The organism is Pseudomonas palmensis, from assembly GCF_017848315.1.
Lineage (GTDB): Bacteria > Pseudomonadota > Gammaproteobacteria > Pseudomonadales > Pseudomonadaceae > Aquipseudomonas > Aquipseudomonas palmensis.
Genome location: NZ_JAFKEC010000034.1, coordinates 1 through 54,241, shown reverse-complemented (window position 1 = coordinate 54,241; position 54,241 = coordinate 1). Strand labels below are relative to the sequence as shown.

The following is a 54,241-nucleotide window of genomic DNA, read 5'->3' as shown; positions in this document are numbered from 1 at the left end:
GAGGTGCGCAAGCTCTCCAGCCTGTCGGCCGAGACCGGCCAGTCGATGGACGCCAAGGTGGGCGAGATCAACCAGTCGATCCAGTCCAGCATCGATGCCGCCACCGTGCTGGGCAGCGAAGAGCAGGCCAACCTGCGCGAGCTGGAGCAGGTGCTCGACGAGGTGATCAGCGACCTGGGCGGTAACCTCGACGCCCTCGACGGCGCCTCGCGGGCGCTGCAACAGGATGCCCGCGCCACCCAGGCAGATATCCACGCGATCATGGTCAGCCTGCAGTTCCAGGATCGCGCCGACCAGATGCTCGACCACCTGCAGGCCGACCTGCTGCAACTGCTCGATGCCCTGGCGCACGACGACCCGCGCCTGCACGACCCGCAAGGCTGGCTGCAGCAATTGCGCCAGCGCTTCACCACCAGCGAGGAACGGGCTGGCCACAGCCAGTCGGCATCCAGCAGCGACGTGACCTTTTTCTAACTCCGGAAGCCCTGAACATGGCCAAGACCATCCTGATCGTGGACGACTCCGCCTCGATGCGCCAACTCGTGAAAATCAGCCTGGCCAGCGCCGGCCACCAGGTGATCGAAGCCTGTGACGGGCGCGACGCGCTGAACAAGCTCACCGGGCAGAAGATCAACCTGGTGATCAGCGACGTGAACATGCCCAACCTGGACGGCATCGGCCTGGTCAAGGCGCTCAAGGCGCGCAACGAATACCGCTTCACCCCGATCATGATGCTCACCACCGAAAGCGAGCAGGCCAAGAAGGCCGAGGGCCAGGCCGCCGGAGCGCGGGCCTGGATCGTCAAGCCGTTCCAGCCCCAGCAGTTGCTGGCGGCTGTCGAAAAGCTGATTGGCTGACGCGCATGTTCACACTCGCCGCAGCCACCGCCGACACCCCCGCACGGCTACGCCTGGACGGCGACCTGACCATCTATGAGGTGCGCGCCGCACGCGAGCAGCTGCTGGCCCTGTTGCCCGCTCAGCCAGTGCCCTGGCAACTGGACCTGGGCGGCCTGGGCGAGCTCGACAGTGCCGGCGTGCAACTGCTGCTGAGCCTGCACAAGACCCTCTGCGCAAATGGCCACGAGGCCGAGGTGATCGCCCTGCCGGGCAACGCCCGGGCGTTGCTGGAGCTGCTGCGCCTGCCCGCATTGTGCCCGGCCGGTACCCCCGTGCCGTGCGAGGAGTGAGCATGTTCGACGCCGAGCAATGGAGCCAGCTGCTGCAGGGCTTTCTCGAAGAGGCCCGCGACCTGCTCAAGGAAGCCGAAGACAGCCTGCTGCGCCTGGAAACCCGCCCCGATGACGACGCGGCGATCAACGCGCTGTTTCGCGCCGTGCACACGCTCAAGGGCTCGGCGGGGATCTTCTCCCTCGACCCACTGGTGGCGCTGGCGCACCAGCTGGAAAACCTGCTGATGGGGGTACGCGACGGTGCGCGGGTGCTGGACGCCCCGCTCACCTCGTTGATGCTGCAGTGCATGGACGAACTGGGGGTGATGCTCGACAGCATCGACCCGCAGCAGGTCAGCATGCCAGCGCACACGCCACGCCAGGCCGCCCTGCTGGCGGCATTGCAGGCGCATCAGGGCGAGCTGCCCGCGTCTGTGGACAACCCGCTGGCAGCCCCGCACGGTGCGCCCCGCTTGCGTACCTGGCACCTGTCGATCCGCTTTGCCAGCGAGCTGCTGAGCAACGGCTTCGACCCGGCGGCGTTCATCCGCTACCTAGCGCGGCTGGGCGACATCCTCAGCCTGCAGACCCTCACCTGGGCCGTGCCGGAGCTCGACAGCCTCGACCCGGAGGCCTGCTACCTGGGCTTCGAAGTGAGCCTGCACAGCGACGCCAGCCGCGAACAGCTCGAAGACGTGTTCGCCCTGGTGCAGGACTTCTGCACCCTGCGCCTGCAGGCCCAGGAGCCAACCGATACCGCCTTGCCGGCCGAACCCCGCGCGCCGGCGCAAACGTTGGCGCCTGCAACCGCCACACCCTTGCCATCGATGCCCGCCGGCGAGCCGCGCACTGCCTCCAGCAGCCAGGTCAAGGTGGCTGCGCAAAAGCTCGACGAGCTGATCAACCTGGTCGGCGAGCTGGTCATCGCCACCGCCGGCGCCCAGATGCAGGCCCTGCGCAGTGCCCACGCCGCCTGCATCGAAAGCGTGCAGGCGGTGCAGCAGCATGTGGAGCAGATCCGCGAGCGGGCGCTGAAACTGCGCATGGTCGAAGTGGGCGAGACCTTCAACCGCTTCCACCGCGTGGTGCGCGATGTGAGTCAGGCGCTGGACAAGCAGATCGCGCTGACCATCAGCGGCGGCGACACCGAGCTGGACAAGACCCTGATCGACCGCATCGCCGACCCGCTGGTGCACCTGGTGCGCAACGCCATCGACCACGGCATCGAGGCCCCTGCCGAGCGCCGCGCCGCCGGCAAGCCCGAGCAGGGTCAGCTGCGCCTGAACGCCTACCACGACTCGGGCATGATCGTGCTCGAGATCCAGGATGACGGGCGCGGCCTGAACACCGCGAAGATCCGCGAGAAGGCCATCGCCCGCGGCATGCTCGACAGCGATTCGCCGATGAGCGAACAGGACATCCACCTGCTGATCTTCGAAGCGGGTTTTTCCACCGCCGAGCAGGTGTCCAACCTGTCCGGACGCGGGGTGGGCATGGACGTGGTGCGCAGCGCCATCGACCAGTTGCGCGGGGTCATCGAGATCGACTCCAGGGCCGGCCATGGCTGCACCTTCCGCATCCGCCTGCCGCTGACCCTGGCGATCATCGACGGGTTTCTGGTGAGCGTGGGCGAGGAGCACTTCGTGATCCCGCTGGACATGGTCACCGAATGCATGGAGGCCCCCGCCAACCAGGCCGAGCAGGGCCACCTGAACCTGCGCGGGCGGCCGCTGCCGTGCATCGACCTGCAACCGCATTTCGGCCTGCCGCGCAGCGCCTGCGTGCGCCGCAACATCGTGGTGGTCAGCCAGGGCCGGCAGCATGCCGGGCTGATCGTCGACCAGTTGCACGGCGAACTGCAGACCGTGATCAAGCCCTTGGGGCAACTGTTCCAACACCTCAGTGGCATCAGCGGCTCGACCATCCTCGGCTCTGGCCAGGTGGCGCTGATACTCGATATCCCCAGCCTGTTCCGCCAGTCGCAGCAACGCGCCGAAGGCGAGACGCCGCACCTGTTGCCAAGCCCTTCCGGAGAATAGACATGCAGTTGATCAGCAATATGAAGATAGGCGTGCGCCTGACCCTGGGCTTTCTGCTGGTGGTGGCGCTGACCGCGCTCATCGGCGTCATCGGCCTGCGCAACCTGGAGCAGGTCAACGGCCTGTCGGACCGCATGTACGAGCTGGACGTGGCCGGCCTGAGCACCTTGCAGCAAGCCAACATCCAGCTGCTGATGGCCAACCGCGCCGTGCGCCAGAGCCTGCTCTCCACCACCGCCCAGGAGCGCGACCAGTCGGCCGCCACCGCCCGCGCGGCGATGGAAAAGACCCGCGAACTGCTGATCAAGGCGCGCGAGCACTTCATCACCAAGGAAGGCCGCGCCCAGGTGGAAAGAATCGACGCGCCGCTGCAGGCCTACATCAGCGTGGCCAACCAGTTGCTGGGGGTGCACCAGCAGTCGGGCGACCTGCAGATTGCTTCCGAAGCGCTGGCGCTGATGCCGCAGAACGTCGCGGCGGCCAACGTGGTCGACCAGTTGCTGGGTGAGGCCAGCGCTGCCAAGCAGGCGCGCGCCGGCGAGGCGAACGCCGAGATCAGCGTCATCTACGAACGCTCGCGGGTGCAGATGATCGCCCTGGTCGCCGCCGCAACCCTGATCGGCATGCTGATCGGCGTGCTGGTCACCCGCAGCATCACCCGGCCGCTGGCAGGCGCAGTGCAGGCCGCCGACCGCATGGCCGCCGGCGATCTGAGCCAGGACCTGGTAGTGACCCACAAGGACGAGACCGGGCAGTTGCTGGGCTCGATGCAGAACATGACCCTGCGCCTGCGCAGCATCCTGGGCGATGTACGCAGCGCCGCCGATGCGCTGTCGTCGGCCTCCGAACAGGTCAGTTCGACCTCGCAATCGCTGAGCCAGGCGGCCAACGAGCAAGCCGCCAGCGTCGAGCAGACCAGCGCTTCGGTCGAGCAGATGTCGGCCTCGATCGCGCAGAACACCGAAAGCGCCAAGGTCACCGACGGCATCGCCGGCAAGGCGGCCAACGACGCGGTGCAGGGCGGCGGCGCAGTGGGCGACACGGTGCTGGCGATGAAGCAGATCGCCGAGAAGATCGGCATCATCGACGACATTGCCTACCAGACCAACCTGCTGGCGCTCAACGCCGCCATCGAGGCCGCCCGTGCCGGCGATCACGGCAAGGGCTTTGCCGTGGTGGCCGCCGAGGTGCGCAAGCTGGCCGAACGCAGCCAGGTGGCGGCGCAGGAAATCGGCCAGGTAGCCTCCAGCAGCGTGCAACTGGCCGAACAGGCCGGCAGCCTGCTCAGCGAGATCGTGCCCAACATCCAGAAGACCTCGGACCTGGTGCAGGAAATCACCGCCGCCTCGCAGGAGCAGAGCAGCGCCGCCGGGCAGATCAACATCGCCATGGGCCAGATGAACCAGATCACCCAGCAGAACGCCTCGGCTTCCGAAGAGCTGGCCGCCACCGCCGAAGAGATGAACGCCCAGGCCGGCCAGTTGCAGGAGCTGATCGGCTTCTTCCGCTTCGAGGCCGGCAGCACTGCGCGTGCCCTGCCCCGGGTGGGCGAACCGCAAGTCGGCGCCTACAAGCCCACCCACAAGGCGCTGATCGATGAAGGCCAGTTCGTCAGCTTCACTTGACCGAGGCGTACCCATGCACACCCTAGAGTCTGCGGCGCCCGCGCCGCACCTGCCCACCAGTGTCCAGCACCTGACCTTTCGCGTGCGCGAGGCCGGCTATGCACTGCCCATCGAACTGGTGCGCGAGATCATCGAGTACGCCGAGATCACCCGCGTGCCGATGATGCCCGCCTACATTCACGGCGTGCTCAACCTGCGCGGCAACGTGGTGCCGGTACTGGACCTGGCAGCACGCTTCGGCATGGAACTGACCGAGGCCGGCAAGCGCACCTGCATCGTGATCATCGCCCTGCCCCTCGAGGACGGCGTGCAGCGCATCGGCCTGGTGGTGGATGCGGTGGACGCGGTACTCGACATCGACCCGCACGGGGTGGTGCCGGCGCCGCCGTTCGGCACCGGCATCCGTGCCGACTTCATTGCCGGCATGGCCCAACAGGAACAGGGCTTTTTGATCATCCTGAACATGCCCCAGGTGCTGTCGCTGGAAGATATCCGCTACCTCAGCCAGGCGGCGAAGGGCTCCTGAATGCCCTCGACCTTCAAACTGCCGGTGCTGGGCGAACAGGAGTTCAGCCGCCTGCAGACGCTGATGAGCAGCGCCTCGGGCATCCACCTGGCCAGCAACAAGCGCTCGCTGGTGGCCGGGCGCCTGATGAAACGCCTGCGTCACTACCACCTGGACAACTACCGCGACTACCTGCACCTGATCGAGCGCCCGACCCACAGCCGCGAGCGGCGCCTGGTGATCGACCTGCTGACCACCAACGAGACCTACTTCTTTCGCGAGTTCCCGCACTTCGAATTCCTTGGCCAGTGGCTGGGCCGGCGCAAGGGGCCGCTGCGGCTGTGGAGCGCGGCCTGCTCGTCGGGCGAGGAGCCCTACAGCCTGGCCATGACCGTGGCCGAGCACGCCACCGGCAGCGACTGGTCGATCCTGGCCAGCGACCTCAGCCAGAGCATGCTGGCGCTGGCCGAGCAAGCCATCTACGACATCGCCCAGGCGCGCTACTTTCCCGATGGCTGGATGCAGCGCCACTGCCTGTGCGGGGTCGGCGACATGCACGGGCGCCTGCGCGTGCAGGCGCACCTGCGAGCGCGGGTGAGCCTGCGCGAGATCAACCTGGTGCAGCCGCTGCCCGAAGGCCTGGGGCCGTTCGACGTGATATTCCTGCGCAACATCCTGATCTACTTCGACACCCCGCAGAAACAGCTGATCGTGCAGCGCCTGGTCAACCAGCTGCGCCCCGGCGGGCTGTTGTTCATCGGGCACGCCGAAAGCATCCACGGCTTCGAGCTGCCGCTCAGGCTGGTGCACCCCTCGGTGTTCGAGCGCGTATGACCGAGCGTGCGGCGGCGCCGGTGCGGGTGTTCATCGTCGACGACTCGGCGCTGGTGCGCCAGGTGCTCAACCAGTGCCTGAACGACCACCCACGCATCCGCGTGATCGGCATGGCCGCCGACCCGCTGTATGCCATCGAGAAGATGCGCCGTGACTGGCCCGATGTGCTGGTGCTGGACATCGAGATGCCGCGCATGGACGGCCTGACCTTTCTGCGCCAGATCATGGCCGAGCGCCCCACGCCGACCATCATCTGCTCGACCCTCACCGAAGCCGGTACCGACCTCAATCTCCAGGCCCTGGCCGCCGGAGCGGTCGGCGTGTTCACCAAGGCCCGGCTGGGCTTGCGCCAGAGCCTGGAGAACCTCGCCAGCGGGCTGATCCGCAGCATCGAGGAAGCGGCCCGCACCCGCCCGGTATTGTTACCTCTGTCGCAGGCGAAAGAAAAAACCAGTGCACTGCCTGCAACCCCAAGCAAAACCACCGAGCGAATCGTTACACTTGGCTGCTCGACCGGCGGCACCCAGGCGCTGGAATTCATCCTGCGTCAGCTGCCGCGCGATTGCCCGGGCATCGTGATCGTGCAGCACATGCCGGCCAGGTTCACTGCCGACTTCGCCAGGCGCCTGAACAGCCTCTGTCAGATCGAGGTGCGCGAGGCCAGGCATCTGGACCGTGTCCACAGAGGCCTGGCACTGCTGGCCCCGGGGGGCCTGCACATGCAGCTCAAACGCAGTGGTGCGCACTACCTGGTGGAGGTGCTCGACGGTCCCGCCGTCAATCGGCACAAACCCTCGGTCGATGTCCTGTTTCGCTCCGCCGCCCGGCATGCCGGGGGCAATGCCCTTGGCATCATCATGACCGGGATGGGCGATGACGGTGCCCGAGGCCTGCTGAGCATGCGTGAGCAAGGCGCCGCCACCGTGGCACAGGACGAGGCCAGTTGCATCGTGTTCGGCATGCCCAAGGAAGCCATACGGCTGGGTGCGGCCCAGGCGGTGGAACCGCTGACACGGTTGCCGGCGCTGATCGCCCAGTTCAGCGACAACCCACGTGCCAGCTGAGCCATACACCGCCCCTTACCTTGCGACACAGGCCTACCTATGCTTTGCCGAATACTCCTTGCAGACGAGTCGCCCCTGTTCAGAGCGGGGCTGCGCGCGCTGCTCGAACAAAAACAAGATTACGCAGTGGTGGGTGAAACCGGTGACGGCGTGAGCGCCGTCGAGCTCGCCGAACAGCTCAAGCCCGACATCATCATGCTGGACATGGCGCTGGATGCGCTGGAGAGCGAAGAGATCCTGCGCGAGCTGTGCCTGCGCGTGCCGGCAAGCATGGTGCTGATGCTGTCGGCGCGCTCGGAGCTGGAGTTCGTGATGAAGTGCCTGCAGCAGGGTGCCCACGGCTTTCTGCTCAAGACCGCCACCGTGCTGGAACTGGAGCTGGCGTTGCAGGCGTTGAAGAACGGCGGCCAGTACCTGTCGTCGGCGGTGTTGCCGCTGGTGATCGGGCAGGCGGTCAAGCACAGCCGCAAACGCCATGCCGGCAGCAGCACCATGCAACTGACCACCCGCCAGCTGGAGATCCTGCGCCTGATTGCACGAGGCGAGTCGACCCGCTCGATTGCCGATGGCCTGGGCCTGAGCGTGAAGACGGTGGAGGCGCACCGCTCGCAGATCATGCACCGCCTGCAGATACACGACATACCGGGCCTGGTGCTGTTTGCGGTGCGCGAAGGCATCATCCGCATCAACGACTGACCGCGACGGGTTTCAGCCTTGCAGGGCTACCAGGGCGCCTTGCAGGGCCGTCGGCAAGCTGGCGGGCTGGCCGGTGGCACGCTCGACGAACACCTGCACCATGCGCCCGGCGGCGCAGGGCTGAGCTTCACCGACCTTGAACAGGGCCAGTTGGTACTCCACCGAACTGCCGGCCACCCGTACCGCGCGCAGGCCGACTTCCAGGCATTCGGGGAAGGCGGCCGAGGCGAAGAAGTCGCACCCCGAACTGACCACGAACCCCACCACCTCGCCATCCTGCGGGTCGAGCCCGGCATGCTCGATCAGGTAGGCCTGCACGGCGCTGTCGAAGAAGGCGTAGACCGTGGCGCTAGCGATGTGGCCGTTGACGTCGTTGTCCTGCCAGCGGGTCGGCAGGGGGTGGACGTGGGGGTAGTGGTGGCGTTCGGGTGTGGCAGACATGAATGACCTGTATGCAGTGAAGGGGGCGGGAAGCATCCCACAACGAATTCAGAAGCACGGTGACAGTAAACCGTAACAGGGCTGAATAGCATGGGCGCCTACTCGAAACATCCATGCGGTTGCGCCGCTACTGCGCAAGGCATAGACTCTAACTACGCCAATGGCGTACAAAGGTTGGCATGCTCTTCATCGAAACAAGCGTATTTACCAGCGACGTTTCAAGCCATCTCGACGATCACGAGTACCTGTCGCTTCAGGTATATCTTGCCGAGCACCCTGAAGCAGGTGACCTGATCGAAGATACCGGCGGGCTGCGAAAAATTCGATGGGCAGCAAAAGGCAAAGGAAAAAGCGGCGGGGTTCGAGTGATCTATTACTACGCCGTGTCAGCCAGCCAGATCCGTTTGCTGCTTATCTACCGCAAAGGCATCCACGACACATTGACTAAAAAACAGAAAGCCGTACTTCGAAGCCTCAACCAAGGGTGGAAATGATGGACAGGAATCTTTTCGGTCGTCTCGTTGACAGCATGACCGAGATGGCTGAAATCGATCGTGGGGAGCGCAAACCTTCACGCGAGTTCCAGGTAGACGCCATGCGGGTCAGGGCCATACGCGAGGCAACCGGGCTTACCCAGGAAAAATTTGCGCAGTGTATCGATGTACCGCTGGGTACGTTGCGCAATTGGGAGCAAGGACGCCGTGCTCCAGAAGGGCCAGCACGGGCACTGCTGCGTGCGATTCACAATGACCCGGAACATGTTCTGGCCGCATTGGCCTGAATCACAGCCCAAACGAAAAAGCCGCCCATTCGGGCGGCTTTTTCTCAGCTGGCGAGCAGCAACTTACAGTTGCGGGCCCGCTGCCTTGATGGCGTCGGAAACGTCGAACTTCTTGAAGTTCTCGATGAACAGCGAAGCCAGGCCCTTGGCCGCTTCGTCGTAGGCAGCGCTGTCAGCCCAGGTGTTGCGCGGGTTGAGCAGTACGGTTTCAACACCCGGTACCAGTTTCGGCACGTCCAGGTTGATGATGTCCAGGTGCTCGGTTTCAGCACCGACCAGTGCGCCGCTCTGGATGGCCGCGATCACCGCACGGGTGGTCGGGATGTTGAAGCGCTTGCCCACGCCGTAGCCACCACCGGTCCAGCCGGTGTTGACCAGGTACACCTTGGAACCGAAACCACGGATACGCTTGATCAGCAGTTCAGCGTACTCGCCAGCCGGGCGCGGGAAGAACGGCGCGCCGAAGCAGGTGGAGAAGGTCGACTTGATGCCGCTGCCCGAACCCATTTCGGTGGAGCCCACCAGCGCGGTGTAACCGGACAGGAAGTGGTAGGCCGCCTGCTCTTCGCTGAGGATCGATACTGGTGGCAGTACGCCGGTCAGGTCGCAGGTCAGGAAGATCACTGCGTTGGGCTCGCCACCCAGGTTCTTCTCGGAACGCTTGGCAACGTGCTCGAGCGGGTAGGCCGCACGGCTGTTCTGGGTCAGGCTGACATCGGAGTAGTCAGCGTGCTTGGCGTCGTCGATGACGACGTTTTCCAGCACGGCGCCATGCTTGATGGCTTTCCAGATGACCGGCTCGTTCTTCTCCGACAGGTCGATGCACTTGGCATAGCAACCGCCTTCGATGTTGAACACCACGCCCTCGCCCCAACCGTGCTCGTCGTCACCGATCAGGTAACGGCTTTCGTCGGCCGACAGGGTGGTCTTGCCGGTGCCCGACAGGCCGAAGAACAGGGTCACGTCGCCTGCTTCGCCGATGTTGGCGGCGCAGTGCATCGGCAGCACGTCGGCAGCCGGCAGCAGGAAGTTCTGCACCGAGAACATGGCTTTCTTCATCTCGCCGGCGTAACGCATGCCAGCAATCAGTACCTTCTTCTGGGCGAAGTTGAGGATCACGCAACCGTCGGAGTTGGTGCCGTCACGCTCGGGCACGCATTCGAAGTTGGCGACATTGAGCACTTGCCACTCATCACGACCGGCCGGGTTGTACTGCGCCGGGTTGATGAACAGGCAACGGCCGAACAGGTTCTGCCAGGCAGTCTGGGTGGTCATGCGTACCGGCAGGTAGTGCTCGGCAGCCGCACCTACGTGCACGTGGGAAACGAAATGATCCTGGGCGTTGTTGAACGCCTCGACGCGGTCCCACAGGGCATCGAACTTGTCGGCCGGGAACTTGCGGTTGATCGGGCCCCAGGCGATGGCAGACGAGGTGGACGGCTCGTCGACGATGAAACGGTCGACCGGCGAACGACCGGTACGGTGACCAGTTTTCACGACCAGCGCGCCCGTATCGGCCAGCTCGCCTTCACCGCGGTTCAGCGCTTCTTTTACCAGTTCATCGACGCTCAGGTCGGTGTACACGGTGTTGTTGGCTTGCGTCATGAGATTCCCCATCCGGCCTGCGGCCGAGTGCTCCGAACGTTTTGTAGTAGAGCTTTTAAAACTACTACAGCGAAAAAAGTGGCGGGATTATGCCAGAAACGCCCAAAAAAAGTAGGGCCCTCCTGTCAGAACGGCGTGTTTCCGGCGTTCGACAGGAGATTTACCTGAGCTTAAACGTTTTAGTGACGAGTATCTGACGGTGCGTCAACACCCCCGCCGGCGAACAATTGTGCGATTTCGGTTTCATCGAACAGGTAGCGCTGGTTGCAGAACTGGCAGTCGATTTCGATCGCCCCGCCATGCTCGGCCGCCAGGGCCAGGGCATCGTCCTGGCCGAGGCTGACCAGCGCGTTGCCCGAGCGCTCACGCGAGCAGCTGCAGCGGAACTGCAGCGGCTGGATATCGAACAGGCGCACGGCATCTTCGTGGTACAGACGGTGCAGCACGGTCTCGTTGTCCAGGCCCAGTTGCTCTTCGGCCTTCAGCGTGTTGGCCAGGGCCGTGACGTGCTTCCAGCTGTCTTCGCGGTCGTCCTCGTCCTTCTGGCGGTCGGCCGGCAACTGCTGCAGCAGCAGGCCGCGGGCGCGCTGGCCATCGGCGTTGAGCCAGAAGCGCGTGCCCACCTGCTGGGACATCACGAAGTAGTTGGTGAAGCACTCCGAGAGGTTCTCGCCATCCAGGTCGACAATGCCCTGGTAACGCTGGCCCTGCGCCGGGTCGATGGTCAGCGCCAGCTGGCCATCGGGCATCAGGTCGCCCAGGGTGGCATCGGGGGCGATCTGCTCGGCGTGATAGCGCGCCAGGCCACGGATGTCGCGCTCGCTGGAGCACTCGATCATCAGCAGCGGGATCGGCCCTTCGGAGCGTGCCTGCAGGATCAGCAGGCCGTCGAACTTGAGCGCGCCCACCAGCAGCGCCGCCGCGGCCATCAGCTCACCGAGCAGCTGCGCCACCGGCTGCGGGTAGGGGTGCTTGGCCAGGACTTCGGCGTAGCTGCGCTCGAGCGAAACCAGTTCGCCGCGTACGTCGCGCTCGTCGAAGATGAAGCGTTGGGTGAAGTCGGTATCTGGCAAATCGGACATGGTTTCTGGCTTTCTGAAAGATGACAAAATAATTTCAAGGGCCTATAAAGCCCCGTTTAGAGCACCAGAATGGTGCGAACGATAGCGCTGTAAAAGAGGTAGTTTATGGACAATCCACCCCTGTTCCAAGCCAGGTGGGCTTGGGGCCCCCTGTGTCTGGCTACGTTGATTCCCGTTGCACTACTGTGTTTCTGGTTATGGCCCGTTGGCCAGGCCCTTTGCATGGCGCTCGACGAATGGCTGTTCCACGCCCTCAATCGCCCACTGGACGACAACACCCTGTGGCGCAGCATCTGGACCCTGGGCAGCCTGCGCCCGTTCGACATCGTGGTCGGGCTCATCATGCTGATGCTGCTGATTCGCGGCGACTGGGTATTCAAGGCCGTCGAGGTGCGCCGGGCTTTTTTCGGCTTCCTGGTGACCCTGCTGGTGCTGGTGGTGATCCGCGCCCTTTTCTCCAAGCTGGTACGCCTGATGGGCTGGCAGCACCATAGCCCGTCGATGGTGTTCAGTGACGCCATCATGCTCAGCGACTACTACCCGGCGCTCGAAGCGCGCTGGGAGCTCAAGGACCGTTCCAGCCAGAGCTTCCCCGGCGACCACGCCTCGGTGCTGCTGCTGTGGGCACTGTTCATGAGCCTGTTCAGCCGCCGCCTGATGCAGCATGTGCTGATCTGGGCACTGGCGGTGCTGTTCATGCTGCCACGCCTGGTGGCGGGTGCCCACTGGGGCCAGGACGACTATATCGGCGGCCTGGGCATGGCCATCCTGGCGCTGGGCTGGAGTTACTATACGCCGTTTGCTGCCCGGACCAGCGCCGGCCTGGTGCGTGTCACCGCGCCCTTGTTCGGTTGGCTGGCACGGCTGCCGGTGCTCGGCCGCCTGAGCGTAATCGGCGCGCGGGGTTAACCGGCGCTGTCGTGCAACTGATGTAGCTGGCGGCGCTGCTTTTTGGTGGGCCGCCCGTCGGTGCTTACCCCAAGGGCGCCGGCCTTGCGCAGCGCCGCGGCCTGCTCGCGGCGTGCCAGGCTCTGTGCGGTCTCCTCGTACAGCGCCTGTGCCTCGGGTGCGCCGCGGCGCACCACCGACAGCGCCGTGACCACCACGGTACGCTCGTCGAAACCGGTACGCAGCACGAACTCGTCACCCACCCGCGGCTCCTTGCCCGGCTTGCAACGCTCGCCCCGACAATGCACCTTGCCGCTCTCGATCGCCGCCTTGGCCAGGGCGCGGGTCTTGTAGAAGCGCGCCGCCCACAACCATTTGTCCAGGCGAACCTTGTCGTCCTCTTCCGGCTTTTGTGCCATGGCATTTCCCCGATTCATTTGTTTCATGGAACTGTACTACCGTAACTGGCGGATGCAAAAAATACGCGGCGTGCTTACAGTTCACCGACTTTTACCCAGGTTGTGCATCTTGAAGACATTTGACCATTTGAGCGTGATCGGCCTGCGCGAGTGGGTGGCCTTGCCCGACCTCGGCGTGGCAGGCCTGCGCGCCAAGATCGACACCGGCGCCAGCACCTCCAGCCTGCACGCCACCGAAGTGGAAACCTTCGAACGCGATGGTGAAACCTGGGTCCGCTTCAACGCGCACCTGGGTTCGGTGGTACAACTGCGTCACCGGCGCTGCGAAGCGCCTCTGGTGACGATGAAGACCATCAAGAGCTCCAATGGCCATGCCCAGACCCGCTACGTGATCCGCACGCCCCTGGCGCTCGGCGACCGGGTGTGGGAAGTGGAGTTCACCCTGGCCTGCCGCAAGGCCATGCGCTATCGCCTGCTGCTCGGCTCCAAGGCCTTGGTACACGGCCAGCTGGTGGTCAACCCGGGCCTCAAATACGTACAGGACAAGCCGGCCTCTCCGGCCACCATTACCCCCTCCACAGGTGTTGCATGAAGATCGCTGTGCTGTCGCGGAACCCGCGTCTGTATTCCACTCGTCGTCTGGTCGAAGCCGGTACGCAACGAGGCCATGAAATGGTTGTGATCGATACCCTGCGCGCCTACATGAACATCGCCAGCCACAAGCCGCAGATCCACTATCGCGGCAAGCCGCTGGAAGGGTTCGACGCCGTCATCCCGCGCATCGGCGCGTCGGTGACCTTCTATGGCTGCGCGGTGCTGCGCCAGTTCGAGATGATGGGCGTGTTCCCGCTCAACGAATCGGTGGCCATCGCCCGCTCGCGGGACAAGCTGCGCTCGCTGCAGCTGCTGTCGCGCCGTGGCATCGGCCTGCCGGTCACCGGCTTTGCCCATTCGCCCGACGACATCCCCGACCTGATCCAGATGGTCAACGGCGCCCCCCTGGTGATCAAGGTGCTCGAGGGCACCCAGGGCATCGGCGTGGTGCTGTGCGAAACCACCAAGGCGGCCGAGTCGGTGATCGAGGCCTTCATGGGCCTGAAGCAGAACATCATGGTGCAGGAGTACATCAAGGAGGCCGGTGGCGCCGACATTCGCTGCTTTGTGGTGGGCGACAAGGTGATCGCCTCGATGAAGCGCCAGGCCAAGCCCGGCGAGTTCCGCTCCAACCTGCACCGGGGCGGCACCGCCAGCCTGATCAAGGTCACCCCGGAAGAGCGCATGACCGCCATCCGCGCTGCCAAGGTCATGGGCCTGAGCGTGGCCGGCGTGGATATCCTGCGCTCCAATCACGGCCCGCTGGTGATGGAGGTCAACTCCTCGCCGGGCCTGGAAGGCATCGAGGTCACCACCGGCAAGGACGTGGCCGGGATGATCATCGAACACCTGGAGAAGAACGGCGGGCCGAACCTGACCCGCACCAAGGGCAAGGGCTGAGCCCTTGCGTCCCTAGACCGCGTCGCGTGGCAGCAGCAGGCCCAGGGGCAAGCGTACCCGCGCCTCGATGCCGCCACCGGAACGGTTGCGCAGCTCCACATTGCCGCCGTGCTGGGCGGCAATGCGCTTGACGATAGCCAGGCCCAGGCCGGTGCCCTTGCCGCTGCGGGCGCGATCACCGCGAATGAACGGATTGAAGATCGCCTCCAGCTCACCCGGATCGATGCCGGCGCCGCGGTCGAGCACGCTCAGCACCACGTAGGGCGCGCTGGTGTCACCCGAGACATAGGCCGCCACTTCCACGCCCTGCCCGGCGTGATGCAGCGCATTGCCGATCAGGTTGTTGAGCAGGCGCTTGATCGAAACCCGGCGCAGCGGAAACGGCGGGATCGGCTCCAGGCACAGCCGCACCTGCTCTTCGGGCTGGTTGAACGGCGCGACCACCTCGCGTACCAGGTCGCTGAGGTCCACCTCCTCGACCGGCTCGTCGCGGCCATCGCGGATGAACGCCAGGAACTGGTCGAGAATCGCGTCCATGTCCTCGATGTCGCGCACCATGTCGTCGGTCAGGTCGCTTTCGTTGGCCAGCAGCGACAGCGACAGGCGCAGGCGCGTCAGCGGTGTGCGCAGGTCATGGGACACCCCGGCCAGCATCAGCTCACGCTCGCGCCCCGCCTGCTCGACATCCTCCGCCATCTGGTTGAAGGCCCGGTAGACCTCGGTCATCTCGCTGGGCGTGTCGCTGATCGGCAGGCGCACGCTGCGCCCCTGGCCCAGTTGCCGGGCGGCGAACACCAGGCGCTTGAGCGGCTGGTTGAGCTGGCGCACGAAGATCCAGGCCGAAGCCGTGGACAACAGGCCGATGGCCAGGAACCAGCCCAGCACGTTCCAGATCTTCTGGCCGCGCAACGGGTGCGGGTACAGCGGCACCTTCAGCCAGCCATCGCCCAGGCTCGGGGCCTGTACCCACAGCGCCGGCGGCGCATGGATGCGCAGGCGCACCTCGGTGTCCTCGCCCAGTTCGGCCTGCATCTGGCGCTGGTAGATCTCGCTGTAGGGCCAGTGCTGCTCACCCTCGGGCACACCGGTGCCGACCACCCGCTTCAAGCCGGCGGCTTCGGCAATCTTCTCGCGGTTTTCCTCATCGGCCGCCCAGTAGGCGCGCAGCGTCAGTGCGACGCCGTGGCTGTACTGGCGGTCCACCAGCACGTCCTCGTTCATCAGCAGGTACACCAGCGTCAGTGCCTTGGAGAACAGCACCACGGCCAGCACCAGCCACAGCGTGCGGGCGAAGAAGCTTTGGGGGAACCACAATGGCGTTTTCATGGGCGACGGCTACACGGTTGGCAGGAGCGAGCGCGGCTCGCAGGCGTTGCGGATTTCGGCACAGGCAAAAACAGGGCAACCCGAGGGGCGCCCTGCCTATGCTGACCTGCTCCTGTACAAGGCTTCACTTGCCGGCATTGCCATCCGGCACGAAGACATAGCCCACACCCCAGACGGTCTGGATATAGCGTGGCTTGGAAGGGTCGGGTTCGATCATGCGGCGCAAACGCGAGATCTGCACATCGATGGAGCGCTCCAGGGCGTCCCACTCGCGACCGCGCGCCAGGTTCATCAGCTTGTCGCGGGTCAGCGGCTCGCGGGCATGCATCACCAGCGCCTTGAGCACCGCGAATTCGCCGGTGGTGAGCATGTGCACTTCGTCGCCGCGCTTGAGTTCGCGGGTGGCCAGCGACAGCGCGTAGTCGCCGAAGGTGACGGTTTCGTCCTCGCTGCCTGGTGCGCCCGGTACCACCGGGGCCTGACGACGCAGCACGGCCTTGACCCGCGCCATCAGTTCGTCGGGGTTGAACGGCTTGGCCAGGTAGTCATCGGCGCCCAGTTCCAGGCCCTTGATGCGGCTGAGCTCGTCACCCTTGGCGGTGAGCATGATGATCGGCACCTGGTTGTTTGCCCCGCGCAGGCGCTTGCAGGCGGTCAGGCCGTCTTCGCCGGGGAGCATCAGGTCGAGCACGATCAGGTTGAACACTTCACGCGCCAGCAGGCGGTCCATCTGTTCGGTGTTGGGTACGGCACGGGCACGGTAGCCCTTGCTGGTGAAGAAACGCTCCAGCAGGCTGCTCAGGCCCGGGTCGTCATCGACGATGAGGATTTTCTCGCCTTCGGCGGGTTGTGCAGTGCTGCTCATGGGTAGCTCCTTTAATCTCGGCGGGCATTATGGCTTAGGCGCCATTTGAGCGTGCCGTGTGCATTGTTAGCAGATTTTTCCCAAGTCGCCAGCGGCATGCCCCGACAGGCTGGCGCGCCGCGATCCCCGCAAGCCCGGAACGCTGGGTATAATGCGCCGCTTTGATCCAGCGTCGCCCTGCTCGAGCGCGCCCCGTGGCGCCGGCCTGCGGCCTTTGCATTCACGAATTGTCAGGTGGTTTTATGGACAGCATCAACAGCCGCATCGCCGAGGAACTCGGTGTCCGCCCGCAACAGGTCGAAGCGGCCGTGGCTCTACTTGATGAAGGCTCCACGGTGCCCTTTATCGCCCGTTACCGTAAAGAAGTGACCGGCAGCCTGGACGACACCCAACTGCGCAACCTGGAAGAGCGCCTGCGCTACCTGCGCGAACTCGACGACCGCCGCGCCAGCATCCTGGCCAGCATCGAGGAGCAGGGCAAGCTGACCCCGGAGCTGGCCCGCGAGATCAAGCTGGCCGACACCAAGACCCGCCTCGAAGACCTTTATCTGCCGTACAAGCAGAAGCGCCGCACCAAGGGCCAGATCGCCCTGGAAGCCGGCCTGGGCGAGCTGGCCGACGGCTTGTTCAACGACCCGCAGCTGAACCCGGAAACCGAAGCGGCGCGCTTCGTCGACGCCGAAAAAGGCGTGGCCGACGTCAAGGCGGCCCTCGAAGGCGCCAAGTACATCCTCATGGAGCGCTTCGCCGAAGACGCCAGCCTGCTGGCCAAGCTGCGCAACTTCCTCAAGCAGGAATCGGTGCTCAGCGCTCGCCTGGTGGCCGGCAAGGAAGAGGAAGGGGCAAAGTTTCGCGACTACTTCGAACACGACGAGCCGCTCAAGAGCGCGCCCTCGCACCGCGCCCTGGCGATCTTCCGCGGGCGCAACGAAGGCGTGCTGTCGGCCAGCCTCAAGGTCGGCGAAGAGCTGCCCGGCACCCTGCACCCCTGCGAAATGATGATCGGCGAGCACTTCGGCGTGAAAAACCAGAACCGCCCAGCCGACAAGTGGCTGGGCGAAGTGGTGCGCTGGACCTGGAAGGTCAAGCTCTACACGCACCTGGAAACCGACCTGTTCGGCGAGCTGCGCGACAACGCCGAGAGCGAGGCGATCAACGTGTTCGCCCACAACCTGCATGACCTGCTGCTGGCCGCCCCGGCCGGCCCGCGCACCACCCTGGGCCTGGACCCGGGCCTGCGCACCGGCTGCAAGGTGGCGGTGGTGGATGCTACCGGCAAACTGCTCGACACCGCCACGGTGTACCCGCACGTACCCAAGAACCAGTGGGACCAGACCATCGCCGTGCTCGCCGCCCTGTGCGCCAGGCACAAGGTCGAGCTGATCGCCATCGGCAACGGCACCGCCAGCCGTGAAACCGACAAGCTGGCCGCCGAGCTGATCAAGAAATACCCAGCCTTGAAGATGACCAAGATCATGGTCTCCGAAGCCGGCGCCTCGGTGTACTCGGCCTCCGAGCTGGCGGCCAAGGAATTCCCCGACCTGGACGTGTCGATCCGCGGCGCGGTGTCGATTGCCCGTCGCCTGCAGGACCCGCTGGCCGAACTGGTCAAGATCGACCCCAAATCCATCGGTGTGGGCCAGTACCAGCACGACGTGTCGCAACTCAAGCTGGCCCGTGGCCTGGATGCGGTGGTCGAGGACTGCGTGAACGCCGTGGGCGTGGACGTCAACACCGCCTCGGTGGCGCTGCTGGCACGCATCTCGGGCCTCAACAGCACCCTGGCGCAGAACATCGTGGCACACCGCGATGCCAACGGTGCCTTCAAGACCCGCGCCGCGCTGAAAAAGGTCAGCCGCCTGGGCGAGAAGACCTTCGAGCAGGCCGCAGGCTTCTTGCGCGTGATGAACGGCGACAACCCGCTGGACGCCTCGGCGGTGCACCCTGAAGCCTACCCGCTGGTACAGCGCATCGCCGCCGACACCGACCGCGACATCCGCTCGCTGATCGGCGACAGCGGCTTTCTCAAGCGCCTGGACCCGAAAAAATTCACCGACGAAACCTTCGGCCTGCCGACCGTCACCGACATCCTGCAAGAGCTGGACAAGCCCGGCCGCGACCCGCGCCCCGAGTTCAAGACCGCCGAGTTCCAGGAAGGCGTCGAAGACCTCAAGGACCTGCAACTGGGCATGATCCTCGAAGGCGTGGTCACCAACGTGACCAACTTCGGTGCCTTCGTCGACATCGGCGTGCACCAGGACGGCCTGGTGCACATCTCGGCGCTATCGGAGAAGTTCATCAAGGACCCGCGTGAAGCGGTCAAGGCCGGCGACGTGGTCAAGGTCAAGGTCATGGAAGTGGACATTCCGCGCAAACGCGTGGGCCTGTCGATGCGCATGGGCGACACCCCGGGCGAGAAAATCGACGGCGCCCGCGGCAGCCGCCCGGGCTCGGCACCGCGCCAGCAGCAGCCGGCACGCGCCAAGGAGACCCCGGCCCCGGCCAACAACGCCATGGCCTCGCTGTTCGCCAACGCCAAGCAGTTGAAGAAGAAGTGACCGACCTGCCCGTAGAGCAGGTGCGCAGCGCATTCAGCCAACTGCTCGGCTGTCGCCTGCAACGCCTCGACCAGGGCGTTGCCGAGGTGGCCCTGGCCCTTGAGCCGCACCTGCGCAACCGCGGCGGCAAGCTGCATGGCGGGGCGATCTTCAGCCTGGTCGACATCGCCATGGGCCTGGCCTGCTCCAGCGCCCATGGCTTCGACAAGCAGAGCGTCACCGTGGAATGCAAGATCAACTACCTGCGTCCGGTCAGCGAGGGCGAGGTGCTGTGCGTGGCCCGCGTGCTGCAGGCCGGGCGGCGCATCCTGGTGGTCGATGCCGACGTGCTGCAAGGCGAAAAACTGATGGCCAGGGCCCAGGGCACCTTCACCGTGCTCTAGCCGCAAACGCCCAATGTGCGGTACTTTCGGCAGTGCGCGGGCACTGCCGGAACCCTGCGAAAACCAGGCGACCACGCCAGTTCCTCTGTCCACCCTTGTAGACCGTCGTTTCCACCCCCATATTGGGGCGACTGACGCGTGAAGGAATCCATCTTGAGCGAACTTCTCAACCGCCGCCTGAGCCTGCTCGGCCAGGGCGACAACCTCTCCCTGCTCAAGCAGTGCCTGCACGGCATCGAGCGTGAATGCCTGCGCGTGACCGAGGACGGTCGTCTGGCCCAGACCCCGCACCCCGAAGCCCTGGGCGCGGCCCTGACCCACGAGCAGATCACCACCGACTATTCCGAGTCGCTGCTGGAGTTCATCACCCCTGCCCTGGCCGACCCTGCCCAGACCCTCGAAAGCCTCGAGAACATCCATCGCTTCGCCTACAGCAAGCTCGGTAACGAGTACCTGTGGAGCCCGTCGATGCCCTGCCCGCTGCCGGCCGAGGAAGACATCCCGATCGCCTGGTACGGCACCTCGAACATCGGTCAGCTCAAGTACGTGTACCGCAAGGGCCTGGCCCTGCGCTACGGGCGCACCATGCAATGCATTGCCGGCATCCACTACAATTTTTCGCTGCCAGAACAGATCTGGCCGCTGCTGCGCCAGGCCGAAGGCCAGGCGGGCGACGACCGCGACTACCAGTCGTCGGCGTACATCGCACTGATCCGCAACTTCCGTCGCTACAGCTGGCTGCTGATGTACCTGTTCGGCGCCTCCCCGGCGCTGGACGCAGGCTTCCTTCGCGGCCGCGCGCACCAGCTCGAACAATTCGATGCCGACACCCTGTACCTGCCCTACGCCACCAGCCTGCGCATGAGCGACCTGGGTTACCAGAGCAACGCCCAGGCCGGCCTGACGCCGTGCTACAACAACCTGGCCAGCTACACCGACAGCCTGCGCAAGGCCGTCGCCACGCCCTATGCGCCGTATGTCGAGATCGGCACGCACAAGGATGGCGAGTGGGTGCAGCTGAACACCAACATCCTGCAGATCGAAAACGAGTACTACTCCAACATCCGCCCCAAGCGCGTGACCTACAGCGGCGAGCGGCCGATCCAGGCGCTGATGGCCCGCGGCATCCAGTACATCGAAGTGCGCTGCCTGGACATCAATCCGTTCCTGCCCACCGGCATCGACCTCACCGAAGCGCGCTTCCTCGATGCCTTCCTGCTGTTCTGCGCACTGGAGCAGAGCCCGCTGCTGGACAATGGCGAGTGCGGCCAGTGCACCAGCAACTTCCTCAGCGTGGTCAAGCAGGGCCGCAAGCCTGGCCTGGAGCTGCAACGTGACGGCCAGCCGGTCGCGCTCAAGCAGTGGGCCGACGAGCTGCTGCAACGTATCGCCCCGCTGGCCGAACTGCTCGACCGCAGCCACGCCAGCGACGAGCACGCCAAGGCCCTGGCCGCGCAGGCGGCCAAGGTCAGCGACCCGTCGCTGACGCCGTCGGCCCAGGTGCTGGCGAGCATGACCGAGCACAAGGAGAGCTTCAGCCGCTTCTCCCTGCGCCAGAGCCAGGCGCATGCCGACTACCTGCGCGGCACGCCCCTGAGCAGCGAGGCGCAGCAGCGTTTCGAGGCCCTGGCGCGTGAATCGCTGGAGGCCCAGGCCACCCTGGAGCGCGAAGAGGACGTGGTCGATTTCGACCTGTTCGTGGGCGCCTACCAGGCCAGCATCCTGGCGATCAGCAACTGACATGAGCCGTGCAGCCACGCCCCGCAAACCGCGCGCTGCCAGCCAGGCCCGGATCGACTCGATCCTGGCCGCCGCACGCGACCTGCTGGCCAGCGAAGGCGTGGCCAGCCTGTCGATCTATGCAGTGGCCGAACGCGCACAGATCCCGCCCTCGTCGGTGTACCACTTCTTCGCCAGTGTGCCGGCGCTGCTGGAAGCCTTGACGGCGGATGTGCACAGCGCCTTTCGCGCCTGCCTGCAGGCGCCGATCGAGCCTGGCAGCCTGCAGCACTGGGGCGACCTGTCGCGCCTGGTGGAGCAGCGCATGCTGAGCATCTACAACCAGGATGCGGCGGCGCGCCAGCTGATTCTGGCGCAGCATGGGCTGAGCGAAGTGACCCAGGCCGACCGCCAGCACGATATCGAGCTGGGCGACCTGATGCACAAGCTGTTTGCCGAGCACTTCCGGCTGCCGGCGTTGCCGGACGATGTGGATGTGTTTGCCCTGGCGATGGAGCTGGGAGACCGGGTGTATGCCCGCTCGGTGCAGCTGCACGGGCAGATCACCCCGCGCATGGCGGAGGAAGGAATGCGGGTGTTCGATGCGTACCTGGGGTTGTATCTGCCGCCCTTTCTGCCCAAACGCTGACGGCCCTTTCGCCGGCAAGGCCGGCTCCTACAGGCCCGCTGTAAACCTGTAGGAGCCGGCCTTGCCGGCGAAGCTTTTTCAGAGCTTGGCGATCGACACTTCAGTCGACTTCACGAACGCAATCACCTCACTGCCCACCACCAGTTCCAGCTCCTTGACCGAACGGGTGGTGATCACCGAGGTGACGATGCCCGATGCCGTCTGCACGTCGATTTCCGACAGTACAGGGCCTTCCAGGATTTCTTTCACAGTGCCTTTGAACTGGTTACGTACGTTGATCGCTTTGATGGTCATGTGCAGGTTTCCTTTTAAAGACGAAAGATCAATGGGCCCAACGCAGTTGCGTGGGCAAAGGTGCTACAGGTTCAGGCTCGGGCGGGGTGCCCGGCACCGACAGGACACGATTCAGCACTTCGGTTTCCAGCGCCGCCAGGCGATGCGAGCCGCGTGCCCGCGGACGCGGCAGGTCGACCAGCAGGTCCAGGCCGATCTCGCCGTCCTCGATCAGGATCACCCGATCGGCCACCGCCACCGCTTCGCTGACGTCATGGGTCACCAGCAACACGGTGAAGCCGTGCTTGCGCCACAGGTTCTCGATCAGTTGCTGCATCTCGATCCGGGTCAGCGCATCCAGTGCGCCCAGCGGCTCGTCCAGCAGCAGCAGGCGCGGCTGGTGAATCAGCGCACGGGCCAGGGCCACGCGCTGCTTCTGCCCACCGGACAACGCCGCCGGCCACTCGTTGGCCCGGTCTGCCAGGCCCACCGCCTCCAGCGCCTGCAACGCACGCTCACGCCAGTTGCCGGTAAGCCCCAGGCCGACGTTGTCGATGACTTTCTTCCAGGGCAGCAGGCGCGCCTCCTGGAACATCAGCCGGGTGTCCTCGCGGGCATCGCTGAGCGCCGCAGAACCGGCCAGCAGCTCGCCGGCACTGGGCTGGTCGAGCCCGGCCAGCAGACGCAGCAGGGTGCTCTTGCCGCAGCCGCTACGGCCGACGATGGCAACGAACTGGCCCGCCGGGATGTGCAAGTCGATGTCGCGCAGCACCTGACGTTGGCCAAAGGTCTTTTGCAGCTTGTGCACGGCCAGCGGTATTCCGCGCAGCAGCCGTGGCGGTTGTTCCTTGAGCACGGTCATGCGCCGTCTCCCTTGCTGACTTGATAGGCCGGGTGCCAGCGCAGCCATACACGCTCCAGGCCACGGGCGGCCAGGTCGGCGAGCTTGCCGAGCACGGCGTACAGCACGATCGCCAGCACCACCACGTCGGTTTGCAGAAATTCGCGGGCGTTCATCGCCAGGTAGCCGATGCCGGCGTTGGCCGAGATGGTTTCGGCCACGATCAGGGTCAGCCACATGAAGCCCAGCGCGAAGCGCACGCCCACCAGGATCGAGGGCAGCGCACCGGGCAGGATCACCTGGCGAAACAGCGCAAAACCGCTCAGGCCATAGCTGCGGGCCATCTCCACCAGCGCCGGGTCGACGTTGCGGATGCCGTGGTAGGTGTTCAGGTAGATCGGGAACAGGGTGCCCAGGGCCACCAGGAAGATCTTTGCCGACTCGTCGATGCCGAACCACAGGATCACCAGCGGGATCAGCGCCAGGTGCGGCACGTTGCGGATCATCTGCACCGAGCTGTCGAGCAGGCGTTCGCCCCACTTCGACAGGCCGGTGATGAAGCCCAGCGCCAGGCCGATGCTGCCGCCGATCACGAAGCCGACCGCGGCGCGCCAGCCGCTGATGGCCAGGTGGGTCCAGATTTCGCCGCTGCGCACCAACTCTACGCCGGCACTGAGCACCGCGCTCGGCGCCGGCAGGATGCGCGTCGACAGCCAGCCGGCGCTGACCGCCAGCTGCCACACCGCCAGCAGCAGCACGGGCAGGGCCCACGGCGCCAGGCGATGCGACAAGGGAATGGAGGATCGTTTCATGCTTCGATCCTCACGCCTTGGCCGCGGCTTTGGGCAGGATGTCGTTGGCGACCATCTCACCGAACGGGCTTACGTAGTTGGCACCGGCCGGGGCCTCGGGGCGCTGGATGTCCAGGTGCGGGAACAGCAGTTCGGCCACGCGGTAGGACTCTTCCAGGTGCGGATAACCGGAGAAGATGAAGGTGTCGATACCCAGGTCGGCGTATTCCTTGACCCGTGCAGCCACGGTCGGGCCATCGCCGACCAGCGCGGTGCCGGCACCGCCACGCACCAGGCCGACCCCGGCCCACAGGTTGGGGCTGACCTCCAGGTTGTCGCGGTTGCCGCCATGCAGCGCAGCCATGCGTTGCTGGCCCACCGAGTCGAAGCGCGCCAACGAGGCCTGGGCACGGGTAATGGTGTCGTCGTCCAGGTGCGAGATCAGGCGCTCGGCCGCTTGCCAGGCCTCGGCGTTGGTCTCGCGCACGATCACGTGCAGGCGGATACCGAAACGAACGCTACGGCCCTGCTTGGCGGCCTTGGCGCGCACCTGTTCGATTTTCTCGGCCACGGCGGCCGGTGGCTCGCCCCAGGTCAGGTACAGCTCGACCTGTTCGGCGGCGAGGTCTTGCGCCGCTTCCGACGAGCCACCGAAGTACAGCGGCGGGCGTGGCTGCTGCACCGGCGGGTAGAGCAGCTTGGCGCCTTTTACCTTGATGTGCTGGCCATCGTAGTCGACGGTTTCGCCTTCCAGCACGCGGCGCCAGATGCGGGTGAATTCCACCGAGGCCTGGTAGCGCTCTTCGTGACTGAGGAACAGGCCGTCGCCGGACAGCTCTTCCGGGTCGCCACCGGTCACCAGGTTGAACAGCGCACGGCCATTGGACAGGCGGTCGAGGGTCGCGGCCTGGCGCGCCGCCACGGTCGGCGAGATGATTCCCGGGCGCAGGGCCACCAGGAACTTCAGGCGCTGGGTCACCGGAATCAGCGACGCGGCCACCAGCCACGAGTCTTCGCACGAGCGGCCGGTAGGGATCAGCACGCCACCGAAGCCCAGACGGTCGGCGGCCTGGGCGATCTGTTGCAGGTAACCATGATCGACAGCGCGAGCACCTTCGGCGGTGCCAAGGTAATGACCGTCGCCGTGGGTTGGCAGAAACCAGAAAACATTGAGGCTCATTGGAGTTGTCTCCTAAGGGGTGGCGCAAGCCGGGGCGGCGCCCCGGTGCGGTCGAACGTCAAGGCGCGGTGGCGACCTTGGCCGGTGGCGTCCAGATCACATCCTTGATGCTCAGCGGCTTGGGAATCAGCTTCAGGGTATGGAAGGTGTCGGCGATCTTCTGCTGGGCGGTGACCACGTCCGGGGTCAGGAAATGCGCACCGTAGCCCTGGCGCTTGACCGAGGTCAGGGTGATGTCGGCCGGCAGGCCCAGCAGCGGCGCCACCTGGTCGGTGACCTCCTGCGGGTTGGCCTTGGACCACTCGCCCACCGCGCGCACCTCGTCCACCAGCGCGGCAATCACTTCAGGGTGCTGCTGCGCATAGGGCCGGGTGGCCAGATAGAACTGGTGGTTGTCGACGATGCCACTGCCATCGCGCAGGGTGCGTGCCTGCAACTGCTGCTCGGCGGCGGCCTGGTACGGGTCCCAGATGACCCAGGCGTCGACGCTGCCACGCTCGAACGCGGCGCGGGCATCGGCTGGCGGCAGGAATACCGGCGTGATGTCGGTGTACTTGAGGCCGGCGTCTTCCAGGGCGCGCACCAGCAGGTAATGCACGTTGGAGCCCTTGTTCAGGGCGACCTTCTTGCCCTTGAGTTCCTTCACCGACTGGATCGGCGAACCCTTGGGCACCAGGATCGCCTCGCTGGTGGGGGCCGGTGGCTCGTAGGCCACGTAGAGCAGGTCGGCACCGGCGGCCTGGGCAAACACGGGCGGGGTTTCGCCGGTCACGCCGAAGTCGATGGAGCCCACGTTGAGGCCCTCGAGCAGCTGCGGGCCGCCGGGGAATTCAGTCCACTGCACCTGCACGCCCTGGGCAGCCAGGCGCTTTTCAAGGGAGCCCTTGGCCTTGAGCAGCACCAGGGTGCCGTACTTCTGGTAACCGATGCGCAGGCTCTCGGCCTGGGCTTGAGTGATGGCGCCGAAGGACACAGCCGCAGCAAACAGAGCGACCAGACCGCGACGCAAAACGACAGTGCGCATAGCGCTCTCCTTTTTGCTGTGGGGGTTCAGGCTGCACCTGCTTGCCCGTTGGCGGGCGAGTAAGGTGGGGTAAGACGGTAAAGCCGGTGTAGCGCTTCAGATGCTCCAGCGAGCACTGAGCAGACGTTCGTTGAGCAGGCCCGGGGCCACCGGCTTGGGGCGGCGCGCCAGGGCGCTGTGAAACAGTTCCAGCGATTCGTTGAGACGCTGCTCAAGCACCGGCGCCAATTGGGCGGCGGCGCTGCCTTCGCCGTAGGCGATCTGGCTGTCGTCGGCGAAGATCCCCTGCAGGGTCTCCTGGGCCTTGAGCGCCGAGAGCACCGGCTTGAGCGCGTAGTCCACCGCCAGCATGTGGGCGATGCTGCCACCGGTGGCGATGGGCAGAACCACCTTGTGTTCCAGCGCACGCTCGGGCAGCAGGTCGAGCAGGGTCTTCAGCGCACCGGCGAAGGACGCCTTGTATACCGGGGTGGCAACCACCAGGCCGTCGGCCTGGGCTACCAGTTGCAGGAAGTGCTGCACCGTGGGGCTGTCGAAACGTGCGTGCAGCAGGTCTTCGGCGGGGAAATCGCGCACCTGGAAGCTCACCACTTCCACGCCCTGGCTGTTCAGCCATTGCCGCGCGCGGTCGAGCAGGACGCCGGAGCGCGAACGCAGACTGGGACTACCGCCGAGAGAAACAACCAGCATTGGAGCACTTCCTTGATCGTGTTCTAGAGGGCCGCGAGATTGGATCTCGCTGGAGTGGAGTGACCATAACAGCTCGGCATATATACCAATAAATCATATTTTTTCATTTGTTTATTCTATATGGAACTATAAGAGCTTCGCCGGCAAGGCCGGCTCCTACAGGGGGCAGTGCAACCCTGCAGGAGCCGGCCTTGCCGGCGAAAGAGGCCCGCGCGGACATAAAAAAAGGGCCGTCGAAACGGCCCCGAAATGCCCTGCTGTGGCTACATCAAAACATTCAACGGTTAGGCTGCGGGGTCAGGCGCAGGTACGGCTTGACCGCCCGGTAGCCTTTCGGAAAGCGCCGCTTGATTTCCTCTTCGTCCTTGAGCGACGGCACGATCACCACCTCGTCACCGTCCTGCCAGTTGGCCGGTGTGGCGACCTTGTGGTTGTCGGTGAGCTGCAACGAATCGATCACCCGCAAAATCTCGTTGAAGTTGCGGCCGGTGCTGGCCGGGTAGGTGATGGTCAGGCGGATCTTCTTGTTCGGGTCGATCACGAACAGGGAGCGTACCGTCAGGGTGTCGCTGGCGTTGGGGTGGATCAGGTCGTACAGGTCCGACACCTTGCGGTCGGCGTCGGCCAGGATCGGGAAGTTGACGAGGGTGTTCTGGGTTTCATTGATGTCTTCGATCCAGCGGTGGTGCGAGTCCACCGGGTCGACCGACAGCGCGATGGCCTTGACCCCGCGCTCGGCGAACTGGTCCTTGAGCTTGGCGGTAAAGCCCAGTTCCGTGGTGCACACCGGCGTGAAGTCGGCGGGGTGCGAGAACAGCACGCCCCAGCTGTCGCCCAGCCACTCGTGGAAGCGGATCTTGCCCGCGCTGGAATCCTGTTCGAAATCGGGGGCGATATCGCCGAGTCTGAGGCTCATGGTGCGGCTCCTTGGCTGGGTTGTTTATGACCTCACTGTAGCCTCCCTGTGCATAAGGTTAAAAAGAATAAATATCGATTTATTTATAATTTTTAGATCTATTGGAATGGAGGCGAAAAAAACCCCGCGCAAGGCGGGGTTTCTTCATCAATCACACTTACATGAAGTTGTAGGTGTAGTTGAAGATCAGGCGGGTTTGGTCGGTATCTTTGGTGTACTCGCTGGTATCACCGTTGGTGCCGCGATATACGCCGTGACGCAAGCTGACGCCAAGGCCCTTGAAGGTGCCTTCTTGCAGCACGTAGTCGATACGCGCATCGCGTTCCCACTCACTGTAGGAGCCCTGACCGGAGGCGTTGCGAACATTCTCACCGTGCAGATACGAGATCGCAGTCTTCAGACCCGGAACACCCAGGCGAGCGAAGTCATACGAGTATTGGCCGAATGTGGTGTTCTCACCCGCACGGGCGAACTGGTTGATCATGCTGTCGGTGAACAGGTAGAAGCTTGCGCCACCCGCACCTTCTGGACGACCGTTACCGTCACGCACCGAACCTTGGTTCAACCAGACGAAACCACCGTCATCACCCACTTGCTGGTGGCCCAGCAAGACTGCATGGCCGCCCAGGGTGTAGGTGAACATTGCACTCCAGGTCTTGTTGTCGACTTCGCCTGCGTGCTTGGCATAACCGTTGTTATTGTTGAAGCCATAACCAGCGTCGCCGCTGCTGTTCTTGCCGTCGCTGCTGCTGTCGAAGTAGCGCAGGTCGGTCTTGAAGGACTGGTCTTCACCGATTGGCAGCACGTGCACCAGGCCCAGGAAGTGCTGTTTGTAGAAGTCTTCCAGGTTCGAGTAGTAGTACTGCAGGGTCAGATCTTTGGTGACCTTCCAGTCGCCACCGGCAAACTGGAACTTGTTGCTGTCTGCGCTCGCACCGTTCACCGACAGGCCGGTACGGTTGCTCGAAGCACGGCCCATGGCGTGGGTCAGCTGGCCGCCGTTCAGGGTCAGGTTGTCGATTTCTTTCGACTGGATGGTGCCGCCTTCAAACGTTTGCGGCAGCAAACGGCCATCGTTCGCGACCAGGATTGGCAGGTTCGGGGCCAGAGCGCTGCCGAAATGAGCCTCAGTCTTGGAGAAACGAGCCTTGGCGTTACCACCAATACGCGCCCATTGGCTCACTGCAGAGCCGTCGGTGTCGCTTGGCAGGAAGGTGCTGTTATCCGGGTGCTTGCCACGGCCACCGTCCAGATGGATACCCCAGAGTGCCTGTACATCTACACCAAAGCCCACGGTACCTTGGGTGAAACCCGACAGGTAGTCCAGCTTGAATCCCTGGCCAACCTCACGGTTATCCGGACCGCGGTTGTTAGCCGGAGTAGGGGAATAACGGTTGTCGTTATCGAAATACATGGTTCGCGAACTGAGCGACAGCTTGCTGTCCTCTACGAAACCGGCTGCACCCGCTTGCTGGGCCAGTACCCCTACGGCCACGGCAAGTGCCAGGCTGGACTTGTTCATGCATCACTCCTTTCGATTCTAATTTTTGTGTGTCGCTTGATGGGCAGACTCTGTCGTTCCGCTCCAAAGACGATTGGCGATTAGCACCAAAGCGTGACTGATAAGTCAATCGTAACCAGTCGTTTCACTACTTTGGTCTAAGGCGCCGGCCTTGGGTGCGAAGGATAATGACAATCCTATAAATCAAAAAAGACAATTTTGTGAATTTTTCAGATTATTACGGAATATAGTCCGATTATTTCAGCGTTTTGCAGGATAGCCCATAAGCTAATTCCCATATCTTCTTAAAAATATATTTTTTATACCGATCATCTTCCTCATTGCCCCGGCAGCCCGCGATTGTTCACCACCCTGGCAGCGACCACCTTGACTCGGGTCATCCAGCCAATGACTCCTAAGCTAATGCCAAAAAGTTATTTATTTCTACATTCTTAGATCAATTAGTCTTCTCGTCATCCACACCGCCTACCCGCCTGACGAGGAGTTTTCCATGACCCTGCCTGCCCCGCTGCGCCTGTTCACCGCCCTGGCCCTGGCCGGTGCCGCCTTCTTCGTCCAGGCCGCCGACCTGACCGTGGCCTACCAGACCACCGTCGATCCGGCCAAGGTGGCCCAGGTCGATGGCACCTATGAAAAGACCAGCAAGGCCAGCATCGACTGGCGCAAGTTCGACAGCGGCGCCGACGTGATCACCGCCGTCGCCTCCGGTGACGTACAGATCGGCTACCTGGGCTCCAGCCCCCTGGCCGCCGCCGCCACCCGCAAGCTGCCGGTGGAAACCTTCCTGATCGCCACCCAGATCGGCGCCGCCGAGGCACTGGTGGCTCGCGAGGGCAGCGGCATCAACTCGCCGCAGGACCTGATCGGCAAGAAGATCGCCGTACCGTTCGTGTCCACCGGCCACTACAGCCTGCTGGCCGCACTCAAACAGTGGAACATCGACCCGTCCAAGGTGCAGATCCTCAACCTCGCGCCACCGGCGATCATCGCCGCCTGGAAGCGCGGCGACATCGACGCCACCTACGTATGGGACCCAGCCCTGGGCGTGGCCAAGGAAAACGGCAAGGTGCTGATCACCTCCGGCGAGCTGGCCGAAAAAGGCGCGCCGACCTTCGACGCCTGGATCGTGCGCAAGGACTTCGCCGCCAAGCACCCCGAGATCGTCAAGGCCTTCGCCAAGGTCACCCTCGACGCCTACGCCGACTACCGCAAAAACCCGCAAGCCTGGCTGGCCGACAAGGCCAACGTCGACAAGCTGGTCAAGCTTTCCGGCGCCAAGGCCGCGGACATTCCGGGCCTGCTGCAGGGCAACGTGTTCCCGCTGGCCGCCGACCAGGTCGCGGCCCTGGGCGCACCGACCACCAAGGCCATCACCGACACCGCCACCTTTCTCAAGGAACAAGGCAAGGTCGACGCGGTACTGCCGGACTACGCGCCCTATATCAGCGCCCAGTTCATCACCAACTGACACCGGAGCCCCTTCATGGCCCTGCTACAACTGGAGCGCATCAGCGCACAGTACCCCGGCGCTGCCGAACCCGTACTGGCCGACATCTCACTGAGCCTGGGCCCGCAGCAGCTGCTGGTGGCCCTGGGCCCTTCCGGCAGCGGCAAGACTTCGCTGCTCAACCTGATCGCCGGCTTCGTCACCCCCAGCGCCGGGCGCATCACCCTCGATGGCCAAGCGGTGCAGGGCCCCGGCGCCGACCGTGGCGTGGTGTTCCAGGACGACGCCCTGCTGCCCTGGCAGGACGTACTGGCCAACGTCGGCTTCGGCCTGGAACTGGCCGGCGTACCCCGTGCACAACGTGAAGCCAGGGCCCGCGAAATGCTCGCCCTGGTGGACCTGGCCGACTTCGGCAGCCGGCGTATCTGGCAGTTGTCGGGCGGGCAGAAGCAGCGTGTGGGCCTGGCCCGTGCACTGGCTGCCGACCCGCGCATCCTGCTGATGGACGAGCCGTTCGGCGCCCTGGATGCATTCACCCGCGAACAGATGCAGGAACTGCTGCTGCAGGTGTGGCAACGCACCGCCAAACCGGTGTTCCTGATTACCCACGACATCGAGGAGGCGGTGTTCCTGGCCACCGAACTGGTGCTGCTGGCGCCCAACCCGGGGCAGATCGTCGAGCGCCTGCAACTGGACTTCGGCCAGCGCTACGCCGCAGGCGAATCGGCACGCGCGATCAAGTCCGACCCACGCTTCATCGAAACCCGCGAGCACGTACTGTCGCGGGTGTTCTCCCAACGCAGCGCCACACCGCGCAAGGAGCTCGCATGAGCAGCCTCGACCTGCCGGTAACGGCCAAACCTGCCGCTGCTGCAGCGGTGCCCGTGAAGGTGCGGCGCAGCCTGAGCACACGCTGGATCAGCGTACTGACCCTGGCCACGCTGCTGCTGGCCTGGTGGGCGGTGACCGCCGCCGAATGGATCGAGCCGCTGTTTCTGCCCTCGCCCGAGGCGGTGCTGGGCAAGGCCTGGCTACTGATGACCCAGGGCTACATGGAATCGACCCTGTGGCAGCACCTGGGCGCGAGCCTGCAGCGTATCGGCCTGGCCCTGGGCGCGGCGATCCTGACCGCGATCCCGATCGGCATCGCCATCGGCCACAACCGTATTGCCCGCGGCATCTTCGACCCGCTGATCGAGTTCTATCGGCCGATCCCGCCGCTGGCCTACCTGCCGTTGATCGTGATCTGGTGCGGCATCGGCGAGTTGTCCAAGGTGTTGCTGATCTACCTGGCGATCTTCGCCCCGATCGCCATCGCCACTGCCACCGGCGTACGCACCGTCGACCCGGCCAGGCTGCGCGCCGCGCAGTCGCTGGGGGCCACCCGGGCACAACTGATTCGCCACGTGATCCTGCCCAGCGCGCTGCCCGACATTCTTACCGGCGTGCGCATCGGCCTGGGCGTGGGCTGGTCGACCCTGGTGGCCGCCGAACTGATTGCCGCCACCAGCGGGCTGGGCTTCATGGTGCAGTCAGCCGCGCAGTTCCTGGTGACCGACGTGGTGGTGCTGGGCATTCTGGTGATTGCCCTGATCGCCTTCGCATTGGAAATGAGCTTGCGCGCCCTGCAGCGCAAGCTGGTGCCCTGGCATGGCCAGAGCCATTGAGACTTGCACAAAGAGACCGACATGAGCCTGACCATTACCCCGCTGAGCCCCGCGCTCGGCGCCCAGATCAGCGGCATCGACCTGACCCGCGAGATCAGCCGTGAACACCGTGACGCCGTGGAGCAGGCGCTGCTCCAGCACCAGGTGCTGTTCTTTCGCGAGCAGCCGCTGACCCCGCAGCAACAGGCCAGTTTTGCCGCGCGTTTCGGCGATCTGCACATTCACCCCATCTACCCCAACGTGCCCGAAACGCCACAGGTGCTGGTGCTCGACACGGCCGTCACCGATGTACGCGACAACGCCATCTGGCATACCGACGTGACCTTTCTGCCCACCCCGGCGCTGGGTGCGGTGCTCAGCGCCAAGCAGTTGCCGGCCTATGGTGGCGACACCCTGTGGGCCAGCGGCATTGCCGCCTATGAGGCACTGTCGGCGCCGCTGCGCCAGCTGCTCGACGGGCTGACCGCCACCCACGACTTCACCAAGTCGTTTCCGCTGGAGCGCTTTGGCAACACCGCCGAAGACCTGGCGCGCTGGGAAGCGGCGCGGCGCAACAACCCGCCGCTGTCGCACCCGGTGATCCGCACGCACCCGGTGAGCGGGCGCAAATCGCTGTTCGTGAGCGAAGGCTTCACTACCCGCATCAACGAACTGGGCGAGGCCGAGAGCGAGGCGATCCTGAAACTGCTGTTCGCCCACGCCACGCGCCCGGAGTTCACCATCCGCTGGCGTTGGCAGGAAAACGACGTGGCGTTCTGGGACAACCGCGTAACGCAGCATTACGCGGTGGACGATTACCGACCGCAGCGGCGGGTAATGCATCGGGCGACTATTCTGGGCGACAAGCCGTTTTGAGGCGGTGCGCCGCGGCCATTGATTACGTACTACGTGGTACGAATCAAGGTATGAAAACACCCCGTTGGGCGTAGCTGGCAAGAGGGGGGCATTCGCCGGCAAATCCGGCTCCTGTAGGAGCCGGCCTTGCCGGCGAAGGGGCCGGCAGCCCTAACGCACCATGTGCAAAAACTGCAGGTGACGCTCGTACTGGTCGAGGATGTCGTTGATGATCTGCTCCTTGCTGTAGCCCACCAGGTCGTAATCCTGGCTGCCTTCGCTCAGGTGCACCTCGGCGCGGTAGTAGCGCCGGTTCTTCAACTCCTGCGTGCCCAGCCCGGCCAGTGCGAACGATGGCGTGAAGTAGCCGCGCATCTGCACCTGGTAGATGAACGGCTGCTCTTCGCCATGGCCGATCTTCAGGCTCACGTTGTCGTGGCTCGGGTCTTCCTGGGTGATGACATTCAGGCCCTTCTCGGCAAACACGTCGGTCACCTCGGCAATCGCCGGGCGCACCACGTCATCCATGAACCGGTACACCTCGTCCCGCGAGGGGAAGTGCACCGCCTGGCTCAGGCGATGCCGCCAGCCGCCACGCCCGCGCCGCGAGTTGGCGAACGGTGCCAGCGAGTGCATCTGCGCGATCTGACGCTGCGACTCCAGGTAGAACGCCTTGTGCAGGCCCCACATCATCGCCAGCAGGATCACCGAGAACGGCAGCGAGGTCAGCACCACCGCCGACTTGAGCGAGTCGATGCTGCCGGCAAACAGCAGCCCGCTGGTCACCAGCGCCGTCATCGCACCCCAGAACACCCGCAGCCAGTTGGGGCCGTCCTCGTCCGGGCTGCCGTCACGGGCCGACAGGGTCGAGAGCACTACCGTGCCCGAGTCGGCCGAAGTGACGAAGAACACGAAGCTGATGAACACCGTGACCGCGATCACCACCTTGCTCCACGGGTAGGTTTCCAGCAGCAGGTACAGGCTCATCGAGGGGTTTTCCAGCGCCGACTGCCCCAGCGCCGTGGCGCCATTGAGCACCTGCAGGATCGCGCTGTTGCCGAAGATGGACATCCACGCCAGGGTGAAGCCCAGCGGAATCAGCAGCACGCCGAACACGAACTCGCGGATGGTGCGCCCGCGGGAAATCCGTGCGATGAACAACCCGACGAACGGCGCCCAGGCAATCCACCAGGCCCAGTAGAACACCGTCCAGCCGCCCAGCCAGTCGCTCGGTTCGTTGTAGGCGTACACATCGAAGCTCTTGCGCGGCAACGCGCCCAGGTAGTCGCCCAGGTTCTGGATCAGGGTGTTGAACAGGTGCTGGGTAGGCCCGGCGAACAGTACGAACAGCAGCAGTGCGCAGGCCAGCACCATGTTGATGTCGGACATCACCCGCACGCCCTTGTCGACCCCGGCGATGGCCACCACCACCGCTGCCCCCATCATCAGGCTGATCAGGATCACCTGCACCCACTGGGTGTGCGGGATGCCGAACAGGTAGTCCAGGCCCGAGTTAAGGTGCAGCACACCAAAGCCCATGTCGGCGCCCAGGCCGAACACCGTGGCGATGATGCCGAAGCCGTCCACCGCGTAGCCGATGGGGCCGTTGATGCGCTTGCCGATCAGCGGGTACAGCGCCGAACGCAGCGCCAGCGGCAGGTTGTGGCGGTAGGCGAAATAGGCCAGCGCCATGCCCACGAAGGCGAACACGCCCCAACCGTGCAGGCCCCAGTGCAGAAACAGCAGCTGCATCGCCTGGCGCCCGGCCTCGGCGGTGCCGGCTTCGCCCTGGGGCGGCTGCAGCAGGTGGGTCAGGGGTTCGGAGACGCAGAAGAAGAACAGCGTGATGCTGATGCCGGCGGCGAACAGCATGCCGGCCCACGACAGGTAGCTGAACTCGGGTTCGTCGTGGTCGGCACCGAGCTTGATCTTGCCGTAGCCGGACAAGGCGGTGACCACCACGAAGACCAGGTACAGGGTCATCGCCAGCATGTAGTACCAGCCCACGGTGTTGGCGGCCCAGTTCTGCGCCGCCAGCAGCCATTCACCGGCCACCTGCGGGTTGCTGATCACGGCCAGGCCGAACAGCAGGATGAAGCTGGCGGCAAAATAGAACACCGGGGGGTTCATGCGGATAGTGCTGGGGGTATTCGAAGACGGTGCACTCATTGCGTGTGCACCTCGCGGGGGGGTGTGAGGGTTGAGTTGTACGGGTTCAGCAAAGGGTTTCCTCCTGTTGAACACCGGCAGCGGACCACCGTTTAAGTTGAACGAGCGTTCAAGTTAAACATGGATGGGGTCGGTGCGCGACCCTGTAGGAGCCGGCATTGCCGGCGAAAAATGGATCAGGCCCGCATCAGCGCATGGGCAACCGGCGATCGCTACGCGCTCGATCGCCGGCAAGGCCGGCTCCTACAGAGGCTGGCGTTCCCAGGAAAGTTCCTTACTTCTGCGTCCCATCATCATGCTGCAGATTGGCCTGGGTCAGGTTGCTGCCTGCCGCCACACTGCGGGTCAGCCACACATTGCCGCCGATGGTCGAGCCCTTGCCGATGGTGATACGCCCCAGAATAGTCGCGCCGGCGTAAATCACCACGTCGTCCTCGACGATCGGGTGGCGCGGCTGGCCCTTCTGCAACTGCCCCGACTCGTCCGCCGGGAACCGCTTGGCGCCCAGGGTCACCGCCTGGTAGATACGCACCCGCTCGCCAATGATCGCCGTCTCGCCGATCACCACACCGGTGCCATGGTCGATGAAGAAGCTCGGGCCGATCTGCGCGCCGGGGTGAATGTCGATGCCGGTGGCCGAATGCGCCAGCTCCGAACTGATGCGCGCCAGCAGCGGCAGCCCGGCGCGGTACAGGTGATGCGCCAGGCGGTGGTGGATCACTGCCAGCACGCCGGGGTAGCACAGCAGCACCTCGTCCACGCTGCGCGCCGCCGGGTCGCCGTGATAGGCCGCCAGTACATCGGTATCGAGCAACGTGCGCAGGCCCGGCAGGGCGGCGGCGAAATCCTGGATCAGGCGCAGCGCCTGGGCGTCAATCTCCAGCGACTCGGCCTTGCCCTGGCGCGCGGCGTAGCGCAGCTCAAGGCGCGCCTGGGCCAGCAATGCGGTCAGCGCCGCGTCCAGGGTGTTGCCCACATAGAAGTCTTCGCTCTCTTCGCGCAGGTCCACCGGGCCCAGGCGCATGGGGAACAGCGCGCCGCACAGCTGCTCGAGAATCTGGCGCATCGCCTCGCGCGAGGGCAGCTCGCGCCCGCCCTGCTCGCCACTGCTGCGGCCATTGCGGCTGCGCCATTGGTCACGGGCTGAACGCAGCTGGCTGACGAGGGTTTGCAACTGCCAATGGCCTGTTTGCGCGTTGTCGCTCACGGTTGTCTCTCCTGACGCGGCGGCGGCTTGTGGAGGGGGTGGCCGCCTTGTTGCGGATCACTTTACGGCAAATGGCCACGGCGGAAAAAATATCCCTTTATGCGCTTTGGCTATAAATCCGGCATAAGCCGGCCCAGTGGAAGAGACGCCCACGGCTGCCTATAGTCGAAGTTTCCCCAGTCAGCCCGATGCCATGATCGAACACCAGCTCGAACGCTTCAAACGCCTGCCCTTGCTCGATGCACCCACCCCGCTGCACCGGCTCGAACGCCTGTCGGCCTGGGCCGGGCGCGACATCTACATCAAGCGCGACGACCTCACCCCGCTGGCCCTGGGCGGCAACAAGCTGCGCAAGCTCGAGTACCTGGCCGCCGACGCGCTGGCCAGCGGTGCCGATACGCTGATCACCGCCGGCGCCATCCAGTCCAACCACGTGCGCCAGACCGCAGCACTGGCCGCGCAACTGGGCCTGGGCTGCGTGGCCCTGCTGGAAAACCCCATCGGCACCGACTCCCCCGCCTACCAGCACAACGGCAACCGCCTGCTGCTGGAACTGTTCGACGCCAGGGTCGAGCTTGTGGATAACCTCGACGATGCCGATGACCAGTTGCAGGCGCTGGCCGTGCGCCTGCATGCCAGCGGACGCAAGCCCTACATCGTGCCGATTGGCGGTTCAAATGCGCGTGGCGCCCTGGGCTATGTGCGCGCCGGGCTGGAGCTGGCCGAGCAGATCACCCGCAGCGGGCAGACCTTCGCCGGGGTGGTGCTGGCCTCCGGCAGTGCGGGCACCCACAGCGGCCTGGGCCTGGCGCTGGCCCAAGCGCTGCCGCAACTGCCGCTGATCGGCGTGACCGTGTCGCGCAGCGACGAGGCCCAGCGTCCCAAGGTGCAGGGCCTGGCCGAACGCACCGCCGAGCTGCTGGGTATCGACCTGCCTGACGCCTTCAAGGTCGAACTGTGGGACGAGTACTTCGCGCCGCGCTACGGCGAACCGAATGCCGGCACCCTGGCCGCCATCCGCCTGCTGGCCAGCCACGAGGGCCTGCTGCTGGACCCGGTGTACACCGGCAAGGCCATGGCCGGGCTGCTCGACGGCATCGCGCGCCAGCGTTTCGACGACGGCCCGCTGATTTTTCTGCATACCGGTGGGGCTCCTGCATTATTCGCCTACCCTGAGGTCTGGAGCAGTCAACCAATAACGGCTTAATTGATATCAGCGGGGCCAGTCATGACGATTTCCGTATTCGGTAAACAGTTGCTGGGCACAGGGGCTGCCCTGGTACTTGGCCTGGGCCTGCTTGGCCAGGCGGTCGCCGGCGAGCAATTGCAGAAGATCAAGGACAGCGGCAGCATCAGTGTCGGCCTGGAGGGCACCTACCCGCCGTTCAGCTTCGTCGACACCGACGGCAAGCTGACCGGCTTCGAGGTCGAGCTGTCCGAGGCCCTGGCCAAGGAACTCGGGGTCAAGGCCAGGCTGCAGCCGACCAAGTGGGACGGCATCCTCGCCGCCCTTGAATCCAAGCGTCTGGACATCGTGGTCAACCAGGTGACCATCTCCGACGAGCGCAAGAAGAAATACGACTTCTCCGAGCCCTACACCGTTTCCGGCATCCAGGCCCTGGTGCTGACCAAGAACAAGGACACCATCAAGACCGCACAGGACCTGGCCGGCAAGAAGGTGGGCGTGGGCCTGGGCACCAACTACGAGCAATGGCTCAAGGACAACGTGCCCAAGGCCATCATCAAGACCTACGACGATGACCCGAGCAAGTTCCAGGACCTGCGCGTGGGCCGCATCGACGCCATCCTGATCGACCGCCTGGCGGCACTGGAATACGCCAGAAAAGCCAAGGACACCATCGCCGCCGGCGACGCCTTCTCGCGCCAGGAAGCCGGCGTGGCCCTGCGCAAGGGCGAGCCGGAACTGCTCGACGCGATCAACAAGGCCCTCGACAAACTGCGCGCCGACGGCACGCTGAAAAAGCTTTCCGAGAAGTATTTCAGTGCTGACGTGACGCAATGATCGAAGAGAGCCTGCAACTGGCCCTGGACAGCGCGCCCTTTCTGCTCAAGGGCGCCTATTTCACGGTGTTCCTGAGCCTGGGCGGGATGTTCTTCGGCCTGTTGATCGGCTTCGGCCTGGCGCTGATGCGCCTGTCTGCGATCAAGCTGCTGAGCTGGACGGCGCGGGTCTATGTGTCGTTTTTTCGCGGCACGCCGCTGCTGGTGCAGCTGTTCATGATCTATTACGGCCTGCCGCAGCTGGGCATCGAGCTGGACCCGCTGCCCGCGGCGCTGATCGGGTTTTCCCTGAACATGGCCGCCTATGCCTGTGAAATCCTGCGCGCCGCGATCAGCTCCATCGACCGCGGCCAGTGGGAGGCCGCCGCCAGCATCGGCATGACCCGCGGCCAGGCGATGCGCCGCGCGATCCTGCCGCAGGCGGCGCGCACCGCCCTGCCGCCGCTGGGCAACAGTTTCATCTCGCTGGTCAAGGACACCGCGCTGGCCGCCACCATCCAGGTGCCGGAGCTGTTCCGCCAGGCCCAGCTGATCACCGCACGCACCTTCGAGATCTTCACCATGTACCTGGCCGCCGCCCTGATCTACTGGGTGCTGGCCAGCGCGCTGGCCCACCTGCAGAACCGTCTGGAAGCGCGGGTCAACCGCCATGACCTGGAGCCCTGAGGCATGATCGAAGTCACCCGCCTGAGCAAGCAGTTCAACGGCCTGACCGTGCTCGACGACATCAGCCTGACAGTCGAGGCCGGTGAAGTGATCGCCATCATCGGCCCCAGCGGCTCGGGCAAGACCACCTTCCTGCGCTGCCTGAACCTGCTGGAGACCCCCAGCAGCGGACGCATTCGTGTGGCCGACATCGAGATCGACGGCGACCGCCCGCTGGCCAAGCAGGCCACGTTGATTCGGCACCTGCGCCAGCAGGTCGGTTTCGTGTTCCAGAACTTCAACCTGTTCCCGCACCGCACCGCCCTGGAGAACGTCATCGAGGGGCCGCTGGTGGTCAAGAAGGCCCCCCGCGAAAAGGCCCTGGCCCTGGGCCGTGCGCTGCTGGCCAAGGTCGGCCTGGCGGGCAAGGAGGACGCCTACCCGCGGCGCCTGTCCGGTGGCCAGCAACAGCGCGTAGCCATTGCCAGGGCATTGGCCATGGAGCCGCAGGTGATCCTGTTCGACGAACCCACCTCGGCGCTGGACCCCGAGCTGGTGGGCGAGGTGCTGGCGACCATTCGCGGCCTGGCCCAGGAAAACCGCACCATGATCATCGTCACCCACGAAATGAACTTCGCCCGCGACGTGGCCAACCGGGTGATCTTTTTCGACAAGGGCGTGATCGTCGAACAGGGCGAGGCCAAGGCCCTGTTCGCCGCGCCGAAGGAAGAACGCACACGCCAGTTTCTGGGCAAGTTTCTCGGCGCGCAGGGCCACGCCCACTGACCCGGATGCACCGCCCGAGCACAGACAAATCCGAGTTTATCCACAGCCCCCATGCCGCTTCGGGTAGGACCGCTCTGAAGCGCTGCCGACTGCCCGGTCACGGCCATCGGGCACCTTGACTCACCTGCCGATCCAGCCAATAACCAAAGCCTCGTGCCACCACCCGCACAAGGAAACGGACCATGCACCGCGCAGCCAAAGGATCTGAACTGCCGCCCCCCGCCCTGCTCCATATCGCGCCCCATGGCATTGGCGTGCACACCGCCAGCCACCTGCAAGCCAGCATCCAGACCGCACCGACCCTGCAGGCCGGCGACCTGCTGGAGCTGTTCTGGGGCAACCGCTACGTGGCCGCGCATCTACTGCGCGCCGGCGAGCCCGGCACCTCGATCGCCCTCGCCGTGCCCCGGCAGATGCTCTACCCGGGGCTCAACACCCTGCACTACCGCCTGCTCCAGCCCGGCCAGCACCCGCGACGCTCCGCGCCATTGCAGGTAGCGGTCAAGCTGAACTGCCCCGGCGGCTACGTGACCACCCCGGAGAACCCGCACCTGACGCCCTTGCACCTGCCTGGCCGGCTGCTGCGCCAAGGGCTGGATCTGAGCCGCTGCGGGCAGGGTGTACCGTTCAACATCGCGCCGTACCGGCACATGGCCGAAGGCGATGCGATCACCCTGCGCTGGGCCGACCTGCGCATCGACCTGGCGCCACTGCCCAGCGACGGTATCGGCTGCCCGATACAGGGCCTGATCCCGCCCCAAGTGCTGCTGGAAGCCGGCAACGACGAGCACCTGGACGCCAGCTACTGCATTCTGGACAAGGTCGGCAACTGCTCGCAGTGGGCCCCGGCCGTGCGCCTGCGGGTGTTCGGCCAAGGGCCGCGGAGGCACTTCTATGCATATTCCTAAAGGTTAGTTTATTTAATTTTTATACACGCTTAGGGTATATAGACCGGACCACCGGACCAGCGCATTTCTGTCGCCCATATCGATCACGGCGACGTTTCCAATACGTGAGGTAGGTATGGTCAGGAACACAATCACCCCAGTGCGCAACGCCAGGGCATTGAGTGCAGCCAAGGAGCGGTACTGATGTCCAGCTTGGTACACGACGCAGTCCACAGCGATCTGGACAACGCCCCATTACTGCTGCCGGCCAAGGTCCTGCGCAATGACGCAGAGGCCCTGGAGGCCGCCCATGAACTGGCCGCCGCCGCGCGCCTGCAGGCCGCCCGCCGCGACCAGCAGCGCAAGCTGCCGTGGGCCGAGATCGAGCAGTTCACCCGCAGCGGCCTGGGCAGCATCAGCATCCCGCGCGAGCACGGCGGGCCGGACGTTTCCTTCGCCACCATCGCCGAGGTGTTCCGCATCATCAGTGCGGCCGACCCGGCCCTGGGGCAGATCCCGCAGAACCAGTTCGGCATCCTCCAGCAGGTCAAGAACACCGGCAACGAACGCCAGAAGCACCTGCTGTTCAAGTCGGTGCTCGACGGCTGGCGCATCGGCAATGCCGGCCCCGAGCGCGGCAGCAAGAACACCCTCGAACTCAAGGCCCGCGCCGTGCGCCAGGGCGATCACTTTCTGCTCACCGGGCAGAAGTTCTATTCCACCGGCGCGCTGTTCGCCCACTGGGTGGCAGTCAAGGCCCTGAACGACGACGGGCGCCAGGTCATGGCCTTCGTGCGCCGTGGCAGCCCGGGCCTGCGTATCGTCGACGACTGGTCCGGCTTCGGCCAGCGCACCACCGCCAGCGGCACGGTGCTGCTCAACGAGGTGCCGGTGGACGCGGAGCTGGTGCTCGACAACTGGCGCCAGGCCGACAGCCCCAACATCCAGGGCGCCGCCTCGCAGCTGGTGCAGGCCGCCATCGACGCCGGCATCGCCGAGGCCGCAGTGGCCGATGCGATCAGCTTCGTGCGCGAACGGGCGCGGCCGTGGGTCGACGCCAAGGTCGATCGCGCCAGTGACGACCCCTATGTGATTGCCGACATCGGCCGTCTGACCCTCGAACTGCATGCCGCCCAGGCGCTGCTCGGCCGCGCCGCGCGCGTGCTCGACGAGGTCAACGCCGCGCCCATCGATGCCGCCGCTGCCGCACGTGCCTCGATTGCCGTGGCCGAAGCCAAGGTGCTGACCACCGAGATTGCCCTGCAGGCCAGCGAGAAGCTGTTCGAGCTGTCGGGCAGCCGCGCCACCCTGGCCGAGTTCAACCTCGACCGGCACTGGCGCAACGCCCGCGTGCACACCCTTCACGACCCGGTGCGCTGGAAGTACCACGCCGTGGGCGCCTACCACCTCAACGCGACCCTGCCTGCCCGGCATTCCTGGATCTGACCAGACCACTGGAGCCCTCTCATGAGCCTATTGCCGCAACCGCACGATCTCGTGGCGGTCATCTCTTCTGATGCCCAGGCGTTGGAAACTGCCGAACAGATTGCCGAACATCTGCGCCGCGACAGCATCGAGCGCGACCGCGAACGCCGCCTGCCGCACCCGGAACTGGCGCTGTTCTCGCGCTCGGGCCTGTGGGGCATCAGCGTGCCGAAAGCCTTCGGTGGCGCAGGCGTGTCCAACGTCACCCTGGCCAAGGTCATCGCCCGTATCGCCCAGGCCGACGCCTCGCTGGGGCAGATCCCGCAGAACCATTTCTACGCCCTTGAAGTGCTGCGCGTGAACGGCAGCCCGCCGCAACAGGCGCGCCTTTACGCCGAGGTGCTGGCCGGCAGGCGCTTCGGCAACGCCCTGGCCGAACTGGGCACCAAGACCGCCCACGACCGCACCACCGCCCTCACCCGTGACGGTGACGGCTACCGCATCAACGGCCGCAAGTTCTACGCCACTGGCGCGCTGTACGCGCAGCGCATCCCCACCTCGGTGATCGACGAACAGGGCGTGCAACAGTTGGCCTTCGTGCCCGCCGACAGCGCCGGGCTCGACGTGATCGACGACTGGAGCGGCTTCGGCCAGCGCACCACCGGCAGTGGCTCGGTGGTGTTCGACAACGTGCGTGTCGAGGCCGACGATGTGGTGCCGTTCCAGAGCGCCTTCGAGCGCCCGACCCCGGTCGGCCCGCTGGCGCAGATTCTGCACGCCGCCATCGACACCGGCATCGCCCGCGCCGCCTATGAAGATGCCCTGCATTTTGTGCGCACGCGCACCCGGCCATGGATCGACTCGGGTATCGACAAGGCAGTCGACGACCCGTTGACGCTCAAGTCCTTCGGTCACCTGGCGATCCGCCTGCATGCCACCGAAGCCTTGCTCGAACGCGCCGGCGAATACCTCGACCGAGCCCAGGCCGAGACCAATGCCGACACAGTCGCGGCGGCCTCCATCGCCGTGGCCGAGGCGCGCGCCATCAGTACCGAGATCTCCCTGGCCGCCGGCAGCACGCTGTTCGAACTGGCCGGCAGCCAGGCCACCCTGGCCGAACACGGCCTGGACCGCCACTGGCGCAACGCCCGCGTGCACACCCTGCACGACCCGGTGCGCTGGAAGTACCACGCCATCGGCAACTTCTACCTCAACGATGAAAACCCACCGTTGCGGGGCACCATCTGATGGCGAAAAAGAAGATCCTGCTCAACGCGTTCAACATGAACTGCGTGGGGCATATCAACCACGGCCTGTGGACACACCCGCGCGACACCTCGACCCGGTACAAGACCCTCGAGTACTGGACCGACCTGGCGCGGTTGCTCGAGCGCGGGCTGTTCGACGGGCTGTTCATCGCCGACATCGTCGGGGTGTACGACGTGTACCAGCAGTCGGTCGATGTGCCACTCAAGGAGTCCATCCAGCTGCCGGTCAACGACCCGCTGCTGCTGGTGTCGGCGATGGCCGCGGTCACCCGCCACCTGGGTTTCGGCCTCACCGCCAACCTCACCTACGAGCCGCCGTACCTGTTCGCCCGCAGGCTCTCGACCCTCGACCACCTGAGCAATGGTCGGGTGGGCTGGAACATCGTCACCGGCTACCTCGACAGCGCGGCCAAGGCCATGGGCCTGGACGCGCAGCCCGAGCACGACCGGCGCTACGACCAGGCCGACGAGTACCTGCAGGTGCTGTACAAGCTGCTCGAAGGCAGCTGGGAAAACGACGCCGTGCGCAATGACCGCGAACAGCGCGTGTACGCCGACCCGGCCAAGGTGCACAAGGTGCAGCACCACGGCGAATTCTACCGGGTGGAGGGTTATCACCTGTGCGAACCGTCGCCACAGCGCACCCCGGTGCTGTTCCAGGCCGGCGCCTCCGAGCGTGGCCTGGCGTTTGCCGGGCAGCATGCCGAATGCGTGTTCATCAGTGGCCAGAACAAGGCCGCGACCCGCGCCCAGGTCGACAAGGTGCGCGCCGCGGCCACGGCGGCCGGGCGTGATGGCGACGCGGTGAAGGTGTTCATGGGCCTCACCGTGATCGTGGCCCGCACCGAGGAGCAGGCCCGCGCCAAGCACGCCGAGTACCTGCGCCATGCCAGCCCCGAGGCCGGCGTGGCGCACTTTGCCAGCTCCACCGGCATCGACTTTGCCGAATACGAACTGGACGAGCCGATCCAGTACGTCAAGAGCAACGCCATCCAGTCCGCCACCAAGCACCTGCAGAACAACGACTGGACCCGGCGCAAGCTGCTCGACCAGCACGCCCTGGGCGGGCGCTACATCACCCTGGTCGGCTCGCCGACCCAGGTTGCCGACGAACTGGAGCGCTGGATCGAGGAGACCGGCCTGGACGGCTTCAACCTGGCCCGCACCGTCACCCCGGAAAGCTATGAGGACTTCATCGACCTGGTGATCCCCGAGCTGCAACGTCGCGGTTCGTACAAGACCGCCTACACCGACGGCAGCCTGCGCGAAAAACTCTTCGCCGCCGGCCCGCACCTGCCCGCCGACCACACCGGCGCGGGCTATCGCACCCTCAACCCGACTGGAGCGCAACCGCATGCTTAAGACATTTCTGGCCCGCCCTGTCGCGGCCCTGGCCCTGGCCCTCGGCCTGATCGGTGGCGCCCATGCCAACGATGCACCGCTCAAGGTCGGCACCACCGCAGCCTTCGCCCCGGCCCTGGAAGCGGCCGTGGACGAGGCCAAGAAGCAGGGCCTCAAGGTGGAACTGGTGGAGTTCAGCGACTGGATCGCGCCCAACGTCAGCCTCGCCGCCGGCGACCTCGACGTGAACTACTTCCAGCACATCCCGTTCCTGGAAAACGCCAACGCCGCGGCGGGCTCGACGCTGGTGCCGTATGCACCGGGCATCATCAACAATGTCGGGCTGTACTCGAAAAAGTACAAAAGCTTCGACGAGCTGCCCCAGGGCGCCACCGCCGCCATCGCCAACGACCCGATCAACGGCGGACGCGGCCTGCAACTGCTGGCCAAGGCCGGCCTGATCACGCTCAAGCCGGGGGTGGGCTACAAGGCCACCGAGGACGACATCGTCGCCAACCCGAAAAAGCTCAAAATCCTGCAGGTCGAGGCCGTGCAACTGGTACGTGCCTATGACGACGCCGACCTGGTGCAGGGCTACCCGCACTACATCCGCCTGGCCAACACCTTCGATGCAGGTTCGGCGCTGATGTTCGACGGCGTGGAGCACAAGGAATACGTGATCCAGTTCGTGATCCGCCCGCAGAGCAAGAACGACCCGCGCCTGGCCAGGTTCGTGGATATCTACCAGCACTCGCCGGTGGTACGCGCAGCCCTCGACAAAGCCTACGGCAAGCTCTACCAGCCGGGCTGGGAGAGCTGAGATGAGTGCTGCCACCGCCCGCCAGACGGCGCACCCCAGCCCACCTGCGCAGCCCGCGCCACGGCACGCGCTGCACCCTGAGTTGAGCAGCGCGCAAGTGCGCCTGATCGGCGTCAACAAGACCTACCCCGGGCAGGCCACGGCGGCGCTGGCGGACATCGACCTGAACATCCAGCGCGGCGAGATCTTCGGCATCATCGGCCGCAGCGGCGCCGGCAAGTCGTCGCTGATCCGCACCCTCAACCGCCTGGAGCAACCCAGCAGCGGCCGGGTGCTGATCGACCAGGTCGACATCGGCGAGCACAACGAGGACCACCTGGTGGCGTTGCGCCGACGCATCGGCATGATCTTCCAGCACTTCAACCTGATGTCGGCCAAGACCGTGTGGCAGAACGTCGAACTGCCGCTGAAGGTGGCCGGCGTGCCCAAGGCCCAGCGCCAGCGCAAGGTGGCCGAACTGCTGGAGCTGGTGGGCCTGCAGGACAAGCACGGGGTGTACCCGGCGCAGTTGTCGGGCGGGCAGAAGCAGCGCGTGGGGATTGCCCGCGCGCTGGTGCACGACCCGCAGATACTGCTGTGCGACGAGGCCACTTCGGCGCTGGACCCGGAGACCACCGGCTCGATTCTGGCGCTGCTGCGCGACATCAACCAGCGCCTGGGCCTGACCATCATCCTGATTACCCACGAGATGGCGGTGATCCGCGATATCTGCCATCGCGTGGTGGTGCTCGAGCGCGGGCGCATCGTCGAGCAGGGGGCGGTGTGGCAGGTGTTCGGCGACCCGCAGCACGCGGTCAGCAAGACCTTGCTGGCGCCGCTACAGCCAGCCTTGCCGCAGCACCTGCAGGCCCGCCTGCTGCCCGAGGCGCCGAATGCGCAGGCCGCGCTGGTACTGCGCCTGCGCGTCAGCGGGCGCGACCGCGAGGCACCGGAACTGTCGACGCTGTTCGCGTTGCTGGGCGGCCAGGTGAGCCTGCTGCAGGGCGGTATCGAACCGATCCAGGAACGTGCGCTGGGGCAGCTGGTGGTGTCGGTGGCCAACTCGGCGCACGGGCATGCGCAGGTGATCGAACGGGCACGCCAGTGGGCGGCGCAGGTGGAGGTGCTGGGCTATGTGGTTTGATCGATTGTTGCAGGGAGTGCTCGACACCCTGCTGATGGTGGGCGTGTCGTCGCTGATCGCGTTGCTGGCGGGCATTCCGCTGGCGGTGATCCTGGTGACCAGCGGCAAGGGCGGCATCTACGAGGCGCCGCTGGTGAACCGCGTGCTGGGGGCGTTCGTCAACCTGTTCCGCTCGATACCGTTTCTGATCCTGATGGTGGCGTTGATCCCGTTCACGCGGCTGATCGTGGGCACCACGTATGGCGTGTGGGCGGCGGTGGTACCGCTGACGATTGCGGCCACACCGTTTTTTGCGCGCATTGCCGAGGTGAGCCTGCGCGAGGTGGATCATGGGCTGATCGAGGCGGCGCAGGCGATGGGGTGCCGGCGCTGGCACATCGTCTGGCATGTGCTGTTGCCCGAGGCGCTGCCAGGCATCGTGGGCGGCTTCACCATCACCCTGGTGACCATGATCAATTCGTCGGCGATGGCTGGTGCGATTGGTGCCGGTGGGTTGGGGGACATCGCGTACCGGTACGGGTACCAGCGCTTCGACAGCCAGATCATGCTGACGGTGATCGTGATGCTGGTAGTGCTGGTGGCGTTGATCCAGCTGGGCGGGGACCGGTTGGCGCGGGGGTTGAACAAGCGATGATCGCTTCGCCGGCAACGCCGGCTCCTACAGACGACGCCCTACCCGTAGGAGCCGGCCTTGCCGGCGAAGAGGCCAGCCAGAACACATCAATAACCAACTACCTGCACCTTCGACAGCTGCCCGCACAGCCAGGATGAAACGGCCAGGCGTTGGACAGCGTCGGCTGCTTCGCCGGCAACGCCGGCTCCTACAAACGACGCCCTACCTGTAGGAGCCGGCCTTGCCGGCGAAGAGGCCAGGCCGAACACATCAATAACCAACTACCTACACCTTCGACAGCTGCCCGCACAGCCAGGATGAAACGGCCAGGCGTTGAGCAGCGTCGGCTGCTTCGCCGGCAACGCCGGCTCCTACAGACAACGCTCTACCCGTAGGAGCCGGCCTTGCCGGCGAAGAGGCCAGCCAGAACACATCAATAGCCAACTACTCTGCACCTTCGATAACTGCCCACACAGCCAGGATGAAACGGCCAGGCGTTGAGCAGCGTCGACTGCTTCGCCGGCAACGCCGGCTCCTACAGACGACGCCCTACCTGTAGGAGCCGGCCTTGCCGGCGAAGAGGCCAGGCCGAACACATTAAGAACCAAAGCCATACGTCTCACCAACAACGCCACAGCTACCTTGAAATCTCTACCTTTCAAGGAAACTGACATGGATCGTTCAAACGCTCACCTCCTGCGGCGCGGCCGGTTCTCCGAACCCGGCAGGCTGTACCTGCTCACCAGTGTGGTCGAGCACCGGCACCCGGTTTTCAGCGACTTCCAAATCGCCCGCCTGATGGTCGAGCAACTGCAGTACGCCCAGCACCAGCGCCTGGCCAAGTCACTGGCCTGGGTGCTAATGCCAGATCACCTGCATTGGCTGATCGAACTGCAACACGGCACTTTGGCGTCACTGATGCGCAGGATCAAATCCCGCAGTACCTGCCTGGTGAACAAGACATTCCATCGAAAAGGTCGTCTTTGGCAACACGGCTTTCACGATCGCGCGCTGCGCAAGGATGAAGATGTCCAGGCAGTGGCACGTTACATCGTGGCCAATCCTCTACGGGCCGGGCTCGTGCAAAACATCGGGGACTATCCGCACTGGGATGCCATCTGGCTTTGAACCGTGCAACGGCTTTCGCCGGCAAGGCCGGCTCCTACAGGGGCAGGCCGGCCAGCGAACGGGCCATCACTCGCGCTGCGGCTCCTTGATCTTGTACCAGGCCACATACAGCGCCGGCAAAAACAGCAAGGTCAGCAACGTGGCGACAATGATGCCGCCAATCATCGCGTAGGCCATCGGCCCCCAGAACACTTCCCGCGCAATCGGAATCATGCCCAGGCTCGCCGCCGCCGCCGTCAGCAGAATCGGCCGGCGACGATGGTCCGTAGCCTCCACCACCGCATCCCACGGCGCATACCCATCGGCCTCGTACGCATCGATCTGCGTCACCAGGATCACCGAGTTGCGGATGATGATCCCCGCCAGCGCCAGAATACCCAGTATCGCCACGAACCCCATCGGCGTACCCGTGGGGATCAGCGCCAGCACCACGCCAATCAACCCCAGCGGCGCCACGCTCGCCACCAGGAACAGCTTCTGCACACTGTGCAGCTGAATCATCAGGAACGTCGCCATCAGAAACAGCATCAACGGCACCACCTTGGCAATCGGCCCCTGGGCCTTGCCGCTCTCCTCCACCGTGCCCCCCGTCGCCACCTGATAACCGGCCGGCAACTTACGCGCAAACTCGTCGATCTGCGGCTTGAGCTGCGCCACCAGGTCGGTCGGCTGGATCTCGTCACGCACCGCCGCCTTGACCGTGATGGTCGGCTTGCGGTCACGCCGCCACACCAGCGGCTGCTCCAGCTCGTAGCGCACCGTGGCAAACGCCAGCAATGGAATCGAGGTGCCGCTGGGCGTGACGATCTGCAGGTTCTGCAGGGTCTGCGGCGAGTCACGCTCGCTGTCCACCGCGCGCCCGATCACGTCGATCAGGTAGATGTCATCGTTCACCTGGGTCACCGGCGAGCCGCTGACGATGCCGTTCATCAGGTTGGCCACGTCCTCGGACGACAGCCCAAGCTGGCGCGCCTTGTCCTGGGCAATGTCGATGCGCAGCACCTTGCCCGGCTCGTTCCAGTCGTAAATGATCTCGCCCACATGGGAGTTGCCATCGAGCAGCGCCGCCAGTTCGATCGCATGCTTGCGCACCTGGTCGATGTCCTTGCCGCTGACCCGGTACTGGATCGGCCGACCCACCGGCGGGCCCATCTCCAGCGACTGCACGTAGCTGCCGATGCCGACGAAGTCCTTGCGCAGGCGCTCCTTCAGGCGCGCCGTGAGCGCCTCGCGCGACTCCAGACCCTTGCTCACGATCACCAGCTGGGCGTAGTACGGGTTCTCCAGCTGCTGGTCCAGCGGCAGGTAGAAACGGATCGCGCCCTGACCGATGTAGGTACTCCAGCGCACGATGTCCGGGTCGTCCTTGAGGGTCGCCTCCAGCTTGTCCACCGCCTTGCGCGTCTCGTCGATGGAGGCGTTCTGCGGCAGGTTGAGGTCCACCAGGATCTCCGGGCGGTCCGAGGACGGGAAGAACTGGTTCTGCACGAAGCGCATGCTGAACACCGCCAGGGCGAACAGCACCACGGTGCCGATGATGGTGATCCAGCGGTGGCGCATGCACCACAGCAGGCCATGGTTGAAACCGCGACCGATACGCCCGGGCTCGGCGTCGTGGGCCTTGACCTTGGCGCTGAGCAGGTGCACCCCCAGCACCGGCGCGAACAGTACCGCCACCACCCACGACACCAGCAGCGCCACGGCGATCACCGCAAACAGGGTGAAGGTGTACTCGCCCGCAGAGCTGGCGTTCAGGCCGATGGGCACGAAACCCGCCACCGTCACCAGGGTGCCGGTGAGCATCGGGAAGGCGGTGGAGGTGTAGGCGAACGTGGCCGCCTGCTCCTTGCTCTCGCCCTTCTCCAGCCGCGTGACCATCACCTCCACGGTGATCATCGCATCATCCACCAGCAGGCCCAGCGCGATGATCAGCGCGCCGAGGGAGATCCGCTGCATGGTAATGCCGCTGTACTCCATGAACACGAACACCATGGCCAGCACCAGCGGAATCGAGCAGGCCACCACCAGCCCGGCACGCACCCCGAGGCTGATGAAACTGACCACCAGCACGATCACCACCGCCTCGAACAGCGCACTGGTAAAGCCGCCCACGGCCTCCTCGACCACCACCGCCTGGTCCGACACGGTGTGCACGCCCACGCCCACCGGCAGGTCGGCGGTGGCGGCCTCCATGCGCTCGTGCAGCTGCTTGCCGAAGGCCTGGATGTTGCCGCCCTTCTTCATGCCGATGGCCAGGCCGATGGCAGGCTTGCCGTCGTAGCGGAACATCGGCGTGGGCGGGTCGGCGTAGCCGCGGCTGATCTCGGCAATATCGGCCAGGCGATAGAAGCGGTCGTCCAGGCGCAGGTTGACCTGCTCCAGGTCTTTCTCCGAGGCGAACTGGCCAGTGGTGCGCACCGAGATGCGCTCGGGGCCGGCCTCCATCACCCCGGCCGGGGTCACCGCGTTCTGCGCCTGCAACGCCTGCACCACCTGGCGCTGGTCGATGCCCAGGGCCGCCAGCTTGCGGGTGGAGAAGTTCAGGTACAGCACCTCGTCCTGCTGGCCGATCATCTCGACCTTGCCCAGCCCCGGCACCTCGCGGATTTCTGCACGTACCTGCTCGACGTAATCGCGCAGCTGGCGCATCGAGATGCCGTCGGCGGTGAACGCATACACCGAGCCGAACACATCGCCAAACTCGTCGTTGAAGCCGGGGCTCTGGATGCCCTGGGGGAACTCGCCGCGGATGTCCTGGATCTTCTTGCGCACCTGGTACCAGATCTGCGGGATGTCGCCAGCCTTGGTGGTATCGAGCAGGTTGACGAACACTGTCGACTCGCCGGGCCGGGTGTAGCTTTTCACGTAGTCGAGCGAGTCCAGTTCCTCGAGTTTCTTCTCGATGCGGTCGGTGACCTGCAGCAGGGTCTCGTCCTGGGTGGCGCCGGGCCAGCGGGTCTGGATGACCATGGTCTTGATGGTGAACGAGGGGTCCTCCTCACGGCCCAGGTTGAAATAGGAAAACACCCCCATCAGCAACGCGACGAACATCAGGTACCAGACGAAGGATTGGTGCTTGAGTGCCCATTCCGACAGGTTGAAGCTTCCTTTCATCGCGGGCCTTCCTCATCGATTTTTACCTTCTGGCCAGGCTTGAGGCTGTTGACCCCCGCCGTGACCACACGCTCGCCCGGCTGCAGGCCGGCACTGAGCACCACGCTGTTGTCCAGCCGCTCGCTGACCTTCACGTCACGCAATGAAACCGTATGCTGCTGCGGGTCGACGACCCATACCCGGGTGTGCCCGTCGACCTCCTGCAGGGCGCTCAACGGCAGCTCGCTGCGCGGTTGGATCGCCGAGCTCAGGGTGACGCTGATGGCCGTGCCCAGGCGAAAGGCCTCGGGGGTGTCGGCCAGGGTCAGGCGCGCGCGCCGGGTACGCGTGGCCGCGTCGGCCTGGGGCTCGATCTCGCGCAGCACGGCACTGGTGTTCACACTGGGGTCGAGCTGCGCGGCCACCAGGAACTTCACCTCGCCCGACAGTTCGTCGGCCAGGCCTGCGGGCAGGTCGATCACCGCCTCCTTGACGTCCGGGCGCGCCAGCGTGACCACGCCCTGGCCGGCGGTGACCACCTGCCCGGCCTCGGCCTGCCAGGCAGTGACCACGGCGGGGTGGTCGGCCTGCAAGGTGCTGTAGCCCAGCTGGTCGCGGGCCTGGTTGACCGCCGCCTTGGCCTGTTCGAGCGAGGCGCCGGTAGTCTTCAGGTCGGTCTGGGCGATGTCCAGCTGGGCCTGGGCACCCACGCCCCGGTCGAACAGCTGCTGCTGACGACGGGCGTTGGCCTGGGCGTTGATCCACTGCGCCTGCACCTTGGCCAGGTCGCCTTCGGCGGCACGCAACTGGTTCTGCTGGTCGGTGGGGTCGAGGGTGGCCAGGGTGTCGCCGGCCTTCACCGTGGCGCCCACATCCACCCAGCGCCGGGCGATGCGCCCGCCCACGCGAAAGCCCAGGGTGCTTTCGTAGCGCGCCTGGATGGAGCCGGCAAAGCGCCCCAGGCGCGCCTGGTCCTGCGCCTGCACCACCTGGGACAGCACCGGGCGCACCGGCTCGGGCGGCGGCTCGTCATCGGCGCAGGCGGCCAGCAACACACAACCGAACATCAGCCACAGGGTTCTCATTGCGTCACCCCGATGTCGGCTGGGTCTGCCACTTCCACCTGCATGTCCGGGTGCAGCAGCTGCCCACCCGCGATCACCACGGTTTCGCCGCCCTTGAGGCCGTCGCCCACCACCACCTTGCCGGTGAGGTAGCGCAGCACCTTGACCTTGCGCAGGTTGACCTTGTTGTCCTGGCCCACCAGCCACACCGCCGGGTCATGCACATCCTTGGTCAGCGCCGACCACGGCAGCTCGATGCTCGGGGTGCCCTCGGCCCTGGCGGTGGCACTCACCACCGAGCCCAGCTGCATGGCCGGCGGCACCTCGCTCAGGCCGACCTTGACCTGCACCGTGCCGCTTTGCGCCGAGACCGTCGGGGTGATTTCACGCACGTGCCCCTTGGCTTGCACCTTGGGGTCGTCGAGCAGGCTGACGATGATCGCCTGCTGGGTGGGTGGCGCCATCAGCAGCGATTCGTAGACGTTGAACACCGCGTCGCGCTCGCCGTCGCGGGCCAGGGTGAAGATCGGCACGGTGGCCTGCACTACCTGCCCCACCTCGGCCTGGCGCGCGGTGATCACCCCGGGCGCCTCGGCGATCAGCGCGGTGTAGCTCAGTTGTTCGCGGGCGTTGGCCAGTTGCGCCTGGGCGGCCTTGAGCGCGCTCTGGCTGCTGCGCAAGGCGGCCTGGGCCGCGTCGTACTCGCTCTGGCTGGTGTAGCCCTTGGGCAGCAGCTTCTGCTGGCGCACAAAGGCGGCGGAAGTCTGGGTCACGCGAGCCTGTTCGGCGAAGACCTCGGCCTTGGCCGAGTCGACATTGGTTTGCAGGTCCTTGGGGTCCAGGCGCGCCAGCACCTGATTGGCGCTGACGTGATCGCCCACGTCGACGTTGCGCTCGATGATCTTGCCGCCCACGCGAAACGACAGGTCGGCCTGCACCCGTGCCTGAACATCGCCGGTGAGGGTCACGGAGGCTGCAAAGTCGCCGGCCTTGACCTGTTGCACCGCCACCCTGGGCAGGTCGGGTGCGGCGGCTTTCTTCTCGCCGCAGCCAAGCAGCAGCGCAAGCCCCAGGCAGACGATCAGGTTGGGGGGCGACACCGTCATGCGGGCTCCTTGCGTGGGTTCTGGGCAGTTGCTAGATGCGACTGTTAGCGTAGATCAGGGTTCCGCGTGCCGCTTGCCCTGGGGGCAATTGAGCACAGCGGCGACGTTGCGAGGGGTGGGGGCTGTCGCCTGCATCGCGTTTGATCGCGGCGCTGGAGCAGGATGCGCAGAGCAACTGCATCGTGCTGGAGAAGGCGTTGGGGCAGACGCGGGGG

The 54,241-nt window shown here is 65.2% G+C and carries 52 protein-coding genes and 2 pseudogenes; 35 read left to right on the top strand and 19 right to left on the bottom strand.

Annotated elements, in window-relative coordinates:
* The 9 genes and pseudogenes from JZZ72_RS17580 to JZZ72_RS17540 all read left to right on the top strand — a co-directional run.
* Nucleotides 1-474, top strand: a pseudogene (locus JZZ72_RS17580) (methyl-accepting chemotaxis protein); the annotation flags it as partial.
* 17 nt (nucleotides 475-491) lie between these two features.
* The gene (locus JZZ72_RS17575) at nucleotides 492-857 is read left to right on the top strand and encodes a response regulator (RefSeq protein WP_043861637.1); all 366 of its coding nucleotides are present in this window, start codon (nucleotides 492-494) and stop codon (nucleotides 855-857) included.
* 5 nt (nucleotides 858-862) lie between these two features.
* Entirely contained in the window at nucleotides 863-1,189 is a 327-nt protein-coding gene (locus JZZ72_RS17570; RefSeq protein WP_210014771.1) for an STAS domain-containing protein, read from the top strand.
* 2 nt (nucleotides 1,190-1,191) lie between these two features.
* Nucleotides 1,192-3,210: a chemotaxis protein CheA gene (locus JZZ72_RS17565; protein WP_043861635.1), complete on the top strand. Its 2,019-nt coding sequence runs from the start codon at nucleotides 1,192-1,194 to the stop codon at nucleotides 3,208-3,210.
* Nucleotides 3,211-3,212: 2 nt separating this feature from the next.
* The gene (locus JZZ72_RS17560) at nucleotides 3,213-4,835 is read left to right on the top strand and encodes a methyl-accepting chemotaxis protein (RefSeq protein ID WP_043861634.1); all 1,623 of its coding nucleotides are present in this window, start codon (nucleotides 3,213-3,215) and stop codon (nucleotides 4,833-4,835) included.
* Between the two features lie 13 nt (nucleotides 4,836-4,848).
* Nucleotides 4,849-5,361, top strand: coding sequence for a chemotaxis protein CheW (locus tag JZZ72_RS17555; protein WP_043861633.1), 513 nt, complete (start codon nucleotides 4,849-4,851; stop codon nucleotides 5,359-5,361).
* Nucleotides 5,362-6,174 carry a CheR family methyltransferase gene (locus JZZ72_RS17550; protein ID WP_210014770.1) on the top strand — a complete coding sequence of 271 codons (813 nt, stop codon included), beginning with the start codon at nucleotides 5,362-5,364 and terminating at the stop codon, nucleotides 6,172-6,174.
* Nucleotides 6,171-7,238 carry a protein-glutamate methylesterase/protein-glutamine glutaminase gene (locus tag JZZ72_RS17545; protein ID WP_210014769.1) on the top strand — a complete coding sequence of 356 codons (1,068 nt, stop codon included), beginning with the start codon at nucleotides 6,171-6,173 and terminating at the stop codon, nucleotides 7,236-7,238. Before JZZ72_RS17550 ends, JZZ72_RS17545 begins: the two co-directional genes overlap by 4 nt.
* A gap of 39 nt (nucleotides 7,239-7,277) precedes the next feature.
* The gene (locus JZZ72_RS17540; protein WP_043861630.1) at nucleotides 7,278-7,934 is read left to right on the top strand and encodes a response regulator; all 657 of its coding nucleotides are present in this window, start codon (nucleotides 7,278-7,280) and stop codon (nucleotides 7,932-7,934) included.
* A gap of 12 nt (nucleotides 7,935-7,946) precedes the next feature.
* Here JZZ72_RS17540 and JZZ72_RS17535 read toward each other — a convergent pair whose 3' ends face one another.
* Nucleotides 7,947-8,375, bottom strand: coding sequence for an acyl-CoA thioesterase (locus tag JZZ72_RS17535; RefSeq protein WP_043861629.1), 429 nt, complete (start codon nucleotides 8,373-8,375; stop codon nucleotides 7,947-7,949).
* Between the two features lie 179 nt (nucleotides 8,376-8,554).
* On the opposite strand from JZZ72_RS17535, the gene JZZ72_RS17530 reads away from it, so the two are divergent.
* Nucleotides 8,555-8,869: a hypothetical protein gene (locus JZZ72_RS17530; RefSeq protein ID WP_043861628.1), complete on the top strand. Its 315-nt coding sequence runs from the start codon at nucleotides 8,555-8,557 to the stop codon at nucleotides 8,867-8,869.
* On the top strand, nucleotides 8,869-9,156 hold the full coding sequence (locus JZZ72_RS17525; RefSeq protein WP_043861671.1) for a helix-turn-helix domain-containing protein: 288 nt from the start codon (nucleotides 8,869-8,871) through the stop codon (nucleotides 9,154-9,156). The genes JZZ72_RS17530 and JZZ72_RS17525 overlap by 1 nt, the downstream gene beginning before the upstream one ends.
* Before the next feature lie 63 nt (nucleotides 9,157-9,219).
* On the opposite strand, the gene JZZ72_RS17520 is transcribed toward JZZ72_RS17525, so the two are convergent.
* Both JZZ72_RS17520 and hslO read right to left on the bottom strand, forming a co-directional pair.
* Entirely contained in the window at nucleotides 9,220-10,761 is a 1,542-nt protein-coding gene (locus tag JZZ72_RS17520) for a phosphoenolpyruvate carboxykinase (RefSeq protein WP_043861627.1), read from the bottom strand.
* A 179-nt stretch (nucleotides 10,762-10,940) separates the two neighbouring features.
* Entirely contained in the window at nucleotides 10,941-11,843 is a 903-nt protein-coding gene (hslO, locus tag JZZ72_RS17515) for an Hsp33 family molecular chaperone HslO (RefSeq protein ID WP_043861626.1), read from the bottom strand.
* Between the two features lie 105 nt (nucleotides 11,844-11,948).
* Between hslO and JZZ72_RS17510 the strand changes: the two genes are divergently transcribed.
* Entirely contained in the window at nucleotides 11,949-12,752 is an 804-nt protein-coding gene (locus JZZ72_RS17510) for a phosphatase PAP2 family protein (RefSeq protein ID WP_210014768.1), read from the top strand.
* Here JZZ72_RS17510 and JZZ72_RS17505 read toward each other — a convergent pair.
* A complete protein-coding gene (locus JZZ72_RS17505) occupies nucleotides 12,749-13,150 on the bottom strand; it encodes an RNA-binding S4 domain-containing protein (protein WP_043861624.1) in 402 nt (133 codons plus the stop codon). The genes JZZ72_RS17510 and JZZ72_RS17505 overlap by 4 nt on opposite strands.
* Before the next feature lie 109 nt (nucleotides 13,151-13,259).
* Between JZZ72_RS17505 and rimB the strand changes: the two genes are divergently transcribed.
* Nucleotides 13,260-13,742, top strand: coding sequence for a retropepsin-like aspartic endopeptidase RimB (gene rimB / locus JZZ72_RS17500; RefSeq protein WP_054915912.1), 483 nt, complete (start codon nucleotides 13,260-13,262; stop codon nucleotides 13,740-13,742).
* Nucleotides 13,739-14,644, top strand: coding sequence for a 30S ribosomal protein S6--L-glutamate ligase (rimK, locus tag JZZ72_RS17495; RefSeq protein WP_043861622.1), 906 nt, complete (start codon nucleotides 13,739-13,741; stop codon nucleotides 14,642-14,644). Before rimB ends, rimK begins: the two co-directional genes overlap by 4 nt.
* 12 nt (nucleotides 14,645-14,656) lie before the next feature.
* Here the strand turns inward: rimK and JZZ72_RS17490 are convergent, their stop codons facing one another.
* Complete coding sequence (locus JZZ72_RS17490) at nucleotides 14,657-15,970, bottom strand: ATP-binding protein (protein WP_043861621.1); 1,314 nt, start codon at nucleotides 15,968-15,970, stop codon at nucleotides 14,657-14,659.
* A gap of 124 nt (nucleotides 15,971-16,094) precedes the next feature.
* Nucleotides 16,095-16,835, bottom strand: coding sequence for an osmolarity response regulator transcription factor OmpR (gene ompR / locus JZZ72_RS17485; RefSeq protein ID WP_043861620.1), 741 nt, complete (start codon nucleotides 16,833-16,835; stop codon nucleotides 16,095-16,097).
* A gap of 242 nt (nucleotides 16,836-17,077) precedes the next feature.
* Between ompR and JZZ72_RS17480 the strand changes: the two genes are divergently transcribed.
* The 4 genes from JZZ72_RS17480 (at nucleotide 17,078) to JZZ72_RS17465 (ending at nucleotide 22,144) form a co-directional block, all read left to right on the top strand.
* Nucleotides 17,078-19,393, top strand: a complete 2,316-nt coding sequence (locus JZZ72_RS17480; RefSeq protein WP_058541685.1) for a Tex family protein — start codon at nucleotides 17,078-17,080, stop codon at nucleotides 19,391-19,393.
* On the top strand, nucleotides 19,390-19,776 hold the full coding sequence (locus JZZ72_RS17475) for a PaaI family thioesterase (RefSeq protein WP_210014767.1): 387 nt from the start codon (nucleotides 19,390-19,392) through the stop codon (nucleotides 19,774-19,776). The genes JZZ72_RS17480 and JZZ72_RS17475 overlap by 4 nt, the downstream gene beginning before the upstream one ends.
* Before the next feature lie 153 nt (nucleotides 19,777-19,929).
* Complete coding sequence (gene gshA / locus JZZ72_RS17470) at nucleotides 19,930-21,516, top strand: glutamate--cysteine ligase (RefSeq protein ID WP_043861618.1); 1,587 nt, start codon at nucleotides 19,930-19,932, stop codon at nucleotides 21,514-21,516.
* A 1-nt stretch (nucleotide 21,517) separates the two neighbouring features.
* On the top strand, nucleotides 21,518-22,144 hold the full coding sequence (locus tag JZZ72_RS17465) for a TetR/AcrR family transcriptional regulator (RefSeq protein WP_043861617.1): 627 nt from the start codon (nucleotides 21,518-21,520) through the stop codon (nucleotides 22,142-22,144).
* A 78-nt stretch (nucleotides 22,145-22,222) separates the two neighbouring features.
* On the opposite strand, the gene JZZ72_RS17460 is transcribed toward JZZ72_RS17465, so the two are convergent.
* From JZZ72_RS17460 to JZZ72_RS17425, 8 genes are all read right to left on the bottom strand, one after another.
* The gene (locus JZZ72_RS17460) at nucleotides 22,223-22,438 is read right to left on the bottom strand and encodes a TOBE domain-containing protein (RefSeq protein WP_043861616.1); all 216 of its coding nucleotides are present in this window, start codon (nucleotides 22,436-22,438) and stop codon (nucleotides 22,223-22,225) included.
* A gap of 28 nt (nucleotides 22,439-22,466) precedes the next feature.
* A complete protein-coding gene (gene ssuB, locus JZZ72_RS17455) occupies nucleotides 22,467-23,279 on the bottom strand; it encodes an aliphatic sulfonates ABC transporter ATP-binding protein (protein ID WP_043861615.1) in 813 nt (270 codons plus the stop codon).
* The gene (ssuC, locus tag JZZ72_RS17450; RefSeq protein WP_043861614.1) at nucleotides 23,276-24,070 is read right to left on the bottom strand and encodes an aliphatic sulfonate ABC transporter permease SsuC; all 795 of its coding nucleotides are present in this window, start codon (nucleotides 24,068-24,070) and stop codon (nucleotides 23,276-23,278) included. Before ssuC ends, ssuB begins: the two co-directional genes overlap by 4 nt.
* 10 nt (nucleotides 24,071-24,080) lie before the next feature.
* Nucleotides 24,081-25,229: an FMNH2-dependent alkanesulfonate monooxygenase gene (gene ssuD / locus JZZ72_RS17445; protein ID WP_210014766.1), complete on the bottom strand. Its 1,149-nt coding sequence runs from the start codon at nucleotides 25,227-25,229 to the stop codon at nucleotides 24,081-24,083.
* A 58-nt stretch (nucleotides 25,230-25,287) separates the two neighbouring features.
* Entirely contained in the window at nucleotides 25,288-26,253 is a 966-nt protein-coding gene (locus JZZ72_RS17440; RefSeq protein ID WP_054915910.1) for a sulfonate ABC transporter substrate-binding protein, read from the bottom strand.
* A gap of 96 nt (nucleotides 26,254-26,349) precedes the next feature.
* Complete coding sequence (gene ssuE / locus JZZ72_RS17435) at nucleotides 26,350-26,943, bottom strand: NADPH-dependent FMN reductase (RefSeq protein ID WP_043861611.1); 594 nt, start codon at nucleotides 26,941-26,943, stop codon at nucleotides 26,350-26,352.
* Nucleotides 26,944-27,220: 277 nt separating this feature from the next.
* Complete coding sequence (locus JZZ72_RS17430; protein WP_054915909.1) at nucleotides 27,221-27,859, bottom strand: peroxiredoxin; 639 nt, start codon at nucleotides 27,857-27,859, stop codon at nucleotides 27,221-27,223.
* Between the two features lie 157 nt (nucleotides 27,860-28,016).
* Complete coding sequence (locus JZZ72_RS17425) at nucleotides 28,017-29,381, bottom strand: OprD family porin (RefSeq protein ID WP_058541687.1); 1,365 nt, start codon at nucleotides 29,379-29,381, stop codon at nucleotides 28,017-28,019.
* A 490-nt stretch (nucleotides 29,382-29,871) separates the two neighbouring features.
* Here JZZ72_RS17425 and tauA point away from each other — a divergent pair, with 490 nt between their 5' ends.
* The 4 genes from tauA to tauD are packed head-to-tail and all read left to right on the top strand — an operon-like array spanning nucleotide 29,872 to nucleotide 33,350.
* Nucleotides 29,872-30,849: a taurine ABC transporter substrate-binding protein gene (gene tauA / locus JZZ72_RS17420; protein ID WP_210014765.1), complete on the top strand. Its 978-nt coding sequence runs from the start codon at nucleotides 29,872-29,874 to the stop codon at nucleotides 30,847-30,849.
* Between the two features lie 15 nt (nucleotides 30,850-30,864).
* Nucleotides 30,865-31,659, top strand: a complete 795-nt coding sequence (gene tauB / locus JZZ72_RS17415; protein WP_043861607.1) for a taurine ABC transporter ATP-binding subunit — start codon at nucleotides 30,865-30,867, stop codon at nucleotides 31,657-31,659.
* On the top strand, nucleotides 31,656-32,495 hold the full coding sequence (gene tauC / locus JZZ72_RS17410; RefSeq protein ID WP_043861606.1) for a taurine ABC transporter permease TauC: 840 nt from the start codon (nucleotides 31,656-31,658) through the stop codon (nucleotides 32,493-32,495). The genes tauB and tauC overlap by 4 nt, the downstream gene beginning before the upstream one ends.
* A gap of 21 nt (nucleotides 32,496-32,516) precedes the next feature.
* Nucleotides 32,517-33,350: a taurine dioxygenase gene (gene tauD / locus JZZ72_RS17405; protein ID WP_054915908.1), complete on the top strand. Its 834-nt coding sequence runs from the start codon at nucleotides 32,517-32,519 to the stop codon at nucleotides 33,348-33,350.
* 150 nt (nucleotides 33,351-33,500) lie between these two features.
* On the opposite strand, the gene betT is transcribed toward tauD, so the two are convergent.
* Both betT and epsC read right to left on the bottom strand, forming a co-directional pair.
* A complete protein-coding gene (gene betT / locus JZZ72_RS17400) occupies nucleotides 33,501-35,498 on the bottom strand; it encodes a choline transporter BetT (protein ID WP_054915907.1) in 1,998 nt (665 codons plus the stop codon).
* 274 nt (nucleotides 35,499-35,772) lie between these two features.
* The gene (epsC, locus tag JZZ72_RS17395) at nucleotides 35,773-36,705 is read right to left on the bottom strand and encodes a serine O-acetyltransferase EpsC (protein WP_043861603.1); all 933 of its coding nucleotides are present in this window, start codon (nucleotides 36,703-36,705) and stop codon (nucleotides 35,773-35,775) included.
* A 193-nt stretch (nucleotides 36,706-36,898) separates the two neighbouring features.
* On the opposite strand from epsC, the gene JZZ72_RS17390 reads away from it, so the two are divergent.
* From JZZ72_RS17390 to JZZ72_RS17335, 12 genes are all read left to right on the top strand, one after another.
* Entirely contained in the window at nucleotides 36,899-37,912 is a 1,014-nt protein-coding gene (locus JZZ72_RS17390) for a D-cysteine desulfhydrase (protein WP_088514102.1), read from the top strand.
* 21 nt (nucleotides 37,913-37,933) lie between these two features.
* Entirely contained in the window at nucleotides 37,934-38,728 is a 795-nt protein-coding gene (gene tcyJ / locus JZZ72_RS17385) for a cystine ABC transporter substrate-binding protein (RefSeq protein ID WP_043861601.1), read from the top strand.
* Nucleotides 38,725-39,393: a cystine ABC transporter permease gene (tcyL, locus tag JZZ72_RS17380; RefSeq protein WP_088514101.1), complete on the top strand. Its 669-nt coding sequence runs from the start codon at nucleotides 38,725-38,727 to the stop codon at nucleotides 39,391-39,393. The genes tcyJ and tcyL overlap by 4 nt, the downstream gene beginning before the upstream one ends.
* A 3-nt stretch (nucleotides 39,394-39,396) precedes the next feature.
* The gene (gene tcyN, locus JZZ72_RS17375) at nucleotides 39,397-40,158 is read left to right on the top strand and encodes an L-cystine ABC transporter ATP-binding protein TcyN (protein WP_058541691.1); all 762 of its coding nucleotides are present in this window, start codon (nucleotides 39,397-39,399) and stop codon (nucleotides 40,156-40,158) included.
* A 182-nt stretch (nucleotides 40,159-40,340) separates the two neighbouring features.
* Nucleotides 40,341-41,066 carry a hypothetical protein gene (locus JZZ72_RS17370; RefSeq protein ID WP_210014764.1) on the top strand — a complete coding sequence of 242 codons (726 nt, stop codon included), beginning with the start codon at nucleotides 40,341-40,343 and terminating at the stop codon, nucleotides 41,064-41,066.
* A gap of 183 nt (nucleotides 41,067-41,249) precedes the next feature.
* Nucleotides 41,250-42,491 carry an SfnB family sulfur acquisition oxidoreductase gene (locus JZZ72_RS17365; RefSeq protein WP_054915904.1) on the top strand — a complete coding sequence of 414 codons (1,242 nt, stop codon included), beginning with the start codon at nucleotides 41,250-41,252 and terminating at the stop codon, nucleotides 42,489-42,491.
* 21 nt (nucleotides 42,492-42,512) lie between these two features.
* A complete protein-coding gene (locus JZZ72_RS17360) occupies nucleotides 42,513-43,718 on the top strand; it encodes an SfnB family sulfur acquisition oxidoreductase (protein ID WP_210014763.1) in 1,206 nt (401 codons plus the stop codon).
* Complete coding sequence (locus tag JZZ72_RS17355) at nucleotides 43,718-45,100, top strand: LLM class flavin-dependent oxidoreductase (RefSeq protein WP_210014762.1); 1,383 nt, start codon at nucleotides 43,718-43,720, stop codon at nucleotides 45,098-45,100. The genes JZZ72_RS17360 and JZZ72_RS17355 overlap by 1 nt, the downstream gene beginning before the upstream one ends.
* Nucleotides 45,093-45,899 carry a MetQ/NlpA family ABC transporter substrate-binding protein gene (locus JZZ72_RS17350; RefSeq protein ID WP_210014761.1) on the top strand — a complete coding sequence of 269 codons (807 nt, stop codon included), beginning with the start codon at nucleotides 45,093-45,095 and terminating at the stop codon, nucleotides 45,897-45,899. The genes JZZ72_RS17355 and JZZ72_RS17350 overlap by 8 nt, the downstream gene beginning before the upstream one ends.
* A 1-nt stretch (nucleotide 45,900) precedes the next feature.
* Complete coding sequence (locus tag JZZ72_RS17345; protein WP_043861591.1) at nucleotides 45,901-47,022, top strand: methionine ABC transporter ATP-binding protein; 1,122 nt, start codon at nucleotides 45,901-45,903, stop codon at nucleotides 47,020-47,022.
* On the top strand, nucleotides 47,012-47,656 hold the full coding sequence (locus JZZ72_RS17340; protein ID WP_054915900.1) for a methionine ABC transporter permease: 645 nt from the start codon (nucleotides 47,012-47,014) through the stop codon (nucleotides 47,654-47,656). Before JZZ72_RS17345 ends, JZZ72_RS17340 begins: the two co-directional genes overlap by 11 nt.
* A 651-nt stretch (nucleotides 47,657-48,307) precedes the next feature.
* Entirely contained in the window at nucleotides 48,308-48,763 is a 456-nt protein-coding gene (locus JZZ72_RS17335) for an REP-associated tyrosine transposase (RefSeq protein WP_196932898.1), read from the top strand.
* Between the two features lie 66 nt (nucleotides 48,764-48,829).
* Here JZZ72_RS17335 and JZZ72_RS17330 read toward each other — a convergent pair whose 3' ends face one another.
* Genes JZZ72_RS17330 through JZZ72_RS17320 form a run of 3 tightly spaced genes read right to left on the bottom strand, consistent with a single transcriptional unit; the run spans nucleotide 48,830 to nucleotide 54,026 of the window.
* Nucleotides 48,830-51,877: an efflux RND transporter permease subunit gene (locus JZZ72_RS17330; RefSeq protein WP_210014760.1), complete on the bottom strand. Its 3,048-nt coding sequence runs from the start codon at nucleotides 51,875-51,877 to the stop codon at nucleotides 48,830-48,832.
* The gene (locus tag JZZ72_RS17325) at nucleotides 51,874-52,941 is read right to left on the bottom strand and encodes an efflux RND transporter periplasmic adaptor subunit (protein ID WP_100632965.1); all 1,068 of its coding nucleotides are present in this window, start codon (nucleotides 52,939-52,941) and stop codon (nucleotides 51,874-51,876) included. The genes JZZ72_RS17330 and JZZ72_RS17325 overlap by 4 nt, the downstream gene beginning before the upstream one ends.
* Nucleotides 52,938-54,026: an efflux RND transporter periplasmic adaptor subunit gene (locus JZZ72_RS17320; RefSeq protein WP_043861586.1), complete on the bottom strand. Its 1,089-nt coding sequence runs from the start codon at nucleotides 54,024-54,026 to the stop codon at nucleotides 52,938-52,940. The genes JZZ72_RS17325 and JZZ72_RS17320 overlap by 4 nt, the downstream gene beginning before the upstream one ends.
* Before the next feature lie 122 nt (nucleotides 54,027-54,148).
* Here JZZ72_RS17320 and JZZ72_RS27840 point away from each other — a divergent pair.
* Nucleotides 54,149-54,241 (top strand): annotated as a pseudogene (locus JZZ72_RS27840) (ATP-binding protein); the annotation flags it as partial.

Coding starts and splice junctions, on each gene's coding strand:
- JZZ72_RS17545 (WP_210014769.1), top strand. CDS start 6,171: ATGACCGAGCGTGCGGCGGCGCCGGTGCGGGTGTTCATCGTCGACGAC.
- JZZ72_RS17535 (WP_043861629.1), bottom strand. CDS start 8,375: ATGTCTGCCACACCCGAACGCCACCACTACCCCCACGTCCACCCCCTG.
- tcyJ (WP_043861601.1), top strand. CDS start 37,934: ATGACGATTTCCGTATTCGGTAAACAGTTGCTGGGCACAGGGGCTGCC.
- betT (WP_054915907.1), bottom strand. CDS start 35,498: ATGAGTGCACCGTCTTCGAATACCCCCAGCACTATCCGCATGAACCCC.
- hslO (WP_043861626.1), bottom strand. CDS start 11,843: ATGTCCGATTTGCCAGATACCGACTTCACCCAACGCTTCATCTTCGAC.
- JZZ72_RS17335 (WP_196932898.1), top strand. CDS start 48,308: ATGGATCGTTCAAACGCTCACCTCCTGCGGCGCGGCCGGTTCTCCGAA.
- JZZ72_RS17525 (WP_043861671.1), top strand. CDS start 8,869: ATGGACAGGAATCTTTTCGGTCGTCTCGTTGACAGCATGACCGAGATG.
- tauC (WP_043861606.1), top strand. CDS start 31,656: ATGAGCAGCCTCGACCTGCCGGTAACGGCCAAACCTGCCGCTGCTGCA.
- JZZ72_RS17490 (WP_043861621.1), bottom strand. CDS start 15,970: ATGAAAACGCCATTGTGGTTCCCCCAAAGCTTCTTCGCCCGCACGCTG.
- JZZ72_RS17330 (WP_210014760.1), bottom strand. CDS start 51,877: ATGAAAGGAAGCTTCAACCTGTCGGAATGGGCACTCAAGCACCAATCC.
- rimK (WP_043861622.1), top strand. CDS start 13,739: ATGAAGATCGCTGTGCTGTCGCGGAACCCGCGTCTGTATTCCACTCGT.
- tcyN (WP_058541691.1), top strand. CDS start 39,397: ATGATCGAAGTCACCCGCCTGAGCAAGCAGTTCAACGGCCTGACCGTG.
- JZZ72_RS17555 (WP_043861633.1), top strand. CDS start 4,849: ATGCACACCCTAGAGTCTGCGGCGCCCGCGCCGCACCTGCCCACCAGT.
- JZZ72_RS17440 (WP_054915910.1), bottom strand. CDS start 26,253: ATGCGCACTGTCGTTTTGCGTCGCGGTCTGGTCGCTCTGTTTGCTGCG.
- JZZ72_RS17365 (WP_054915904.1), top strand. CDS start 41,250: ATGTCCAGCTTGGTACACGACGCAGTCCACAGCGATCTGGACAACGCC.
- JZZ72_RS17460 (WP_043861616.1), bottom strand. CDS start 22,438: ATGACCATCAAAGCGATCAACGTACGTAACCAGTTCAAAGGCACTGTG.
- JZZ72_RS17570 (WP_210014771.1), top strand. CDS start 863: ATGTTCACACTCGCCGCAGCCACCGCCGACACCCCCGCACGGCTACGC.
- JZZ72_RS17360 (WP_210014763.1), top strand. CDS start 42,513: ATGAGCCTATTGCCGCAACCGCACGATCTCGTGGCGGTCATCTCTTCT.
- tauB (WP_043861607.1), top strand. CDS start 30,865: ATGGCCCTGCTACAACTGGAGCGCATCAGCGCACAGTACCCCGGCGCT.
- tauD (WP_054915908.1), top strand. CDS start 32,517: ATGAGCCTGACCATTACCCCGCTGAGCCCCGCGCTCGGCGCCCAGATC.
- ssuB (WP_043861615.1), bottom strand. CDS start 23,279: ATGACCGTGCTCAAGGAACAACCGCCACGGCTGCTGCGCGGAATACCG.
- JZZ72_RS17480 (WP_058541685.1), top strand. CDS start 17,078: ATGGACAGCATCAACAGCCGCATCGCCGAGGAACTCGGTGTCCGCCCG.
- JZZ72_RS17520 (WP_043861627.1), bottom strand. CDS start 10,761: ATGACGCAAGCCAACAACACCGTGTACACCGACCTGAGCGTCGATGAA.
- JZZ72_RS17325 (WP_100632965.1), bottom strand. CDS start 52,941: ATGAGAACCCTGTGGCTGATGTTCGGTTGTGTGTTGCTGGCCGCCTGC.
- ssuD (WP_210014766.1), bottom strand. CDS start 25,229: ATGAGCCTCAATGTTTTCTGGTTTCTGCCAACCCACGGCGACGGTCAT.
- tcyL (WP_088514101.1), top strand. CDS start 38,725: ATGATCGAAGAGAGCCTGCAACTGGCCCTGGACAGCGCGCCCTTTCTG.
- JZZ72_RS17390 (WP_088514102.1), top strand. CDS start 36,899: ATGATCGAACACCAGCTCGAACGCTTCAAACGCCTGCCCTTGCTCGAT.
- JZZ72_RS17575 (WP_043861637.1), top strand. CDS start 492: ATGGCCAAGACCATCCTGATCGTGGACGACTCCGCCTCGATGCGCCAA.
- JZZ72_RS17355 (WP_210014762.1), top strand. CDS start 43,718: ATGGCGAAAAAGAAGATCCTGCTCAACGCGTTCAACATGAACTGCGTG.
- JZZ72_RS17345 (WP_043861591.1), top strand. CDS start 45,901: ATGAGTGCTGCCACCGCCCGCCAGACGGCGCACCCCAGCCCACCTGCG.
- JZZ72_RS17550 (WP_210014770.1), top strand. CDS start 5,362: ATGCCCTCGACCTTCAAACTGCCGGTGCTGGGCGAACAGGAGTTCAGC.
- JZZ72_RS17370 (WP_210014764.1), top strand. CDS start 40,341: ATGCACCGCGCAGCCAAAGGATCTGAACTGCCGCCCCCCGCCCTGCTC.
- ssuC (WP_043861614.1), bottom strand. CDS start 24,070: ATGAAACGATCCTCCATTCCCTTGTCGCATCGCCTGGCGCCGTGGGCC.
- JZZ72_RS17320 (WP_043861586.1), bottom strand. CDS start 54,026: ATGACGGTGTCGCCCCCCAACCTGATCGTCTGCCTGGGGCTTGCGCTG.
- ssuE (WP_043861611.1), bottom strand. CDS start 26,943: ATGCTGGTTGTTTCTCTCGGCGGTAGTCCCAGTCTGCGTTCGCGCTCC.
- JZZ72_RS17510 (WP_210014768.1), top strand. CDS start 11,949: ATGGACAATCCACCCCTGTTCCAAGCCAGGTGGGCTTGGGGCCCCCTG.
- JZZ72_RS17465 (WP_043861617.1), top strand. CDS start 21,518: ATGAGCCGTGCAGCCACGCCCCGCAAACCGCGCGCTGCCAGCCAGGCC.
- ompR (WP_043861620.1), bottom strand. CDS start 16,835: ATGAGCAGCACTGCACAACCCGCCGAAGGCGAGAAAATCCTCATCGTC.
- JZZ72_RS17565 (WP_043861635.1), top strand. CDS start 1,192: ATGTTCGACGCCGAGCAATGGAGCCAGCTGCTGCAGGGCTTTCTCGAA.
- JZZ72_RS17350 (WP_210014761.1), top strand. CDS start 45,093: ATGCTTAAGACATTTCTGGCCCGCCCTGTCGCGGCCCTGGCCCTGGCC.
- JZZ72_RS17540 (WP_043861630.1), top strand. CDS start 7,278: ATGCTTTGCCGAATACTCCTTGCAGACGAGTCGCCCCTGTTCAGAGCG.
- JZZ72_RS17425 (WP_058541687.1), bottom strand. CDS start 29,381: ATGAACAAGTCCAGCCTGGCACTTGCCGTGGCCGTAGGGGTACTGGCC.
- JZZ72_RS17430 (WP_054915909.1), bottom strand. CDS start 27,859: ATGAGCCTCAGACTCGGCGATATCGCCCCCGATTTCGAACAGGATTCC.
- JZZ72_RS17340 (WP_054915900.1), top strand. CDS start 47,012: ATGTGGTTTGATCGATTGTTGCAGGGAGTGCTCGACACCCTGCTGATG.
- JZZ72_RS17530 (WP_043861628.1), top strand. CDS start 8,555: ATGCTCTTCATCGAAACAAGCGTATTTACCAGCGACGTTTCAAGCCAT.
- JZZ72_RS17505 (WP_043861624.1), bottom strand. CDS start 13,150: ATGGCACAAAAGCCGGAAGAGGACGACAAGGTTCGCCTGGACAAATGG.
- tauA (WP_210014765.1), top strand. CDS start 29,872: ATGACCCTGCCTGCCCCGCTGCGCCTGTTCACCGCCCTGGCCCTGGCC.
- JZZ72_RS17560 (WP_043861634.1), top strand. CDS start 3,213: ATGCAGTTGATCAGCAATATGAAGATAGGCGTGCGCCTGACCCTGGGC.